44 protein-coding genes, 2 tRNA genes and 1 pseudogene are annotated in these 52,435 nt (G+C 65.9%); 13 read left to right on the plus strand and 34 right to left on the minus strand.

All coding sequences use genetic code 11. From position 1 onward, the window contains the following. The 18 genes from OC184_RS09445 to rlmB form a co-directional block, all read right to left on the minus strand. A partial coding sequence (locus tag OC184_RS09445; RefSeq protein ID WP_265505339.1) for a GTP-binding protein occupies window positions 1-187 on the minus strand: 187 nt, incomplete at its 3' end. Window positions 188-247: 60 nt separating this feature from the next. After that, window positions 248-2,371 carry an elongation factor G gene (gene fusA, locus OC184_RS09450; RefSeq protein ID WP_265506956.1) on the minus strand — a complete coding sequence of 708 codons (2,124 nt, stop codon included), beginning with the start codon at window positions 2,369-2,371 and terminating at the stop codon, window positions 248-250. Between the two features lie 18 nt (window positions 2,372-2,389). Then, window positions 2,390-2,860 (minus strand): 30S ribosomal protein S7, encoded by a 471-nt coding sequence (gene rpsG, locus OC184_RS09455; protein ID WP_265506957.1) that lies wholly within the window; start codon window positions 2,858-2,860, stop codon window positions 2,390-2,392. A gap of 12 nt (window positions 2,861-2,872) precedes the next feature. Beyond that, the gene (gene rpsL / locus OC184_RS09460; RefSeq protein WP_022705687.1) at window positions 2,873-3,244 is read right to left on the minus strand and encodes a 30S ribosomal protein S12; all 372 of its coding nucleotides are present in this window, start codon (window positions 3,242-3,244) and stop codon (window positions 2,873-2,875) included. Window positions 3,245-3,474: 230 nt separating this feature from the next. Then, the gene (locus OC184_RS09465) at window positions 3,475-4,314 is read right to left on the minus strand and encodes a glycosyltransferase (protein WP_265506958.1); all 840 of its coding nucleotides are present in this window, start codon (window positions 4,312-4,314) and stop codon (window positions 3,475-3,477) included. Then, entirely contained in the window at window positions 4,314-5,252 is a 939-nt protein-coding gene (locus tag OC184_RS09470) for a DMT family transporter (RefSeq protein ID WP_265506959.1), read from the minus strand. Before OC184_RS09470 ends, OC184_RS09465 begins: the two co-directional genes overlap by 1 nt. Before the next feature lie 588 nt (window positions 5,253-5,840). Next, complete coding sequence (gene rpoC / locus OC184_RS09475; protein WP_265506960.1) at window positions 5,841-10,097, minus strand: DNA-directed RNA polymerase subunit beta'; 4,257 nt, start codon at window positions 10,095-10,097, stop codon at window positions 5,841-5,843. Between the two features lie 49 nt (window positions 10,098-10,146). Next, window positions 10,147-14,292 (minus strand): DNA-directed RNA polymerase subunit beta, encoded by a 4,146-nt coding sequence (rpoB, locus tag OC184_RS09480; RefSeq protein ID WP_265506961.1) that lies wholly within the window; start codon window positions 14,290-14,292, stop codon window positions 10,147-10,149. A 227-nt stretch (window positions 14,293-14,519) separates the two neighbouring features. Further along, window positions 14,520-14,894 carry a 50S ribosomal protein L7/L12 gene (rplL, locus tag OC184_RS09485; protein WP_265506962.1) on the minus strand — a complete coding sequence of 125 codons (375 nt, stop codon included), beginning with the start codon at window positions 14,892-14,894 and terminating at the stop codon, window positions 14,520-14,522. Between the two features lie 65 nt (window positions 14,895-14,959). After that, entirely contained in the window at window positions 14,960-15,475 is a 516-nt protein-coding gene (rplJ, locus tag OC184_RS09490) for a 50S ribosomal protein L10 (RefSeq protein ID WP_265499403.1), read from the minus strand. A gap of 225 nt (window positions 15,476-15,700) precedes the next feature. After that, entirely contained in the window at window positions 15,701-16,399 is a 699-nt protein-coding gene (gene rplA, locus OC184_RS09495; protein ID WP_265506963.1) for a 50S ribosomal protein L1, read from the minus strand. Between the two features lie 3 nt (window positions 16,400-16,402). After that, a complete protein-coding gene (rplK, locus tag OC184_RS09500) occupies window positions 16,403-16,855 on the minus strand; it encodes a 50S ribosomal protein L11 (RefSeq protein WP_265506964.1) in 453 nt (150 codons plus the stop codon). 89 nt (window positions 16,856-16,944) lie between these two features. Then, window positions 16,945-17,481 (minus strand): transcription termination/antitermination protein NusG, encoded by a 537-nt coding sequence (nusG, locus tag OC184_RS09505; RefSeq protein ID WP_265506965.1) that lies wholly within the window; start codon window positions 17,479-17,481, stop codon window positions 16,945-16,947. A gap of 173 nt (window positions 17,482-17,654) precedes the next feature. Then, window positions 17,655-17,849 (minus strand): preprotein translocase subunit SecE, encoded by a 195-nt coding sequence (gene secE / locus OC184_RS09510; RefSeq protein ID WP_265506966.1) that lies wholly within the window; start codon window positions 17,847-17,849, stop codon window positions 17,655-17,657. An 88-nt stretch (window positions 17,850-17,937) separates the two neighbouring features. Continuing rightward, a tRNA-Trp gene (locus OC184_RS09515) sits at window positions 17,938-18,013 on the minus strand. Between the two features lie 61 nt (window positions 18,014-18,074). Next, window positions 18,075-18,506: a CoA-binding protein gene (locus tag OC184_RS09520; RefSeq protein ID WP_265506967.1), complete on the minus strand. Its 432-nt coding sequence runs from the start codon at window positions 18,504-18,506 to the stop codon at window positions 18,075-18,077. Window positions 18,507-18,699: 193 nt separating this feature from the next. Next, the gene (locus OC184_RS09525; protein WP_265506968.1) at window positions 18,700-19,110 is read right to left on the minus strand and encodes a YHS domain-containing (seleno)protein; all 411 of its coding nucleotides are present in this window, start codon (window positions 19,108-19,110) and stop codon (window positions 18,700-18,702) included. Between the two features lie 88 nt (window positions 19,111-19,198). Then, a complete protein-coding gene (gene rlmB / locus OC184_RS09530) occupies window positions 19,199-20,002 on the minus strand; it encodes a 23S rRNA (guanosine(2251)-2'-O)-methyltransferase RlmB (RefSeq protein ID WP_265506969.1) in 804 nt (267 codons plus the stop codon). Window positions 20,003-20,125: 123 nt separating this feature from the next. On the opposite strand from rlmB, the gene OC184_RS09535 reads away from it, so the two are divergent. After that, a tRNA-Tyr gene (locus OC184_RS09535) sits at window positions 20,126-20,209 on the plus strand. 129 nt (window positions 20,210-20,338) lie between these two features. Next, window positions 20,339-21,340 (plus strand): hypothetical protein, encoded by a 1,002-nt coding sequence (locus tag OC184_RS09540; RefSeq protein ID WP_265506970.1) that lies wholly within the window; start codon window positions 20,339-20,341, stop codon window positions 21,338-21,340. A 1-nt stretch (window position 21,341) separates the two neighbouring features. On the opposite strand, the gene OC184_RS09545 is transcribed toward OC184_RS09540, so the two are convergent. Beyond that, on the minus strand, window positions 21,342-21,578 hold the full coding sequence (locus OC184_RS09545; RefSeq protein ID WP_265506971.1) for a DUF3253 domain-containing protein: 237 nt from the start codon (window positions 21,576-21,578) through the stop codon (window positions 21,342-21,344). After that, a complete protein-coding gene (gene ileS / locus OC184_RS09550) occupies window positions 21,575-24,529 on the minus strand; it encodes an isoleucine--tRNA ligase (RefSeq protein WP_265506972.1) in 2,955 nt (984 codons plus the stop codon). The genes OC184_RS09545 and ileS overlap by 4 nt, the downstream gene beginning before the upstream one ends. A 199-nt stretch (window positions 24,530-24,728) precedes the next feature. On the opposite strand from ileS, the gene OC184_RS09555 reads away from it, so the two are divergent. Further along, window positions 24,729-25,547 (plus strand): DUF6635 family protein, encoded by an 819-nt coding sequence (locus tag OC184_RS09555; RefSeq protein WP_265506973.1) that lies wholly within the window; start codon window positions 24,729-24,731, stop codon window positions 25,545-25,547. Here the strand turns inward: OC184_RS09555 and queF are convergent. After that, window positions 25,544-26,005 carry a preQ(1) synthase gene (gene queF, locus OC184_RS09560; RefSeq protein WP_378926925.1) on the minus strand — a complete coding sequence of 154 codons (462 nt, stop codon included), beginning with the start codon at window positions 26,003-26,005 and terminating at the stop codon, window positions 25,544-25,546. The two genes, OC184_RS09555 and queF, sit on opposite strands and share 4 nt — an antisense overlap. Before the next feature lie 102 nt (window positions 26,006-26,107). Between queF and OC184_RS09565 the strand changes: the two genes are divergently transcribed. Then, a complete protein-coding gene (locus OC184_RS09565; RefSeq protein ID WP_265506975.1) occupies window positions 26,108-26,515 on the plus strand; it encodes a group III truncated hemoglobin in 408 nt (135 codons plus the stop codon). Here the strand turns inward: OC184_RS09565 and OC184_RS09570 are convergent. From OC184_RS09570 to OC184_RS09590, 5 genes are read right to left on the minus strand one after another with little or no spacing between them, the layout of a single operon-like run. Beyond that, the gene (locus OC184_RS09570) at window positions 26,512-27,147 is read right to left on the minus strand and encodes a trimeric intracellular cation channel family protein (RefSeq protein WP_265506976.1); all 636 of its coding nucleotides are present in this window, start codon (window positions 27,145-27,147) and stop codon (window positions 26,512-26,514) included. The genes OC184_RS09565 and OC184_RS09570 overlap by 4 nt on opposite strands. Continuing rightward, window positions 27,144-27,593 (minus strand): ribonuclease HI, encoded by a 450-nt coding sequence (rnhA, locus tag OC184_RS09575; RefSeq protein ID WP_265506977.1) that lies wholly within the window; start codon window positions 27,591-27,593, stop codon window positions 27,144-27,146. The genes OC184_RS09570 and rnhA overlap by 4 nt, the downstream gene beginning before the upstream one ends. Then, window positions 27,586-28,188, minus strand: coding sequence for a glutathione S-transferase family protein (locus OC184_RS09580; protein ID WP_265506978.1), 603 nt, complete (start codon window positions 28,186-28,188; stop codon window positions 27,586-27,588). The genes rnhA and OC184_RS09580 overlap by 8 nt, the downstream gene beginning before the upstream one ends. 60 nt (window positions 28,189-28,248) lie before the next feature. After that, on the minus strand, window positions 28,249-29,205 hold the full coding sequence (gene ispH, locus OC184_RS09585; protein WP_265506979.1) for a 4-hydroxy-3-methylbut-2-enyl diphosphate reductase: 957 nt from the start codon (window positions 29,203-29,205) through the stop codon (window positions 28,249-28,251). A 57-nt stretch (window positions 29,206-29,262) separates the two neighbouring features. After that, entirely contained in the window at window positions 29,263-30,693 is a 1,431-nt protein-coding gene (locus OC184_RS09590) for a cobyric acid synthase (protein WP_265506980.1), read from the minus strand. Between the two features lie 72 nt (window positions 30,694-30,765). Between OC184_RS09590 and secG the strand changes: the two genes are divergently transcribed. Continuing rightward, window positions 30,766-31,248: a preprotein translocase subunit SecG gene (secG, locus tag OC184_RS09595; protein ID WP_265506981.1), complete on the plus strand. Its 483-nt coding sequence runs from the start codon at window positions 30,766-30,768 to the stop codon at window positions 31,246-31,248. A gap of 154 nt (window positions 31,249-31,402) precedes the next feature. After that, window positions 31,403-33,046: a CTP synthase gene (locus OC184_RS09600; protein ID WP_265506982.1), complete on the plus strand. Its 1,644-nt coding sequence runs from the start codon at window positions 31,403-31,405 to the stop codon at window positions 33,044-33,046. A gap of 413 nt (window positions 33,047-33,459) precedes the next feature. On the opposite strand, the gene trhA is transcribed toward OC184_RS09600, so the two are convergent. Continuing rightward, window positions 33,460-34,206: a PAQR family membrane homeostasis protein TrhA gene (trhA, locus tag OC184_RS09605; protein WP_265506983.1), complete on the minus strand. Its 747-nt coding sequence runs from the start codon at window positions 34,204-34,206 to the stop codon at window positions 33,460-33,462. A gap of 103 nt (window positions 34,207-34,309) precedes the next feature. Here trhA and OC184_RS09610 point away from each other — a divergent pair, with 103 nt between their 5' ends. Both OC184_RS09610 and OC184_RS09615 read left to right on the plus strand, forming a co-directional pair. Further along, window positions 34,310-35,170: an MFS transporter gene (locus tag OC184_RS09610; protein ID WP_265506984.1), complete on the plus strand. Its 861-nt coding sequence runs from the start codon at window positions 34,310-34,312 to the stop codon at window positions 35,168-35,170. Window positions 35,171-35,198: 28 nt separating this feature from the next. Next, window positions 35,199-35,843: a formate/nitrite transporter family protein gene (locus OC184_RS09615; protein ID WP_265506985.1), complete on the plus strand. Its 645-nt coding sequence runs from the start codon at window positions 35,199-35,201 to the stop codon at window positions 35,841-35,843. Window positions 35,844-36,416: 573 nt separating this feature from the next. On the opposite strand, the gene OC184_RS09620 is transcribed toward OC184_RS09615, so the two are convergent. Further along, the gene (locus OC184_RS09620; protein ID WP_265506986.1) at window positions 36,417-36,935 is read right to left on the minus strand and encodes a L,D-transpeptidase family protein; all 519 of its coding nucleotides are present in this window, start codon (window positions 36,933-36,935) and stop codon (window positions 36,417-36,419) included. 1,137 nt (window positions 36,936-38,072) lie between these two features. Then, a complete protein-coding gene (locus OC184_RS09625) occupies window positions 38,073-38,819 on the minus strand; it encodes an SDR family oxidoreductase (RefSeq protein WP_265506987.1) in 747 nt (248 codons plus the stop codon). Between the two features lie 169 nt (window positions 38,820-38,988). Between OC184_RS09625 and OC184_RS09630 the strand changes: the two genes are divergently transcribed. Then, complete coding sequence (locus OC184_RS09630; RefSeq protein ID WP_265506988.1) at window positions 38,989-39,804, plus strand: cyclase family protein; 816 nt, start codon at window positions 38,989-38,991, stop codon at window positions 39,802-39,804. A 145-nt stretch (window positions 39,805-39,949) separates the two neighbouring features. On the opposite strand, the gene OC184_RS09635 is transcribed toward OC184_RS09630, so the two are convergent. Both OC184_RS09635 and OC184_RS09640 read right to left on the minus strand, forming a co-directional pair. Continuing rightward, window positions 39,950-41,500 (minus strand): PQQ-dependent sugar dehydrogenase, encoded by a 1,551-nt coding sequence (locus OC184_RS09635; RefSeq protein WP_265506989.1) that lies wholly within the window; start codon window positions 41,498-41,500, stop codon window positions 39,950-39,952. A 16-nt stretch (window positions 41,501-41,516) separates the two neighbouring features. Then, window positions 41,517-41,954 carry a DUF2231 domain-containing protein gene (locus OC184_RS09640; protein ID WP_265506990.1) on the minus strand — a complete coding sequence of 146 codons (438 nt, stop codon included), beginning with the start codon at window positions 41,952-41,954 and terminating at the stop codon, window positions 41,517-41,519. Window positions 41,955-42,148: 194 nt separating this feature from the next. Here OC184_RS09640 and gfa point away from each other — a divergent pair. Beyond that, window positions 42,149-42,715 (plus strand): annotated as a pseudogene (gfa, locus tag OC184_RS09645) (S-(hydroxymethyl)glutathione synthase); the annotation flags it as partial. Between the two features lie 382 nt (window positions 42,716-43,097). On the opposite strand, the gene OC184_RS09650 reads toward gfa, so the two are convergent. Further along, window positions 43,098-45,056 (minus strand): protein meaA, encoded by a 1,959-nt coding sequence (locus OC184_RS09650; protein WP_265506991.1) that lies wholly within the window; start codon window positions 45,054-45,056, stop codon window positions 43,098-43,100. Between the two features lie 320 nt (window positions 45,057-45,376). Here OC184_RS09650 and OC184_RS09655 point away from each other — a divergent pair, with 320 nt between their 5' ends. Continuing rightward, on the plus strand, window positions 45,377-46,843 hold the full coding sequence (locus OC184_RS09655; RefSeq protein ID WP_265506996.1) for a UxaA family hydrolase: 1,467 nt from the start codon (window positions 45,377-45,379) through the stop codon (window positions 46,841-46,843). 103 nt (window positions 46,844-46,946) lie between these two features. On the opposite strand, the gene OC184_RS09660 is transcribed toward OC184_RS09655, so the two are convergent. Beyond that, on the minus strand, window positions 46,947-47,615 hold the full coding sequence (locus OC184_RS09660) for a DUF1236 domain-containing protein (protein WP_265506992.1): 669 nt from the start codon (window positions 47,613-47,615) through the stop codon (window positions 46,947-46,949). A 244-nt stretch (window positions 47,616-47,859) separates the two neighbouring features. Between OC184_RS09660 and OC184_RS09665 the strand changes: the two genes are divergently transcribed. Together OC184_RS09665 and OC184_RS09670 are read left to right on the plus strand one after the other, a co-directional pair. After that, window positions 47,860-48,129, plus strand: coding sequence for a hypothetical protein (locus OC184_RS09665; RefSeq protein ID WP_265506993.1), 270 nt, complete (start codon window positions 47,860-47,862; stop codon window positions 48,127-48,129). A 103-nt stretch (window positions 48,130-48,232) separates the two neighbouring features. Then, window positions 48,233-49,114, plus strand: coding sequence for a LysR family transcriptional regulator (locus OC184_RS09670; RefSeq protein WP_265506994.1), 882 nt, complete (start codon window positions 48,233-48,235; stop codon window positions 49,112-49,114). Window positions 49,115-49,168: 54 nt separating this feature from the next. Here the strand turns inward: OC184_RS09670 and OC184_RS09675 are convergent, their stop codons facing one another. Next, window positions 49,169-51,868 carry a Hint domain-containing protein gene (locus OC184_RS09675; protein WP_265506995.1) on the minus strand — a complete coding sequence of 900 codons (2,700 nt, stop codon included), beginning with the start codon at window positions 51,866-51,868 and terminating at the stop codon, window positions 49,169-49,171. Window positions 51,869-52,435 lie beyond the last annotated feature (567 nt).

The following is a 52,435-nucleotide window of genomic DNA, read 5'->3' on the forward strand; positions in this document are numbered from 1 at the left end:
CGTGCGCGGTCGAGATCGTGATCCCGCGGGCCTTCTCCTCGGGCGCGCCGTCGATCTGGTCATAGGCGCGGAAGTCGCCGAAGTACTTCGTGATCGCAGCCGTCAGCGTCGTCTTGCCGTGGTCAACGTGACCGATGGTCCCGATGTTCACGTGCGGTTTCGTCCGTTCGAACTTTGCCTTTGCCATGGAATGGCTCCTTGTTCGTCAATACAGGTGAAGTGGCGGGGCCAATGCCCCGCCGCAAGATCAGGCGTATTTTTTCTGGATCTCGTCTGAGATGTTCTGCGGCACGGCTTCGTAGTGGTCGAACTGCATCGAGAACACGGCCCGGCCCGAAGACATCGAACGCAGGTTGTTGATGTAGCCGAACATGTTGGCAAGCGGCACGAAGGCGTCGATGACGTTTGCATTGCCGCGGCTGTCCTGGCCACGCACCATGCCACGACGGCTGGTCAGGTCACCGATGATCGAACCAGTATATTCCTCCGGCGTCACCACCTCGACCTTCATGATCGGCTCCAGCAGCTTGGCGCCGGCCTTGCGCAGGCCTTCACGCATTGCAGCGCGCGAGGCGATTTCGAAAGCCAGGACCGAGGAGTCGACGTCGTGGAACGCACCGTCCGTCAGCGCGACCTTGAAGTCGATCACCGGGAAGCCCGCCAGCGGACCGGAGTCCATGACCGACTTGATGCCCTTCTCGACGCCGGGGATGTATTCCTTCGGCACCGCGCCGCCCACGATCTTGCTTTCGAACGAATAGCCTTCGCCCGGCTCGGTCGGGGTGATCGTCAGCTTCACGCGCGCGAACTGGCCGGTACCACCGGTCTGTTTCTTGTGCGTGTAGTCGATGTCGGCTTCCTGGCTGATCGTCTCGCGGTAGGCCACCTGTGGCGCACCGATGTTCGCCTCGACCTTGAACTCGCGCTTCATGCGGTCGACCAGGATGTCGAGGTGAAGTTCGCCCATGCCCTTCATGATCGTCTGGCCCGACTCGATGTCGGTTTCGACGCGGAAGGACGGGTCCTCGGCGGCCAGGCGCTGAAGGGCCAGGCCCATCTTCTCCTGGTCGGCCTTCGACTTCGGCTCGACGGCGATCTCGATGACCGGCTCGGGGAAGGTCATCGTTTCCAGAACGACCGGGTTCGCCGGATCGCACAGGGTGTCGCCGGTGGTCGTTTCCTTTAGACCGGCCAGCGCGATGATGTCGCCCGCAAAGGCTTCTTCGATTTCCTCGCGGTTGATCGAGTGCATCATCATCATGCGGCCGACGCGCTCGCGCTTGCCCTTGGTGGCGTTCAGCATCTGATCGCCCTTCTTCATCACGCCCGAATAGATGCGCGTGAAGGTCAGCGAACCGACGAACGGGTCGTTCATGATCTTGAACGCCAGGCCCGAGAAGGGCTGCGCGTCATCGGCGCGACGCTCGATGTTGCGGGTCTCGGATTCGTCGCCCGGCAGGAAGCCCATGTAGGGGGGCACGTCCAGCGGGTTCGGCAGGAAGTCGATGACCGAGTTCAACAGCGGCTGAACGCCCTTGTTCTTGAACGCGGAACCGGCGGTAACCGGGAAGAACGACAGCGACAGCGTGCCCTTGCGGATCAGCTGGCGCAGGGTGGCCTCGTCGGGCTCGTTGCCTTCCAGATAGGCTTCCATCGCGGCATCGTCCTGCTCGACGGCCAGCTCGATCATGTTCGAGCGCCACTCGTCGGCGAGGTCCTTCAGCTCGTCACGGATCGGCTGACGTGTCCAGGACGCGCCCAGATCCTCGCCGCGCCAAGTCCACTCTTCCATCTTGATCAGGTCGATGATGCCTTCCAGCTGGTCCTCGGCGCCGATCGGCAGGGCGATCGGACAGGGGGTGCCGCCGGTGCGGTCCTTGATCATCTTCACGCAGTTGAAGAAGTCGGCGCCGATCTTGTCCATCTTGTTGACGAACACGATCCGCGGGACCTTGTAGCGGTCGGCCTGGCGCCACACCGTCTCGGTCTGCGGCTCGACGCCGGCGTTGGCGTCCAGAAGGCAGATCGCGCCGTCCAGAACGGCCAGCGAACGCTCGACCTCGATGGTGAAGTCGACGTGGCCCGGGGTGTCGATGATGTTGAAACGGTACTTCGTGTCCGAAGTCCCTTCCGAGGTCGGGTCTTCCTGGCGCTGCCAGAACGTGGTGGTCGCGGCAGACGTGATCGTGATGCCGCGCTCCTGCTCTTGCTCCATCCAGTCCATGGTCGCGGCGCCGTCATGGACTTCGCCGATCTTGTGCGACTTGCCGGTGTAGAAGAGGATACGCTCGGTCGTCGTCGTCTTGCCGGCATCGATGTGGGCCATGATGCCGAAGTTACGGTAACGCTGCAGCGGATAATCGCGTGCCATGGTCTGGATCCTTTCGCCTTACCAGCGGTAGTGGCTGAACGCCTTGTTGGCGTCGGCCATCTTGTGCGTGTCTTCGCGCTTCTTGACGGCGGTGCCGCGGCCGTTGACGGCATCGGACAGCTCGCCCGCCAGGCGCTCTTCCATCGTGTTCTCGTTACGCTTGGCCGCGGCGGTGATCAGCCAGCGGATCGCCAGCGCCTCGCGGCGGATCGGCCGCACCTCGACGGGGACCTGATAGGTCGCACCGCCGACGCGGCGCGAGCGCACTTCGACGGACGGCTTCACGTTGTCGAGCGCCTCGTGGAAGACCTCGATCGGCTCGCGCTTGAGGCGGGCCTGGACGCGGTCGAGCGCATTGTAGACGATCCGCTCGGCGGTCGATTTCTTGCCGTCAACCATCAGGTTGTTCATGAATTTGGTCAGCACGCGATCGCCAAACTTGGCGTCGGGCAGGACTTCGCGCTTTTCAGCTGCGTGACGACGGGACATTGATGCCTCTCCTTACTTCGGACGCTTGGCGCCGTATTTCGAACGACGCTGGCGACGATCCTTGACGCCTTGGGTATCCAGCACACCGCGCAGGATGTGGTAACGGACACCCGGAAGGTCTTTCACGCGGCCGCCGCGGATCAGCACGACGCTGTGTTCCTGCAGGTTGTGCTTTTCGCCCGGAATGTAGGAGATGACCTCGAAGCCATTCGTCAGGCGGACCTTGGCCACCTTACGCATAGCGGAGTTCGGTTTCTTCGGCGTCGTGGTGTAGACGCGCGTGCAGACGCCGCGCTTCTGCGGGCAGCCCTGAAGGTGCTGCGACTTCGAGCGCTGCACTTTCGGCTGCCGCGGCTTGCGGATCAGCTGTTGGATCGTCGGCATTCGGTTCCCCGTCTTGCTCTGTCAATACTCGCAACCACCCGGTTGCGCCGCTTCTCGACGGCATCTTGCGCGAATCGCAAAATGCCAAGCCCGTCCGGCCCATATCGGGCTGACGGGCGTAATTCCAGAGGATCGGGGCAAATTCGGCCCGGATCGTGACCTCACAGGTTCTGGCACCCGATGCGGTTTCCCGCCGGGTAGCGGGGCTATAGGGTGAATCCGGGATACTGTCAACAAGCCCCCCCTGCCCCGCCCGCCTCCAGCCGCCGCGCCAGATCGGCTAGATCGCCGCGGCGCAGGCCGAAGCGCTGCCGCAGGATGAGGTTCAGGGTTCCGTCCTCGGGCTGCCAGGGCAGGCCCGGCCCCATGTCGCCCGAGTCGCTGTCGGCATGGATCGACCGCAGGAACATCGGCTGCCGGTTCACCTGAACGCCCGGCATCCACTGCGCCAGCTTCGTATGGTTGAAGTGCAGCGCCGTCTCCTCGGCGTCGGGGCGCAGGAAGATAGTCAGCGCGACACCCATGTTGTGGCAGATGCGCGGGGTGATCTTCAGCTGGCCGTCCCGCGCCTCGACCATGAAGCCGCGTCCATAGTCCAGCGACAGCCTGCCCTCGGCCTGCCAAAGGGCACTGACCCGCGCGAAATCCGCCCGCGCCTCGGCCACGTAATCCAGCGCGACGGCGTCGTCGTCGTCATGGCGGAAATGGCCGATCACGTCGGCTGCCGGATCGACATGGGGGGCCACCGCGGCACGGCAGGCCTGCAGGTGGTACTCCATCGGCGGGACCAGCGACAGGCGCATCTGCGGGACGCGCTCGCAAAGACCCTGCAGGTGGTCCAGGCAGGGCTGCGGCAGGTCGGGTCCGGTCATCACCACCAGCGTGAAGTCCGGGTCGGTCTGCGCCAGCCAGCCCGGCAATGCCACCGTCGTGAACCATTGCCACCGCCGCTCCATTCGCGCGGATTCATAGAGATAGGCCCGCCGCGCCGCGATGCTGTCATGCTCGACCTGGTAGCCGCGCATCCCCAGATAGGAAAACCGGCAGAGGCCCAGCATCTGCACCCGCATCAGCGCCGCCGCCCCAGCTGCGCCTCGCGCCAGATGGTATAGATCCCGGCCCCCACCACCAGCACCGCACCGGTCCAGGTCCAGAGATCGGGCCAGTCGCCGAAGACCAGCAGGCCCAGGACGATCGCCACCAGAAGCGAAGTATAGCGGAAGGGCGCCACGACCGAGATCTCGCCGATGCGCATCGCGGCCACCGCTGACAGATAGGCGATGGTCAGGAACGACCCCGACAGGACCAGCAGAAGCCCCTGCCGAAGGTCCGGCGCCACCCAACCCTGCCCAAAGCTGAGAAGCAGGCCAACCACCGTCACGGCCACCGCCGTATAGAAGGCGATGGTCGAGGACTTGACGTCACTGGTGAAGCGCCGCGTCGACAGATCACGCAGCGCGACCAGAAGCATCGCCCCCAACGCGACCAGCGACCAGATGCCGAATGTGCCGCTGCCGGGCCTCAGGATGATCAGCACGCCCAGCATGCCGACGCCGACGGCCAGCATCCGGCGCCAGCCCAGGGTCTCGCCGAAGAACAACGCGGCGCCCAGCATGACGACCAGCGGCAGGGACTGCATCACCGCATTCAGGTCGGCGATCTCCATCCGGGTCAGAGCGTTCAGGAACAGCAGGGTCGAACCGACCTCGCCGATCACTCGCAGCGTCATGGGCACCCGCATCGGCCGCGCGATCCGCAGGCGCAGACCGCCGCCCCGCTGCGCCAGCAGGGTCAGCGCGACGATCACGACAAGGCCGCGCATCGCGATCGCCTGATAGAGCGGGACATCGGCCGTGACATACTTGATGATGGCGTCGTTGCAGCCGAAGCCTATCATCGACAGCGTCATCAGGCCCGCACCGCGCATGTTGTCGCCGGGCTTCAGCGGCGCCGGGCGAACCGAGGCTGGGCGGGTCCGCCGCAGGGGCGAGATGATCGAGGCTGGCATGGGGTCGCTCCGTCGCGTGGGCAGGTCGAGGTCGCAGGCTCAGGCGACCCCCGGCCCCTGCCACGGGCGCAGCACCCATGCCGGCCACGGCTGCTCCGATGCGCCCGGCCGGCCCTGACAAGGCAGAGGCAGGCGCGGCGGACAGGGGGCAGGACGGCGCATCGTCGATCCTTGGAAAGTCCGGGCCAGTATCTTCAGCGGCGGACACAACGCAACCCAAAAGAGAGCGCGCCGATGATGCTGCCGGGCCCTGCCGCCGTCGCGGCGCAAAGGTTGCATCAGGCGGTCCGGGGACAGTTCTGTGCAGCGGATGCTGTCGGTCTTGCCTGTCGGACCTGATGGCCGAAAGCGAAAGGAGCTTTTTGAGCGGGCAGGCTGATCAGGGCAGGTCGTCAGGCTTCTGTCTTGGCGACGCGGTCTAGCCCGCCGGGGGAAGGGGAAGATTGCGCATCGGGTGCCAGACTGCCTTTGCCCCTGATCCCTGCCAGAGCGGTTGGCGAGGCCCAGGCGAGATCACGCAAGTTGTATCGTTTAAAAGCAAAGGGCCCGGCGCTATGCCGGGCCCTTAGACGTTCTTTTGCGAGACGATCACTCGTCGCCGTTGTCCTCACGCCGCTCGAACAACGCATCTGCGCTGGTGGTGGTCGTCATCGAACCTTCGAGGTTCGGCTCGGGCGCCGCAAGGGCGGCCGCGGCCTCGGCCTCGGCGCGACGCGCCTCGATCACCTCGGCGTCGCGTTCGGTCGCGATGCGACGGACCCGAGAGGTCGCGCCACCGGTACCCGCCGGGATCAGGCGGCCGACGATGACGTTCTCCTTCAGGCCCACGAGCTTGTCGCGCTTGCCCTGGACGGCAGCCTCGGTCAGCACGCGCGTCGTCTCCTGGAAGGACGCCGCCGAGATGAAGCTGCGGGTCTGCAGCGACGCCTTGGTGATGCCCAGAAGGACCGGCTCGCCCGTGGCGGGACGTCCGCCGCGCGCCTCGACCTTGGCGTTCTCTTCCTCGAACTCGTCGCGCTCGACATGTTCGCCCTTCAGCAGCGTGGTCTCGCCGCTGTCGAGGATCTCGATCTTCTGCAGCATCTGGCGGACGATCACCTCGATGTGCTTGTCGTTGATCTTCACGCCCTGCAGTCGATAGACGTCCTGCACCTCGTCGATGAGATAGTCGGCCAAGGCCTCGATCCCCATGATGCGCAGGATGTCGTGCGGCGCCGGGTTGCCGTCCATGATGTAGTCACCCTTCTGCACGAAGTCGCCTTCCTGCACCGGGATGTGCTTGCCTTTCGGCACCATGTATTCGACGGGCGAATGACCCTCCTCGGACGGCTCGATGGTGATGCGGCGCTTGTTCTTGTAGTCCTTGCCGAACCGCACATAGCCGTCGATTTCCGCGATGATCGCGTGATCCTTGGGACGACGGGCCTCGAACAGTTCCGCCACGCGGGGAAGACCCCCGGTGATGTCCTTGGTCCGGGCACCTTCGCGCGGGATCCGCGCCACCACGTCGCCGGGACGGATGTCCTGGCCATCCTCGACCGAGAGGATCGCGTCCACCGACATCGGATAGCTGACCGGGTTGCCCTGGTCGTTGCGCACCGGTTCGCCGTTCGCGTCCATGATGATGATCTCGGGCTTGAGGTCGTTGCCCTTGGGCGCCGACCGCCAGTCCGTGACGATCTTCTGGGTCATGCCGGTGGCTTCGTCCGTCTCGTCGCGGACCGACAGGCCCGACAGCAGGTCGACGAATTTGGCCACGCCACCCTTCTCGGCGATGATCGGCAGGGTGTAGGGGTCCCACTCGAACAGCTTGGCGCCACGGGTGACGCTTTCGCCGTCCTTCACGAACAGCTTCGAGCCGTAGAACAGCTTGTGGGTCGCACGCTCCTGCCCCTGCTCGTCGATGACGACCAGTTGCATATTGCGCGACATCACGATCTGCTCGCCATTGGCGTTGGTCAGGATGCTCTCGTTGCGGAACTCGACCTTACCCTCGTGAGAGGCGGCCTGGAACGACTGCTGGCCGCCCTGCGCAATGCCGCCGATGTGGAAGGTCCGCATCGTCAGCTGAGTGCCCGGTTCACCGATCGACTGCGCGGCAATGATGCCGACAGCCTCGCCGATGTTGACCAGCGTGCCGCGGGCCAGGTCGCGGCCATAGCAAAGCGCGCAGATCCCGTCCTCGGATTCGCAGGTCAGGGCCGAACGGATGCGCACAGACTGCACACCAGCCGCCTCGATGGCGTCTGCCTTGCGTTCGTCGATCACCTCGTTCGCACGGACGATGATCTCGTCACCGCCAGGCACCAGCACGTCCTCGGCCGCGGTGCGGCCCAGCACGCGTTCGGACAGCGGGCTGATGACCTCACCGTCGTTGACCGCGGCGGAAGCCGTGATTGCGCGTTCGGTGCCGCAGTCGTGTTCGCGGATGATGCAGTCCTGCGCCACGTCCACCAGACGACGGGTCAGGTAACCCGAGTTCGCCGTCTTCAACGCGGTGTCCGACAGACCCTTCCGGGCGCCGTGGGTCGAGTTGAAGTATTCAAGAACGGTCAGACCTTCCTTGAAGTTCGAGATGATCGGCGTCTCGATGATCTCGCCCGAGGGCTTGGCCATCAGGCCGCGCATCCCGCCCAGCTGCTTCATCTGGTTGACCGAACCCCGCGCACCGGAATGCGCCATCATGTAGACCGAGTTCGGCTCCATCTCGGCGCCGTTGTCGTCGCGCTTGTTGGCCGAGATGGTGGACATCATGGCCTCGGTCACGCGGTCGTTACACTTCGACCAGGCGTCCACGACCTTGTTGTACTTCTCGCCCTGGGTGATCAGGCCGTCCAGATACTGCTGTTCGAACTCCTTCACCTGCTCCTGGACTTCCTCGACGATCGACCACTTGTTGTCGGGTACGACCATGTCGTCCTTGCCGAAGCTGATGCCGGCACGGAACGCCTCCTTGAAGCCCAGACCCATGATCTGGTCGCAGAAGATCACCGATTCCTTCTGCCCGCAGTAGCGGTAGACGGTGTCGATGACGTGCTGGACGTCCTTCTTGCGCAGAAGCCGGTTGACCAGCTCGAACGGCGCCTTGGCGTTCATCGGCAGAAGCGCACCCAGCCGCATCCGGCCCGGCGTGGTTTCATACCGCTTGACGACCTCGATGCCGTTCTCGTCCACCTGCCGGATGCGCGAGGTGATCTTGGCGTGCAGGTGCACCTCTCCTGCGGCCAGGGCGTGCTCGACCTCCTCGATGTTCGAGAAGGTCATGCCCTCGCCCTTCATCCCGTCGCGCTGCATCGAGACGTAGTAGAGGCCAAGGATCATGTCCTGCGACGGAACGATGATCGGCGCGCCGTTGGCAGGCGACAGCACGTTGTTCGTCGACATCATCAGGACGCGCGCTTCCAGTTGCGCTTCCAGCGACAGGGGCACGTGCACGGCCATCTGGTCGCCGTCGAAGTCCGCGTTGAAAGCCGAGCAGACCAGCGGGTGCAGCTGGATCGCCTTGCCTTCGATCAGGATCGGCTCGAACGCCTGGATGCCAAGACGGTGCAGCGTGGGCGCGCGGTTCAGCAGGACCGGGTGCTCGCGGATGACCTCGTCCAGGATGTCCCAGACCTCGGGACGCTCCTTCTCAACCAGCTTCTTCGCCTGCTTGACGGTGCTCGACAGGCCCTTGGCTTCAAGCCGCGAATAGATGAACGGCTTGAACAGCTCGAGCGCCATCTTCTTCGGCAGACCGCACTGATGCAGCTTCAGCTCGGGACCGGTCACGATAACCGAGCGGCCCGAAAAGTCGACGCGCTTGCCCAGCAGGTTCTGGCGGAAGCGGCCCTGCTTGCCCTTCAGCATGTCGGACAGCGACTTCAGCGGGCGACGGTTGTTCCCGGTGATAACGCGGCCGCGACGGCCGTTGTCGAACAGCGCATCGACCGATTCCTGCAGCATCCGCTTTTCGTTGCGGACGATGATGTCGGGCGCGCGCAGCTCGATCAGCCGCTTCAGACGGTTGTTCCGGTTGATGACCCGGCGATAGAGATCGTTGAGGTCCGAGGTCGCGAAGCGGCCGCCGTCCAGCGGGACCAGCGGGCGCAGCTCCGGCGGGATGACCGGGATGACGGTCAGGACCATCCATTCCGGACGGTTGCCGGATTCCAGGAACGACTCGACGATCTTCAGTCGCTTGATGATCTTCTTGGGCTTCAGCTCGCCCGTGGCGACCTTCAGATCCTCGCGCAGCTGGTCGGCCGTGGCCGCCAGGTCGATGTTGGCCAGCATGGCCCGGATCGCTTCAGCGCCGATATCGGCCTGGAAAGCGTCGGCGCCATAGTTGTCCTGCGCGTCGAGGAACTCCTCTTCGCTCAGCAGCTGGCCATAGGTCAGGTCGGTCAGGCCTGGCTCGATGACGACGTAGTTCTCGAAATAGAGGATCCGCTCCAGATCGCGCAGCGTCATGTCCAGCATCAGGCCGATGCGCGACGGCAGCGATTTCAGGAACCAGATGTGCGCCACGGGCGCGGCGAGCTCGATATGGCCCATCCGCTCGCGGCGGACCTTCTGCAGGGTCACTTCCACGCCGCATTTCTCGCAGACGAGGCCGCGATACTTCATGCGCTTGTACTTGCCGCAGAGGCACTCATAGTCCTTGATCGGACCGAAGATGCGCGCGCAGAACAGGCCGTCACGTTCCGGCTTGAACGTGCGGTAGTTGATGGTCTCCGGCTTCTTCACCTCGCCGAAGGACCAGGCGAGGATTTCTTCCGGGCTGGCCAGCGAGATCTTGATTTCGTCGAACTGCCGCGGCGGAGCCAGCGGGTTCAGGAGGTTGGTGGCGAGTTCCTGGTTCATTTTTCAATCCTTGAAAGGGCGCGTTGGGGGTGGAGGAGGGCCAAAGCCCTCACTCCTCTTCCTCCGCATCCAGGAGTTCCATGTTGAGGCCCAGACCCCGGACCTCCTTGACCAGCACGTTGAACGATTCCGGCACGCCGGCCTCGAAGTTGTCCTCGCCCTTGACGATGGACTCGTAGACCTTGGTGCGGCCGGCGACGTCATCCGACTTGACGGTCAGCATTTCCTGCAGGGTGTAGGCGGCGCCATAGGCTTCCAGCGCCCAGACCTCCATCTCACCCAGACGCTGGCCACCGAACTGAGCCTTACCGCCCAGAGGCTGCTGCGTGACAAGGCTGTACGGACCCGTGGACCGGGCGTGCATCTTGTCGTCGACCAGGTGGTGCAGCTTCAGGACATACTTCATCCCGACGGTGACCTTGCGCGCGAACTGTTCGCCCGTGCGGCCATCGAACACCACCGACTGCCCCGAGCTGTCGAACCCGGCGCGCGTCAGCGCGTCGTTCACGTCAGCTTCCTTGGCGCCGTCGAAGACAGGCGTGGCGATCGGCACACCCGTGCGCACCGTTCCGGCGTGCTCGCGCAGCGTCTCGTCGTCCATGCCCTCGAACGTCTCGGCATACAGCTCGTCGCCATAGCCGATGCGCATCGCCTCGCGGACCGGAGTCATGTCGCCGTTGCGGCGATACTCTTCCAGCGCCTCGTCGATCTTCAGGCCCAGGCCGCGCGACGCCCAACCCATGTGGGTTTCCAAGATCTGCCCCACGTTCATGCGCGACGGCACGCCAAGCGGGTTCAGAACCAGGTCGACAGGGGTGCCGTCCGCCAGGAACGGCATGTCCTCCATCGGGACCACCTTGGACACAACGCCCTTGTTGCCGTGACGACCGGCCATCTTGTCGCCCGCCTGCAGCTTGCGCTTCACGGCGACGAAGACCTTGACCATCTTCATTACGCCCGGCGGCAGGTCGTCGCCCTGACGGACCTTCTCGACCTTGTCCTCGAAGCGCGCTTCCAGCAGCTTCTTCTGGGTGTCGTACTGGCCGTTTAGCGCCTCGACTTCCTTGGCGGTCTCCTCCTCGGACACGGCAAGCTGCCACCACTGGCCGCGCGACAGCGTGCCCAGCAGGTCCTCGGTGATCTCGGTGTTGGCCTTGATGCCCTTCGGGCCCTTCAGCGCCACCTTGCCCAGGATCAGCGACTTCAGACGCGCATAGATGTTGCGGTCCAGGATCGCCTGTTCGTCGTCACGGTCGCGGGCCAGACGTTCGACTTCCTCGCGCTCGATCTGCAGCGCGCGTTCGTCCTTGTCGACGCCGTGGCGGTTGAAGACCCGCACCTCGACGATCGTGCCGTAGGCCCCCGGCGGCAGACGCAGGGACGTGTCGCGCACGTCGCTGGCCTTCTCACCGAAGATCGCGCGCAGCAGCTTTTCTTCCGGCGTCATCGGGCTTTCGCCCTTGGGGGTGATCTTGCCCACCAGGATATCGCCAGGCCCGACCTCGGCGCCGATATAGACGATGCCGGCCTCGTCGAGGTTGCGTAGCGCCTCCTCGCCAACATTCGGAATGTCGCGCGTGATTTCCTCGGGCCCAAGCTTGGTGTCGCGGGCCGCCACTTCGTATTCGTCGATATGGATCGAGGTGAACACGTCGTCGCGGTGGATCCGCTCACTGATCAGGATCGAGTCCTCGTAGTTGTAGCCGTTCCAAGGCATGAACGCGACGACCACGTTCCGGCCGATCGCCAGTTCGCCCTGATCGGTCGAGGGACCGTCTGCGATGACCTGGTTGGCCACGACCTTCTCGCCCACCTTGACCAGCGGGCGCTGGTTGATGGTCGAGGACTGGTTCGAACGCTTGAACTTGCGCAGACGATAGATGTCCACGCCCGCATCGCCCGCACCCATGTTCTCGGTCGCGCGAACGACGATCCGCTGCGCATCGACCTGGTCGATGATGCCGCCGCGGCGCGCCATGATCGCGGCACCAGAATCGCGGGCCACGGTCGCTTCCATGCCGGTACCGACGAACGGCGCCTCGGCCCGCAGAAGCGGGACCGCCTGACGTTGCATGTTCGAGCCCATCAGGGCGCGGTTGGCGTCGTCGTTTTCCAGGAACGGAATCAGCGCCGCGGCGACCGACACCAGCTGCTTGGGCGACACGTCGATCAGATCGACGGCATCGACCGGGTTCAGCATGAAATCACCCGACTGGCGGGTGCTGATTAGCTCGTCGACGAAGTTGCCGTCGGCATCCAGCGTCGCGTTGGCCTGCGCTACGGTGTGGCGCATTTCCTCGGTCGCGGACATGTAGACCACATCGTCGGTGACCTTGCCCTCAACCACCTTGCGGTAGGGGGTCTCGATGAAGCCGTACTTGTTGACCCGGGCAAATGTCGCGAGGCTGTTGATCAGGCCGATGTTCTGACCTTCCGGCGTCTCGATCGGGCACATCCGGCCATAGTGGGTCGGATGGACGTCGCGAACCTCGAAGCCCGCACGCTCACGCGTCAGACCGCCCGGCCCGAGCGCCGACAGGCGGCGCTTGTGCGTCACCTCGGACAGCGGGTTCGTCTGGTCCATGAACTGCGACAGCTGGCTGGAGCCGAAGAATTCACGCACCGCTGCCGCAGCCGGCTTGGCGTTGATCAGGTCCTGCGGCATGACGGTATCGATCTCGACGCCCGACATGCGCTCGCGGATGGCGCGCTCCATGCGCAGCAGGCCGACGCGGTACTGATTCTCCATCAGCTCGCCGACCGAACGCACCCGGCGGTTGCCCAGGTGGTCGATGTCGTCGATCTCGCCCTTGCCGTCACGCAGTTCCACAAGGCCGCGGATACAGGCCACGATGTCCTCGTGGCGCAGCGTGCGCTGCGTGTCGGGAGCATCCAGGTTCAGGCGCATGTTCATCTTGACCCGGCCCACGGCGGACAGGTCGTAACGCTCGCTGTCGAAGAACAGCGAGTTGAACAGGGTCTGCGCAGCCTCGACGGTGGGCGGCTCGCCCGGACGCATGACGCGGTAGATGTCCATCAGGGCACCTTCGCGGTTCATGTTCTTGTCGGCCGCCATCGTGTTGCGGATGTAGGGACCCACGTTGACGTGGTCGATATCCAGCACCGGGACGTCGTTGATGCCGTTGTCCAGCAGGACCTTCAGAAGACCGCCCGCCAGGTCGCCCTCCTTGTTGTATTCGGCCGTGATCTCGTCGCCGGCTTCGGCATAGATGAAGCCGGTTTCGTCGTTGACGATGTCCTTGGCGACGAAGCGGCCGACGATCCGCTCGAACGGCACGAACAGGTTCAGCTGATCGCCCGACTCCAGCAGCTTCTTGACGAGGCGCGGCGTGACCTTCTCGCCGGCCTTGGTGATGACCTCGCCGGTATCGGCATTGACCAGGTCATAGGACGGACGGGTGCCGCGGACGCGCTCGGGGAAGAAGCGCGTGACCCAGCCCTGCTCGCGCCCCTCGCGGCGCAGGGTATAGTTCACGGTCTCGTAGAAGGCATCCATGATGCCCTCCTGGTCCATGCCAAGCGCATAGAGCAGCGTCGTCACCGGCAGCTTGCGGCGGCGGTCGATGCGCGCGAAGACCAGGTCCTTGGCGTCGAACTCGAAGTCCAGCCACGACCCGCGATAGGGGATGATGCGGCAGGCGAACAGCAGCTTGCCCGAGGAATGGGTCTTGCCGCGGTCGTGGTCGAAGAACACGCCGGGGCTGCGGTGCATCTGGCTGACCACCACGCGCTCGGTCCCGTTCACGATGAACGTGCCGTTCTGCGTCATCAGGGGCATGTCGCCCATGAAGACGTCCTGTTCCTTGATGTCCTTGACGGATTTGGCCCCGGTGTTCTCGTCGACATCGAACACGATCAGGCGCAGGGTGACCTTCAGCGGCGCGGCATAGGTCATGTCGCGCTGCTGGCACTCGTCCACGTCGTATTTCGGGCGCTCGAGCTCGTATTTAACGAACTCCAGCGTCGCGGTCTCGTTGAAGTCCTTGATCGGGAAGACCGACTGGAAGACGCCCTGGATGCCCTCGCCATCGGTATGCGCCGTTCCTTCGCCCGAGTTCAGGAACAGGTCATAGGACGACTTCTGAACCTCGATGAGGTTCGGCATCTGCAGGACTTCACGGATGTTGCCATAGTAGCGCCGGATACGCTTCTGGCCGACATAAGCTTGCGCCATGGGGTCTTGTCACCTTTCGTCTTCGCGCGGGTCCGGGTCGGGGCCCCCGGAACACGCCTACGAAATCAGGGGTGAGGTTCCATTCGTGCCACGCGTCCCACCGCGCCGCTCCCGAACCTCGAACATGCCCTGAAGGAATGTCTGATCCCAGACCGCCCTTCAAGACAGGTTCGGCAGGGACCGGGAAACCCCGGACCCTGCCCTGTTCAGATCGATCCGGGGACCGATTACTTCAGCTCGACCTTGGCGCCAGCCGCTTCGAGCTTCTTCTTGATCTCTTCGGCATCGGCCTTGGCCGCGCCTTCCTTGACCTTGCCGCCGGCTTCAACCAGGTCCTTGGCTTCTTTCAGGCCAAGACCGGTGATGCCGCGCACTTCCTTGATCACGTTGATCTTGTTGGCGCCGGCGTCGGTCAGGACGACGTCGAATTCGGTCTTCTCTTCTTCGGCTTCGGCAGCGCCGGCAGCCGGACCAGCCATCATGACGGCGCCACCGGCAGCCGGCTCGATGCCGTATTCGTCCTTCAGGATGGTCTTCAGTTCCTGGGCTTCCAGCAGGGTCAGGCCCACGATTTGTTCGGCGAGTTGTTTCAGGTCAGCCATTTTTCCGTTCTTTCCAGTTAATGTTCCAACGTCGTGCGTTCAACCACGCGACGGGATGGGGTTGCTTACGCAGCCTCACGTTCCTCGAGGGTCGTGAGGATGCTCGCGATGTTCGAAGCAGGCGCGCCGATGGCACCGGCAATGTTCGAGGCGGGCGCGCCGAGGCACGACACGATCTGAGCGATCAGCTCTTCACGCGACGGCATCGAGGCGACGGCTTTCACACCGGCCGGATCCAGCGCCGAGTCACCCATGGCACCGCCCAGAATCACGAAACGTTCGTTGTCCTTGGCGTACTTGTCGGCGATCCGCGCAGCAGCGGTCGGATCTTCCGAATAGGTGAGCACGGTCATGCCCGTCAGGTAATCGGCGATGCTTGCGCAAGGCTTACCTTCCAGGGCGATCTTGGCGAGCTTGTTCTTGGCAACGCGAACGGAACCGCCGGCTTCGCGCATGCGCGCCCGCAGGTCCTGCATATGTGCAACCGTCATCCCCTCGTAGTGGGCAACCACCACGACGCCAGAGCTTTCAAAGATCTGGCCGAGTTCGTCGACCACCTGTTCTTTTTGTGCTCTATCCACGGTTTCACTCCAAGTTGGGGGTTTCCCCCCGCTCTCACTTTTCCCGGTCACCAACGGGACCGGGTCGGGTCCGCTAGGGCAAGATCACCCGAAGGATGAACCTTCGGAAAAATGCTTCCCCATCTCAGGAAGGACATTAAGCGGGTTTCCCCGCACCCTCCGTCTCGGACAGGACGGGGCCAGTGGCCCCGCCATCCCCGGATCGCTCCGGGAAATTCACTGGTCTCAGGCCTGAGCGGCCGAGACCACGTCGACCGACACGCCCGGCCCCATGGTCGAGCTGATCGAGACCTTCTTCATGTAGGTCCCCTTCGCACCGGTCGGCTTGGCCCTGGTCACCGCCTCGACGAAGGCGCGCAGGTTCTGAGCCAGCTTGTCCTCGTCGAACGACACCTTGCCGATGCCTGCATGGACGACGCCTGCCTTCTCGGCCTTGAACTGGACCTCACCGCCCTTGGCGGCCTCGACGGCCGATTTGACATCCATCGTCACCGTGCCGACCTTGGGGTTCGGCATCAGGTTGCGCGGGCCCAGGATCTTGCCCAGGCGACCGACCAGCGGCATCATGTCCGGCGTCGCGATGCAACGGTCGAACTCGATCTTGCCGGACTGGATGGTCTCCATCAGGTCCTCGGCGCCGACGATGTCCGCACCGGCGGCCTTGGCTTCGTCAGCCTTGGGACCGCGGGCGAAGACGGCGACGCGGACATCCTTGCCGGTGCCGGCAGGCAGCGTCACGACGCCCCGGACCATCTGGTCGGCGTGGCGCGGATCGACGCCCAGGTTCAGCGCGATCTCGACGGTCTCGTCGAACTTTGCGGAAGCGGCCGACTTGACCAGCTTGACCGCATCCTCGACCGACAGGTTGGCCTTGCCGTCGAAGGCGGCGCGGGCGGCGGCTTTCTTCTTGGAAATCTTTGCCATGACTTAGCCCTTCACCTCGATGCCGATCGAACGGGCCGAGCCGACGATGATCTTCATCGCGGCGTCGATATCGGTCGCGGACAGATCCTTCATCTTGGTCTCGGCAATCTCGCGGACCTGCTTGACGGTCACGGAACCGGCGCTGGCGCGACCCGGCTTTTCCGAACCCTTGGCGCGGTTGCGCTTGCCGACCGGCTTCAGGCCGGCGGCCTTCTTCAGCAGGAAGGACGCCGGGGGCGTCTTCGTCTCGAAGCTGAACGACTTGTCGGCGTAATAGGTGATGACGACGGGCACGGGCGCGCCCTGCTCCATCTCCTGCGTCTTGGCGTTGAACTCTTTGCAGAACGCCATGATGTTGATGCCCCGCTGACCCAGGGCCGGGCCGACGGGGGGCGACGGGTTTGCCTGCCCCGCCTTGATCTGCAGCTTGAGGCTGCCAACTACCTTCTTGGCCATCTGGCCTTCTCCTTCATCATCAAGCCCGGATGGGCCGATTTAGCGGTGCGGCCCGCGCCCCGACAGGGACCGGAACCTCCCGCAGCCAATCACGCGGTCTTCGAGACCTGCGTGAATTCCAGTTCGACCGGCGTGGGCCGACCGAAGATCGACACCGTGACCTTGATCCGCGACGAGATCTCGTCGACCTCCTCGACCATCCCCGAGAAGCCTTCGAACGGACCGTCGGTCACATTCACCTTCTCGCCCACGTCGAAGCGGATCAGGTTACGCGGCGCGGCGGGTTCGCCGTCGCCCGAACGGTTCAGCATCGCGTTCACCTCGTCGTCGCGCATCGGCATCGGCTTGCCCTGCGCGCCCAGGAACCCGGTGACGCGGTTGATCGAGTTGACCAGGTGGTAGGTCCGGTCCGACATGTCCATGTGGACCAGCACGTATCCCGGCATGAAGCGGCGTTCCGACGTGACCTTCTTGCCGCGGCGGATCTCGATCACTTCCTCGGTCGGGACCAGAACCTCGTCGATCTGCTCCTCGAGGCCCTTCTCGGCGACGGCCTGGCGAATCGCCTCGGCGACCTTCTTTTCGAAGTTCGACAGGACACTGACCGAATACCAACGCTTTGCCATGTCTCGATCGACCCCTGCTCATCTTTGAGGAATCACACCTGGTCGGCGTCAAACCCCTGAATTTCTGTGCTTCCGAAAACTGACATCGGCGCGCATGCGGGTTTCCGATGCACGCCGTCTTGCCGGACAGTCGGGGGCAATTAACGCCCCTGCCCGGTAAATGCAAGCCCCGATCAGCCGCTGATCAGCCGCAGACCCTGCGTCAGGCCGGTGCGGATCGCCAGGTCCACCAGGAAGAAGAACAGGCTGGTGATCGAGGCGAAGACCAGGACCATGATCGTGGTCGTGACGACCTCTCGCCGGGTCGGCCACGTGATCTTCGCCGCCTCGGCGCGGACCTGGTTGATGAACTGGACGGGATTGGCCAAGGCAGGCTCCTTCGCAAGTGCAGGCGCTGATCTATCGAACGCCGCCCGCCATTTCAAGCCGATTGGCATGGGACCTGGCGGAAGGACCTGGCAGGGGCAGGGGGACTCGAACCCACGACCCTCGGTTTTGGAGACCGATGCTCTACCAACTGAGCTATACCCCTGAGGTCCGGCCTCACTTAGAAGCTGCCCGGCCGGTCGTCAAGCGGATAACCCCGCGGCCCCTCACCGATGGCGCGGAAATTCGATCTTGGGGCAGCGGTCCTGGATCACCGTCACGCCGGCCTTGCGGGCGCGGGTCGCGGCCTGATCGCCGCGAATGCCCAATTGCGTCCAGATCACCTTCAGGTCGGGAAGATGCGCCAGCGCCTCGTCGACCACCTCCGACACAGCCTCCGAGCGGTGGAAGATGTCCACCATCTCGACGCCGCGATCGGCAGGAATGTCGGACAAGGTAGCATAGACTTCCTCGCCCAGGATCTGGTGTCCGGCATGTCCGGGGTTCACCGGGATCACCTTCATGCCGATCGCCTGCAGATAGCGGGCCACGCCCCAGCTGGCGCGGGCCTCGTTCGGCGACAGGCCGACCACCGCCACGACACGCGTGGTCCGGGCGATCCGAGCGATATCGTCGTCTTCCGTCGTGTCAATGTCCATGAAACCTCCCTGATCCCTGGTGACGAACGTCGCATATAAAAGGCGCCCGGTCCACATGATGGCCGGGCGCAAGTCACGGAACGAGGGACAGTGATCCGAACATGACCGTTCCGGGGTCATGTTCAGTGATGTAAATGGGCATCAAGTCGGAAAGTTCCACACCGCTCGCGAATTCGTGACTGGCAGACATTTGTCATTGCATTTGCGCCCAAGCCGCCCGCGCACGTCCCAGCACCTCATCGGGGTTGCTGCGGACCTTCCGTCCGGCCTCGGCCGACCGGAACAGGTAGAGGCCGTCCTGCCGCACCAGGAAGTGGCGCGGATCGCCGGGTTGGGGATCGCCCTCGATGATCGACAACGGGCACATCCCCCCCAGCCGGGGCGCATAGGCGCGCGGATCAGCCTCAAACCGGGCGCGATTTTCCTCGGATGCGAAGTGCCAGATCATGCCGCGCCACATCGTGGCGATGTCGCTGCGGCCGGGCACGGGGCGACCGGCGCTGACATAGCCCACGGGATCGAACCCGCCAAGCGCCCAGTCCTGCGCCGCCGCAGGCAGTGCGGCCAGGATCGACATCAGCAGGGCAAGGGCGAAACGGCGCATGGCGACTCGAGGTTGGGACCAAGCGTCTTTGGCACCCGGCGTCCGTGATATCAACGCGCGCGGCAGGAACGTCGCAAGCATGTGATCTTCAGGCACGCCCTGCCGCATAAAGCGCCACCGCCGCCGCATTCGAGACGTTGAGCGAGCCGAAATCGGCGGCGAAGGGAATCCGCGCGACATGATCGCAGGTTTTCAGCGTCAGTTCCCGCATGCCAGGCCCCTCGGCGCCGAGGACAAGGCAGATGGCGCGCCCTGACAGCGTCCCCAGCAGGTCTGGCAGCGATTCTTCGCCCGTGCCGTCCAAGGCCACAAGGATGAAGCCCATGTTCTTCAGCTGTGTCAGCGCCTCGGCCAGGTTCGGGACGCGCAGATAGGGCTGCCGCTCCAGCGCGCCAGAGGCGGTCTTGGCCAGCGCCCCGGTCTCGGGTGCGGAATGGCGGTGCGGCGCGATGACGGCGCGGGCGCCGAACACCTCGGCCGAACGCAGGATCGCGCCGATGTTGTGCGGGTCCGTCACCCGGTCCAGCGCCACCAGCAACGGGCGCGTCTCACCCGGCGCCTCGCGCAGCGCCACCTCGCTGAGGCTGCCCCATTTCAGCGGCTTCACCTCGAGCGCTGCGCCCTGGTGAACGCTTTCGCCGGCCAGCGGCACCGTCTTGTCAAAGACTCGCGGATCGGTGATCTCGGGCGTCATACCGTGCAGATCGCCCAGCCTCGCCACCGCGTTCTGGGTGACGACCAGTCGCAGCTTCTCTCGGGACGGGTTGGCCAAGGCGTCGCGCACCGCATGCAGGCCGAACAGCCAGACCGTCTCGGCCGCGGCGGCGCGACGGGCGCGTTCCTTGTCGATGACCCAGGTGGGCTTCTTGGCTTTTCCGGTGCGCTCGGCCATCGCGGGCTCCTTTGTTCCGGTCCCTTCTCTGCGCGTCGCGGCGTCGTCGCGCAAGCCCCGGAAATCTGCTTGACGCCCCCCGGCGGGGCCGTTAATCACCGCCGCACGCCGAAAGCGATCGGCGGGCGACGTGCTGCAAGGTGCGGCAGCGGACTGTAACTCCGCCGGGGAGACCCATGCCTGGTTCGATTCCAGGGTCGCCCACCACTTCCCTTCGATAGTATGGTGATGTGGGTACAGCCCCAAGGTTGCATGCGCGGCCCGCATGTCGATCGTGGGTTTTGCTGCCCACGCAAGGCGCCTATCATCCGCCAGATTGAAACCAGCGGAGGTCAGGTGTCACAGCGCAGCAACCCGCAGCCGAACCTTCTGATCGTGGCGCAGGCGGGGCGCCTGCAATTCGAGGCGGTAATCTTCCTGGCCAGCCTCCGCGCTGCGGCGCCTGACTGGACGGCCCCGGTCATCATCGCAGAGCCCCTGCCCGAGGGGGCGTGGTCCGGCCACGAAACCCGGATCAGCGCCCCCTGCCGCGATCTGCTGACCGGCCTCGGGGGCCAGATCACGCCGTTCGTTGCCCGGCATTTCGGCGCCGCCTATCCGCAAGGCAACAAGATCGAGGCGCTGTCGCTGCTGCCCCCCGGCCAGCCGTTCCTGTTCTTCGACACCGACACGCTGGTGACCGGCCCCCTGGACCGCGTGCCGTTCGACTTCGCCCGCCCCTCGGCCTCAATGCGCCGCGAGGGGACATGGCCCAAGCCGCCGCTCTATGGTCCGGGCTTTGGCGGGATCTGGAAGTCGATCTATGACCGCTTCGGGCTGGACTTCACCCCGACCCTCGATCTCTCGCAGCCGGACGAGCACTGGGAGCGGTACCTATACTTCAACGCGGGCTGGTTCTTCGGCGCCGATCCCGCGGAATTTGGCCACCGATTCCTGGAATGGGCGCTGGCGATTCGCGACGATCCGCATGATGAGTTGGCTTGCCAGGTCTTCGACCCCTGGCTGGACCAGATCGTACTGCCGCCCCTGATCCACAGCTTCGGCGGCGGCCGGCCCGGCCCCGAGCTGGACGGCCTGGACGGCAATGTCACCTGCCACTATCGCAAGCTGCCTTTGCTCTATGCGCGACAGGACGACGCCGTTATCCAGCGGCTGGAAGCCGCCGTCGCCGACAAGCCGATCAAGCGCGTGCTGCGCGAGTGGGAACCGGCCAGAAAGCTGGTCTATCAGGAAAAGGGGCGCCAGAAGGTGCGGCCGATCTTCGCCGGCCGACCATCGCCGGCCACGGAAAAGCAGATCCGCAACCAGTTAAAGGCCCGCGGCTGGTGGCTGGTCTGATCTAGGACCGCGCCAGACGCACAGGCCCGCGCGGGGCCGGTCCAGCGTCCCTTCCACCCTGCAGAACGCGAATGCGCCCCTCGGCCGCCAATAAAAGCGCCTCGGCCCGCAGGGGCGCCATCAGCGGCCGCCAATCCGGGGCGAGGTTCCGCGCGATCTGGCTGGGGCAGCAGGTGGTATCCGGCCGCAGGGCATCGACCTGCGCAAGGATCGCCCTGCGCAGGTCGGGCTCTATCATTCCAGCACGTCGTCGCAGCGCGCGCAGACACCCGGATGGGGGTGCGTGCCGACGTCCGGCAGGATCTTCCAGCAGCGCTGGCACTTCTGCCCGTCAGCAGTCTCGAAGACGACGCCGATTCCCGGCGCCTCGGCCATGCGGAATGCCTCTTGCGGGGCGGGGTCGCGGGTCAGCGACAGGTCCGAGGTGATGCAGACATCCGCGAAGGCGACCGACTTCAGCGCATCAAGCATGCCGGCATCCTCGACATGGACGACCGGAGCAGCCTCGAGGCTGGCGCCGATGGTCTTGTCGGTGCGCTTCAGCTCCAGCGCCGCGGTGACGACCCGGCGGGCGCGGCGGACCTGGTCCCACTTCGCCGCCAGAGGCTCGTTCAGCCAGTCCGCGGGTGTCGTCGGGAAGTCGTGCAGGTGCACGCTGTCCTCTTCCGACGGGAAGCGCGACAGCCACACGTCCTCGGTCGTGAACGGCAGGATCGGCGCCAGCCAGGTGACCAGTCGGTGATACAGGATGTCCAGCACCGTCCGCGCCGCACGCCGGCGCGGGCTGTCCGCCGCATCGCAGTAAAGCGCGTCCTTGCGGATGTCGAAATAGAAGGCCGACAGCTCGACGGTGCAGAACTGGAACAGCATCTGGAACACGCCCTGGAAGTCGAACTGGGCATAGCCCTTGCGGACCTGGTGATCCAGCTGCGCCAGGCGGTGCAGCACCCACTGCTCCAGCTCGGGCATCTGGGCATGGTCCAGGCGTTCGCTTTCGTCGAAGCCGCTGAGCGCGCCCAGCAGGAAGCGCAGCGTGTTGCGTAGGCGGCGATAGCTGTCGGCGGTACCCTTCAGGATCTCGGGGCCGATGCGCTGGTCGGCGGTATAGTCCGCCTGCGCCACCCACAGCCGCAGGATGTCGGCGCCGTACTGCTTGATGACCTCGGCCGGCACGATCGTGTTGCCAAGCGACTTGGACATCTTCATGCCCTTCTCGTCCAGCGTGAAGCCGTGCGTGACCACATTGCGGTAGGGCGCGCGGCCCTTCGTCGCGCTGGCCTGCAGCAGCGAGGACTGGAACCAGCCGCGATGCTGGTCGGTGCCTTCCATATAGACATCGGCGATGCCATCTGCGGCCCCGTCCTCGCGGTCGCGCAGAACGAAGCTGTGGGTCGAGCCGCTGTCGAACCACACGTCCAGCACGTCCATGACCTGGTCATAGGCGGCAGGGTCGGCGATGCCGTCCAGCATCCTCTCCTTGAAGCCGGCAGAGTACCAGACATCGGCGCCGTCGGTCTCGAAGGCCGCGACGATGCGGTTGTTCACGGCTTCGTCGCGCAACAGGAAGTCCGGGTCGGTGGGCCTGGCCCCCTTCTTCACGAAGCAGGTCAGGGGCACGCCCCAGGCCCGCTGGCGCGACAGCACCCAGTCAGGGCGGTTCTCCACCATCGAATGGATGCGGTTGCGCCCGCTCTGCGGCCACCATTTGACCAGCTTGTCGATCGAAGTCAGCGCCCGCATGCGGATCGTGTCGCCATAGGTGCCCATTCCGTCGTCCAGCGGCTTGTCGATGGCCGCGAACCACTGGGGCGTGTTGCGATAGATCAGCGGGGCCTTGGACCGCCAGCTGTGCGGGTAGCTGTGCTTGATCTTGCCCTTGGCCAGAAGGGCGCCCGCCCAGGCCAGCTGCTTGATCACGCTGACATTGGCCGGCCCGTCCTTGCCGTCGGGGGCCACGATGGCCTCTCCGCCGAACAGCGGCAGGTCCTTGCGATAGCTGCCGTCGGGCTCGACGTTGTAGGTCATCGGCAGCTTGAAGCGCAGGCCCAGCTGATAGTCGTCGTCGCCGTGGCTGGGCGCGGTGTGGACAAAGCCCGTGCCCGCATCGTCGGTGACGTGATCGCCGGGCAGCATCGGCACGTCATAGTCCCACTCGCCCGCGCCCCCCTCGACGCCACGCAGCGGGTGGGCCAGCACCAGCGCCGCCAGCTCATCGGCACCCACCGTCCGCAGGCGCCTGTGGCCCGTGACCTTCGCCGAACCCATGACGGCTTCCGCCAGCGCGTCGGCCAGCACGATCTTCTCTCCGGCCTTGGCGGTAGTGTTTTCCGCGGCCTCGGTGACCTCATAAAGGCCATAGGCAATGGCCGGGTTGAAGGCGACGGCCCTGTTCTGCGGGATCGTCCATGGCGTTGTGGTCCAGATCACCACCGATGCCTCCAGCAGGTCGGTGCGCAGGCAGCCGTCCAGCGGCGCGAAGTCCGACTGCGACGCCACCGGAAAACGCACCCAGATCGTGTGGCTGGTGTGGTCGTGGTATTCGACCTCTGCCTCGGCCAGCGCCGTCTTCTCGACCGGCGACCACATCACGGGCTTCGAGCCCTGATAAAGCGAGCCGTTCATCAGCAGCTTCATGAACTCGGCCGCGATGACCGCCTCGGCGTGAAAGTCCATCGTCAGATAGGGCCGGTCCCAGGCCCCGGTGATCCCCAGCCGCTGGAATTCGTCGCGCTGGATGGCCACCCATTCCTCGGCGAAGCGGCGGCATTCCTGGCGGAACTCCACCACGTCGACCGCGTCCTTGTCGCGGCCTTCCTTGCGGTACTTCTCCTCGATCTTCCATTCTATCGGCAGGCCGTGGCAGTCCCAGCCGGGCACATAGCGCGCATCGCGGCCCATCATCTGATGGCTGCGCACGATGATGTCCTTGATGGTCTTGTTCAGAGCGTGGCCGATATGCAGGTGCCCGTTCGCATAGGGCGGACCGTCATGCAGCACGAACGGCACCCGTCCGCCCGCCTTGTCCCGCAGCCGGTCATAAATGCCGATGCGCGCCCACCGCTCCAGCCACTCGGGCTCGCGCTGCGGCAGACCCGCGCGCATGGGGAAGTCGGTCTGCGGCAGGAAGACCGTGTCACGGTAGTCGGGGGTATCGGTCTTCGTGCTGTCGGGCGTCGTCGTGTCGGCCATCGGGGGCGTTCCTTCGAGAGATGTTCGGACAAGGCTGACCCGGCGGCGTGAGACCTCACGCCGCCGGGCTGCTAATTCGGGATCCGAACGCCGGGAATTTCATGCGCCTTCTATAGAAAGCGCGGACATTGCCTGCAAGCGCCGAACCTAGCGCCGCCGCGGCGCCCAGGGTAGGCTGCCACAAGCCACGGGGACCTTGATGCAGCCTGCCACGCTTCGCACGACATGGACGCGCAGGGACGCGGCCCTGCGCCGCTTTGCCGCGCGCCGCTATGGGCTGCGCGGCACGCTGGACCTGCACCGTCATGCGATCGGCCTGGACCTGCTGCGCGCGCCGCTGAACGTGATGCTGGCGCCCGTGGCCCTGCTGATGCAACTGTCGGGCTGGCTGCTGTCGCGGCTTGGCGTCGGGCGGGCGGGCGCCTGGCTGCGCACGCGGCGGGTGTTCCTCAGGTCAGACGTCTCGACACGGATCGAGGCCGACCTTCACGCGCTGGTCGCCGAACTGCAGGCGCAGGGCCTTGGCCCCGATGCCCCGCCCGACCGTATCGCCGATGCCATCCGCCGCCACGCGGAGACCCGCAATGCCGTGGCCGAGATCACGACATCGGTGATCGTTCTGGGCTTGGGCATCATGCTGTTCCACCGGCCCACGCCGGGCGTGATCTCGCTCGCCGGGCCGATGGCACAGATGCGGGCGCATGGTGCGGCGGTGCGGGACTTTGCTTTGGGCGACACGCTTGGCCGGGCGTGGTACTGGGCCTTCCCGGTCGAGCTTTCGCCCCTGACCGTCGTGGCCACCGGCGTGGCCCTGGCTGTCGCGGGATCACTTGTCACCACCTTCGCGGGGCTGATCGCGGACCCGGTGCAGCTGTGGACTGGCATCCACCGACGCCGCCTGTCGCGTATGCTGGCGCAGCTGGAGGCGGGCGCCGATACCGTCGCGCCAGAGCATCTTCTGGCGCGGGCGGGCGATCTGGTCGACACGCTGTCGGTCCTGTGGCGGTCGCTGCGCTAGCCGCGCCCGCGATAGGTCGGCACGCCCTGATCCGGCAGCCACAGCCCCTGCGGCACAGGGCCCGTCTGCCAGAAGACGTCGATCGGCATGCCGCCGCGCGGGTACCAGTAACCGCCGATCCGCAGCCACTGGGGCGACAGCAGGTCGGCGATGCGGCGGCCGATGCCGACGGTGCAGTCCTCGTGGAAGGCACCGTGGTTGCGGAAGCTGCCCAGAAACAGCTTCAGCGACTTCGATTCGACCAGCCAGTCGCCGGGCACATAGTCGATCACCAGATGCGCGAAATCGGGCTGTCCCGTCAGCGGGCACAGGCTGGTGAACTCGGGCTGGGTAAAGCGCACGGCATAGGTCTGGCCGGGCTGCGGGTTCGGCACGCGCTCCAGCACGGCCTTGTCGGGGTGCTGCGGCAGCGGCGTGTTGGCGCCAAGCTGGGTCAGCGCGTCGGTATAGTGGCTCAACTGAGGCTCCTGTTTTGACCGGGTGGGCTGCGACCGGAGGCCTGCCATAGCATCCCCCGAAAGCCCCTTGCAACCGCGCCCGCCCTGCCCCAGATGCGGCACATGGAGAGCCTGCCCCCCCGCTTCGACATCACCGAGGCCGAGATCGCCCGCGTCGTCGCCACCTTCTATGCCGCCGTGCGCCGGCACGAGGTCCTGGCGCCGATCTTCGCCGAGCATATCGGCGACTGGTCAGCGCACGAGGATCGGATCGCCGCCTTCTGGAAAGGCGCGATCATGCACAAGGCGGGCTACAACGGCAGCCCGATGCGCGCGCATCTGCAGGCTGGCAATGTCCGCCCCGAACATTTCGAGATCTGGCTGGCGCTGTTCGACGAATCGCTCCGCCGCACCCTGCCGCCGTGGAGCGCGCGCGCCTGGTCGCAGCTGGCGCACCGCATCGGCCAAGGGCTTCGGGCCGGGGTGCAGAACATCGACGCGGGGCGCAGCGGCCCGCCGGTGCTGCGTTAGCGGTTGCGCGGCGGTCGCGGCCGATAGACCGGCAGACGCCAGCCGCGCGCCAGCCCGCCTGCCCTCAGGATGAACGTCACCAGACCGCAGGCCATCAGCGCCCAGGCCTGCCCGACCTCCAGCCCCGCCAGCGTCACGGCGGTCAACGCCCCGCCGAAGGCGGCGGTCAGATAGATCTCGCCCTGCTTGAGGACCAGCGGCACCTCGTTGCCGACGACGTCGCGCATCAGCCCGCCGAAGGTGCCGGTGACGACGCCCATGATGACCACGATGATCGGGCTGAAGCCACCCTCCAGCGCCACGCCGACTCCGGCGGGCACGGCCACCGACAGGGCGAAGACGTCCAGCCACAGAAGCAGGCGGTAGCGGCTTTCGAACAGGTGCGCCGTCCAGAAGACCACCATCGCCGCCCCCGCCGCGACGACGACCAGCGACGGGCGCGCCACCCAGAAGACCTGCGGCTGTCCCAGGATCAGGTCGCGCAGCGTCCCCCCGCCCACGGCCGTCATCGCCGCCATGAAGATGAAGCCCACCGGGTCCAGCTGCGCCCGGCTGGCGACCAGCGCCCCGGTCAGCGCGAAGATCAGGACCGAGCCGTAATCCAGCGCGGCGACCAGCGGGTCGAGCGTCATTTGAAGGGCGCCATGCCTTCGCGGGCCAACTCGTCCGCGCGCTCGTTCTCGGCGTGGCCGGCATGTCCCTTGATCCAGCGCCACTCGACCTTGTGCGTGGCCTGCGCGGTGTCCAGCCGCTGCCACAGCTCGACGTTCTTCACGGGTTTCCTGTCGGCGGTCTTCCAGCCGTTGCGCTTCCAGCCGTGGATCCACTGCGTGACGCCGTTCTTCACATAGGCGCTGTCGGTGACGATCACGATCCGGCTGGGCCGCGTCAGCGCCTCCAGCGCGCTGATCGCGGCCATCAACTCCATCCGGTTGTTGGTGGTCGCGGCCTCGCCGCCGGCCATCTCGCGTTCCTTGAGGACGGTCTCGCCCTCCAGCGCGCGCATCAGGACGCCCCAGCCGCCGGGGCCGGGATTGCCGCTGCATGCGCCGTCGGTCCAGGCGAATAGCTCAGCCATCGATCGCCACATGCCCCGGCAGTGCCGCCACGCGATCCAGCCAGGCGCGCAGCGCCGGCATCCCCGAAAGATCGAACCCGCCTCGCACCTCGGCGGTGTGGGTATAGGCATAGAGGCAAACATCGGCCAGACTCGGCTGCCCCACCAACCACTCCCGCCCTTCCAACGCGCGATCCATCACCCCCAGCAGCGCCTGCCCGCGCGCCAGCAGATCGGCCATCCGCTCCGGCGTGGCATCGGCGGCCCGGTCGGGATAGGACAGCAGCGACTGGCGCACAGCAATTACCGGTTCGTGATTGTACTGCTCCCAGAACATCCAGCCTAGCATCTGCGCCCGCTGAACCGGGTCCACCGGCCAGAAACGCGATCCCTCACCCAGAAAGCACAAGATTGCATTCGATTCGCCCAGCACGGCGCCGCTCTCCAGCGCCAGCGCCGGCAGCTTGCCAAACGGCAGCACACCCGCTGCTTTCGCCTTGGCCAATGCCACCGACCCGGCCTCGCAATCCACGCGCTCCAGCGCCCGGCCGGTCAGCGCCGCCAGCAATCGCACCTTATAGCTGTTGCCCGACGAGGGCATCGAATAAAGCCGCACGCCCGCTCCTTCTTCTTTGCTGGAAATACCCCGGGGGGTCCGGGGGCCGGCCCCCGGCGCTCAGGCGGTCTCGCGCAGGACCCGCGGCACCTTGAATTCGACCCGCTCGATCGCCGTCTCGACAACCTCGACGGTGACGTCGAACCGGTCACGGAACGCGTCCACCACCTCGTTCACCAGCACCTCGGGCGCACTGGCGCCTGCGGTGACACCAACCGAACGCACACCCTCCATCGCTCGCCAGTCGATCTGATCGGCCCGCATCACCAGCTGCGAATAGGCGCAGCCCGCGGCACGCCCCACCTCGACCAGCCGCTTGGAGTTGCTGGAATTCGGCGCCCCGATCACCAGAAGCGCGTCGATCTTGGGCGCCACTTCCTTGACCGCCGTCTGACGGTTGGTGGTGGCATAGCAGATATCTTCCTTGGCCGGGCCGACGATGGCCGGGAACCGCGCCTTCAGCGCCTCGACGATGCCCGCCGTGTCGTCCACCGACAGCGTCGTCTGGGTGATGAAGGCCAGCGCCAGCGGATCGCGGGGCGAGATCTTTGCCACGTCCTCGGCCGTCTCGACCAGGATCACCTCGCCCTCGGGCAGCTGGCCCATGGTTCCCAGGACCTCTGGGTGGCCCTCATGCCCAATCATCACCATCTGCAGGCCGTTCGCGTGATGACGCTCGGCCTCGATATGGACCTTGCTGACCAGCGGACATGTGGCGTCGACATAGACCATCTGGCGCCGCTGCGCCTCGGCGGGCACCGCTTTGGGAACGCCATGCGCCGAAAAGATCACCGGACGGTCGTCGGGACAGTCGTCCAGTTCCTCCACGAAGACGGCGCCCTTGTCGCGCAGGCTGTCCACCACGAACTTGTTGTGCACGATCTCGTGGCGGACATAGACAGGGGCGCCCCATTTCTGCAGCGCCATCTCGACGATCTTGATCGCGCGGTCCACGCCGGCGCAGAAACCGCGCGGGGCGGCCAGGTACAGGGTCAGGGGCGGCTTTGCATGTTCCATGTCCCCGAGGTAGCGCGAAGCCCTGCCCTCGTCCAGCGCCAGCAGGTCACATCCGCCTCAGCGACCGACCGACAGCAGGCCCGCCACATCCAGATGCGCCTCCAGGTGATCGGCCAAATCGTCCAGCGCGGCATCCACTCCCGCCTCGAACCCAGGTTGCGACCTGACGCCAAGCCGCGCCAGATAGGCGGCCCGGAACCCGTCGTCGGAAAACAGCCCGTGAAGATAGCTGCCCATGACCCGCCCGTCGGTGCTGACGGCCCCGTCCGCCTCAGGTACGTGGGCGAAGGGCCGCGCGCAGTCAGGGCCAGAGGTTCGGCCCATGTGGATTTCGTATCCGGTCACCGGCTGGCCCAAGGCGGTGCCCGCCACGCGAACCACCCGCTTGTCCGGCGACATGACGGTGGCGACGTCCAGAAGCCCCAGCCCCGGCACCTGCCCCGCCACGCCGTCCGAGCCCGATGGGTCGATGATCTGCTGACCCAGCATCTGGTAGCCACCGCAGATGCCAAGCACATAGCCACCACGCCGCCGATGCGCGGCCAGATCCACGTCCCAGCCCTGCGCGCGCAGGAAGGCCAGATCGCCCATCGTGGACTTGGTCCCCGGCAGGATCACCAGATCCGCATCGCCGGGAATCACCTGCCCGGCCCTCAGCATCGTCAGACGCACGCCGGGTTCGACCGCCAGCGGGTCGAGATCGTCGAAATTGGCGATCCGCGACAGGGTCAGGCAGACAACGTGCAGCCCTTCGCCCCCGCCGCTGCGCAGATCGACCGCATCCTCGGCCGGCAGGCGGTGGGCGCCCGCGAACCACGGAAGGACGCCAAAGCCGTGCCAGCCGGTGCGCTCCTCGATCAGACGATAGCCGTCGTCGAACAAGCGCGGGTCACCGCGGAACTTGTTGATCAGGAACCCCCGGACCATCGCCGCGTCGTCCGAATCGATCACCGCCTGCGTGCCCACGATCTGCGCAATCACCCCGCCCCGATCAATGTCGCCCGCCAGCACCACCGGCACGCCCGCGGCCCGTGCAAAGCCCATGTTGGCGATGTCGCGGGGACGCAGGTTCACCTCGGCCGGGCTGCCGGCGCCTTCGACGATGACCAGGTCATGCGCGGCACGCAGCCGCGCGAAGCTGTCCAAGACGCCCTCCAGCAGGCGTGGCTTCAGCGCGGCATAGTCCCGCGCCTGCGCCCGCCCAATGGCGCGCCCCTGCAGGATCACCTGCGATCCAGTGTCGGTCTCGGGCTTCAGCAGGACCGGGTTCATGTCGGTATGCGGATCAAGACCGCAGGCCCGCGCCTGCAGCGCCTGCGCGCGGCCGATCTCTCCTCCGTCACCCGTCACCGCAGCGTTGTTCGACATGTTCTGCGGCTTGAAGGGCGCGACCGACAGCCCCCGGCGGCGTGCGGCCCGGCACAGCCCCGCGACCAGCAGCGACTTTCCGACATTCGAGCCGGTGCCCTGGATCATCACCGCCGTCATGGGACACTCTTGCTTGCCATCACCTGTCGGGGTGACTAGATAGGCGCGTCCGCAAATGAAAGGCCGAAAGCCGTGGAAAACGTCATTCTGACCGTCCATCTGATCCTGGCAGTGCTGCTGACCGGGGTCGTGCTGCTGCAACGCTCCGAAGGGGGCGGGCTGGGCATGGGCGGCGGTGGTGGCGCAGGCGGCGTCATGTCCGGCCGTCAGGCGGCGAATGCCATGACGCGGCTGACCTGGATCTTCGGCATCGCGATCTTCTGCACCTCGCTGGGGCTGACGGTTCTGGCGGCGCGGCAGGCGACGACGGGATCGGTCCTGGACCAGTTGGGCGTGCCCGAAAGCAGCCAGCCCGATGCACCCGCGCTGCCCGGTCTTCCGGCTTATACCCCGCCGCCCGCGACCGGCGGCAACCCGCTGACCCCGCCGGCGCCCGAGCCCGCACCCGCCGCTGACGCGCCCGAAGCCGCGACACCGGCAACCGAAGCCCCGGCACCGGCGGCCGAAGCGGTCACGCCCCCCGCGGCCGAGCCGCAGGTTCCGCCCGCCAACTAATCAGCACACCACCGACCGGGGCGGCGTCCTGCCGCCCCCACCGAACTTGCGGTCCGTTGCGGCCACGGGGCTATTGGGTTATTGTCCGACTCCCGTGATGCTGGTCGTCCAGGCGGCCCGCAGACTGACAGAACTTGCACATCACGGGGGCCTCATGGCGCGTTACATCTTCATCACCGGCGGCGTCGTCTCGTCCCTTGGCAAGGGTCTGGCCTCGGCGGCGCTGGGGGCGCTGCTGCAGGCTCGCGGCTTTACCGTCAGGCTGCGCAAGCTGGACCCCTACCTGAACGTCGATCCCGGCACGATGAGCCCGTTCGAGCATGGCGAGGTCTTCGTGACCGACGATGGCGCGGAAACCGATCTGGACCTGGGCCATTATGAACGCTTCACTGGCGTCAGCGCACGGCGCACCGACAGCGTATCGTCGGGCCGGATCTATTCGAACGTGCTGGAGAAGGAGCGCCGGGGTGAATACCTGGGCAAGACCATCCAGGTGATCCCCCACGTCACGAACGAGATCAAGGACTTCCTGGCGATCGGCGCGGACGAGGTCGATTTCATGCTGTGCGAGATCGGCGGCACCGTCGGTGACATCGAGGGCCTGCCCTTCTTCGAGGCGATCCGCCAGTTCATCCACGAGCGTCCGCGCGGCGAATGCATCCTCATGCACCTGACGCTGCTGCCCTATCTGGCCGCGAGTGGCGAGCTGAAGACCAAGCCCACCCAGCACAGCGTGAAGGAGCTTCAGTCGATCGGCCTTGCGCCCGACGTGCTGGTCTGCCGGTCCGAGCACCCGATCCCGGAGAAGGAACGCGCCAAGATTGCGCTCTTTTGCAACGTGCGCCCGGATGCCGTTATTCCGGCCTATGACCTCAAGACAATCTACGAGGCACCGCTGGCCTATCACCGTGCCGGCCTCGACCGCGCCGTCCTCGACGCCTTCCAGATCAGTCCGGCTCCGCGCCCAGACCTGTCGAAGTGGGAAGACGTCATGGACCGCCTGGAACATGCCGAGGGCCAGGTGAACATCGCCGTCGTGGGCAAGTACACGCAGTTGGAAGACGCGTACAAATCCATCGCCGAGGCACTGACCCATGGCGGCATGGCGAACCGGGTCCGCGTCAAGGCCGACTGGGTCGACAGCGAAAAGCTGGAGGGCGAAGGCGCGCATCTTCTGGACGGCTATCACGGCATCATCGTTCCCGGCGGCTTCGGAGAGCGTGGGACCGAAGGCATGGTGACCGCGGCCCGCTATGCGCGCGAGAAGAAGGTGCCTTATCTGGGCATCTGCCTGGGCATGCAGATGGCCGTGATCGAGGCCGCGCGCAATCTGGCCGACATGCCCGATGCAGGCTCCGAAGAGTTTGACCACGAGGCGGGGCAGACGCGCTTCACCCCGGTCGTCTATCACCTCAAGGAATGGGTACAGGGCAATTATATGGTCCAGCGCAAGGTCGGCGACGACAAGGGCGGCACGATGCGGCTTGGCGCCTATACGGCGGTGCTGACCGAAGGCTCCCGCATCTCCGAGATCTATGGCGGCGTGACAGAGATCGAGGATCGCCACCGCCACCGGTACGAGGTCGACGCCACCTATCGCGCCCGCCTGGAGGATGCAGGCCTGTGCTTCTCGGGCATGTCGCCAGACGGCAAGCTGCCCGAGGTGATCGAATATGCCGACCACCCCTGGTTCATCGGCGTCCAGTCCCATCCTGAGCTGAAATCGAAGCCCTTCGAGCCCGCGCCGCTGTTCGCAGGCTTCGTCCGCGCCGCGATGCAGGAAGGTCGCCTCGTCTAGAGGCAACCCAAGGCCACAGCGGTGGCCCCGCCTGGGTCGCCGCGGTCTGCGGACGAGATACGGCCTAGGGGCGGCGTGCGGTTCCTGTATGCCTCCGCGGCAGCGGCAGGAACCTTCTGCCGACACTTAAGGCCGTGACTGTGGCATCTGCTGCGTGGGGACGTACTGCGCACGATGCCCCTTGGGAAGCGGGCTCACACAGCACTTCGACCCGGCCGCCCCCCCTGCACAAGGCTGGTCAGTGCCGTGCCACTGGCATGGCACGACCTTGACGCCATGCAGTTTGCAGCCTCTGTCCCGTAATATGGGATGCGGACTCCAACCGCAGATCCTTGCGCAGGCGTCGAGCGTCAGGCGATATCACGTCCGGTGATAGGCAGCCGCCAACCCGTCGCCCTGTCACCTGCCAAACCTCAACCCGGCCGCACCGCATCCTGCCGCCGGGGCTGCAAGCCATTGGCGGGCGAGCCCGCCGCATGGGTTTCCGCCTCGACGGTCACCTGCAGCGCGCCGGGGCCGGGCCGGCCAAGCGCGTGGGCTGCGACGGCCGCGAAAAGGACCGCGCTCGCCCCGATGACGAAGACGTGCCAGATCGTCCGATGGAACGGCATACGCGGCGACAGGTGGAAGACGAAGCCGATGGTGTAGAGGATCCCTCCGCCCAGGATGAGCGCGAAGACCGTGGGCGACATGCCCTCGAACAGCGCGCCGCCGGCGACCGCCCCTGACCAGCCCATGACGAGATAGAGACCGATCGCCGGTCCGCGCCAGAAGTCACCCGCGAAGCTGCGCAGCGCGGCGCCCAGACCTGCGCAGCCCCAGATCCACAAGAGGAACCAGCCAGCAGGCTCGGGCGAGATCAGGGCGAAGGGCGTGTAGGTCGCGGCGATCTTGACATAGATGGCCGAGTGATCGAGCCGGCGCAGAACCTCGCTCCACCTCGCGGGATGGGTCATATTGTAGAGCGTCGAGCAGAGGATCATCGCGATCAGCGCGACCCCATAGATCGCCAGCGCCGCGATGCCGGGCAGCTCCACACCCTGCGACCACGATCGCAAGATCAGGATCGGCACGGCCAGCAGCGCTGCCGCCAGGCCGACACCGTGCACGATGGCATCGGACAGCGCCTCGCTGCGGCTATAGCCCGTGCGGCTTGGCAAAAAGAAACCTGTCACACCCGTACCACTATTTGAAACCGCTGCCGCCATCATGCCACGTGCGACGGGCGGCACATAGCGTCCTTTCAGACTGTGACGCCTCGTCTTGCAGGAACGTGAACAGACGCGAAGGCTGTGCCGTCTGGGCGGTCGGTTTGCCTACACCCTGACCATGCTGACCGCGGCCGTGGCGACCTTTGCGCTTGGCTGGGCCAGCACCTATCTGCAAGTGCTGATCGCCGCTCTTGGCGTGGGCGTCGCCGGCGGTTCGTTCGCCGTCGGCGTCGCGTATGTCTCGCGCTTCTACGATGACGGGCGGCAGGGCACGGCGCTTGGCATCTTCGGGGTCGGCAATGTCGGCGCCGCCGTCACCAAGTTCGTCGCCCCCTTTGTCATGGTCGCGGTCGGCTGGCAGGCGACGGCGCAGATCTGGGCGGTCGCCCTGGCCGTCACGGCAATCCTGTTCTGGCTGCTCGGCAAGGACGACCCGGTGACCGCCGCCCGCCGAGAGGGTGCCGCACCGCGCCGCGGCCTGAAGGCCGACCTCGCACCGCTGAAGAACCTGCAGGTCTGGCGCTTCTCGGCCTATTACTTCTTCAGCTTCGGCGCCTTTGTGGCCTTGGCGCTGTGGCTGCCGCACTACCTGATCGGCGCCTATGGCCTTGACGTGAAGACCGCCGGAATGGTCGGCGCGGGCTATTCGATCCCCGCCTCGATCTTCCGCACCTATGGCGGCGCTGCTGAAGATCTGGGACCACGCGGTGCCGACCGGCCCTGCATCTATCGCCTCTACGAGATCGTCGGCGCCTACGGCCTGACGGTGACGTCGCTCATCAACGAGGAATTCGGCAACGGGATCATGTCGGCCATCGACTTCTCGATGCACCTGGACCGCAAACCACACCCCAAGAGCGACCGCGTCCGCATAACCATGTCGGGCAAGTACCTGTCCAACGCCAACTGGTAAGCGAACCAACGAAGGAAAGACGACCCCGATGTCATACGTCAACCCGACCGACTTCGCCAAGAAGATGATCGACTCCGGAGTTACCAAGGTCTCCATGTCGACCAAGGAAACGCTGATCCGCGCCTATATGGCCGGGGCAATCCTGACGCTGGCGGCAGCCTTTGCCGTGACCGTGACGGTTAACACCCGCAACCCGCTGATCGGCACGCTGCTGTTCCCGGCGGGCTTCAGCATGCTTTACCTGCTGGGTTTCGACCTTCTGACCGGCGTCTTCACGCTGGTGCCGCTGGCGCTGATCGACAGGCGGCGGGGCGTGACGCCCAAGGGCATGCTGCGGAACTGGCGCCTGGTCTTCTGCGGCAACTTTGCCGGCGCCTTCACGGTCGCGATCTTTATGGCGATCATCGTCACCTTCGGCTGGTCCGAAGCCCCGAACGCGGTGGGCGAGAAGATCGGTCATATCGGAGAGGGCCGGACAGTCGGCTGTGCGGCGCATGGCGCGGCGGGGATGCTGACGCTGTTCGTGCGTGCGGGCATGTGCAACTGGATGGGGTCCACCAGCGTCGTCGCGGTGATGATGTCGACCAGCGTGTCGGTCGGAAATTATATCGTGAACATGTTCCTGTTCCCGGCGGGCCTGCTTCTGGGCGGCAACTTCACCATCGGCGACTAACTCATCTGGAACGAGATCCCGACCGTCGTCGGCAATCTGGTTGGCGGCCTGACCTTCGTGGGCGCGATGATCTATGCCACCCACCACCGCACCTCTCCGGGACTGGATCGCAACGCCCCGTCCGCAAAGACGGCCGCCGTGCCCGCAGAGTAAGGCGCCCACCATAAGCTGGCACACCGCACCACCTGCGCCGGCGTGCCGGCCACTGCGAGACCGGGCGGCTGGCTGACAATCAATCCGCCGACCTCGGCGGGCTCTGTATCAGGTGCCTGTCGGTTGCCGAAACGGCAGGTCTCGGCTCCCGCTTCCGGCTCCGGACCGACTGCCGCGCGGTGGGGCAAGACATCCAACGCTTCCGCCATCACCCGTCACGGCCAGATCCGGTCGCCTTCGACGTCTCAGGACAACCTCTGGCCCAGGATCGGCAACCCGAACCGGCCTTTGTCCGAGGCGACCAGTTGCACGCGGCGCTGTTCGTCTCGTGCGGCCTTATCGCCTGCTCCGCATCCTGCGGCCTCAGATCAGCGGCTTGGTGAGGGCGCCTACGCCCGGCGTTGCAGCGACCAGCGTGCTTCAGGGATAGATCATCACCGGCGTGTTCAGCCGCAGCATCGAGTAGACGTCCTCGATCTCGTCATCGGTCAGCGCGATGCAACCGGCGGTCCAGTCGCGGTTCTTGGGGGCCAGCGCGCGCCCCTCGGGTCCGCGGCCGTGGAACATGATGTCGCCACCGGCATCGCGGCCGAACTGCGCGGCAAAGGCCCGGTCCCTGTCGTTCGGATAAGAGATCCCGACCGACAGGTGATAGCGGCTGCGCGGATTGAAGCGGTCGATGAAGTACAGACCCTCAGGCGTCCGGCCGTCGCCTTCGAACTGCTTGTGGCCGACAGGCTGATTCCCCAGCCCGAAGTCGAAGGACCGCAGTACCGTCTGCCCGCTGAGCAGATGCATCCGGCGCTGCCCCTTCTGGACCACCACCTGCGTGACCGGCGGCCCGTTATACGTCTTGAACTCGGGCCCCCTCGCGCTGCCGCAGGCCGCAAGGGCGGTAAGCAGTCCCATCGACATGTGGCGGCGGTTCAGACGTGGCATGTTCGGCCTTTCGACAGGAGGTATTGCCATTTCAGCTAACATGGCTTGCCAGCCGATGCACGGGCCGTGCAGGCTGCCCGGCGTGAAACGGCACAAAGCCCACCGCGTCCGACGTTCCCTCGTCTGCCGCCATCATCGGACAGCGCAGTATTTAACAGTTTTCAAAACCTGATGTGCGGCGATCCTGTCCCACCACCGGCGCTGCGGCGTCGCCGTGACGTGAAAGGCGCAGACGTCCGATGAGGGTGCCACCCCAACCACCCACGTTGCCTCCGAAAAGGTCGAAGCGCTGAATCAGGGCCCTTGAGAGTGAAGAACATCGCTCCGGGTGTAGGGGCGATGTGATCAAGGCGGCCCGCCGCCGAGGCTGTCCTGTCAAAGCCAACTGCCTCGCTGCCGCAGACGCTTCTTCGCCATGCAGCGGAACCTGTCGATCCCGGCGGCGGCACGGGCGCTGCCAGGGCGCGGGGCGAAGCGATGTCGGGAGGGATGACAACCCATATTGTCTTGCCTGACCATGCTGCCTCGCTTGAAGGGTCTGGCAACAAGGGTGCTTTCGCAGCGGCCGCATCAAAGGATCAGAACAAGGTGGCCGTCGCGGTCCTTCAGGTTGGCGGGCCGATCAAGCTCGACACGCTGCATCGGCTAGGCGCCACGGGCATCGGCTTGTCAGGCTGATCTGCGATAATGCCCGTGCCGCTGCCGCTTGCGGGCGGGGCGGGCATCAAATTCGGCTCCATGATGCTGCCCGAGGACAACTTGATCGCCGTCCGCGAGTTGAGCAGGCAAGGGAACAGATTTACTAATGACGGCGTCTGATGCCCGTGCCCTTGCAAAATCGGCAGACATTGCGATGCGTCGGGCCAAGACGTCGCGGCGAATCTGCACACCACGACCGGCCACACCGCTGTCCAGATCCCGCTAGCCGCCCGCGCCGATAACCGACATCAGGCAGGACGCGGCCATCGCGCTGCGGCGAAACACCATGCTGCTGATGAACTTGGCCTTGGGCGTCCGGAACCGTTAACCAGGACCATACCAGCGCCACGCTGCTGCGCTCCGCCGACCGCCGGACAGCATGCCCCCGGCATCGCGGCGCAGTCGCCAAGGGCGAAAGAGGCCTGCAAGAAGCGCGGTCTAGATCAGGCCGATCTGGCGGCGGATCCCGTGGTCGCGGAGCGAAACCTCCTCTCCCAGGAAGCCGTCGCCGGCGGGACCGGCCAGCCAGGCCAGCGCGCGCGCGGGCCATTCAGGGGGAATGTGCACCGACCAGTCGAGTTGGCTGACCGGGTTGATCCCGCTGGTCCGGATCGCCGCCTGCATGTCGGTCGCGACCGTGCCGGGCGACAGGCTGATGGCGCGGATGCCGTCGGACCGCGCCTCGTGGTCCAGCGACCGGGTCAGCATCAGGGCACCGGCCTTGCTGGCGCAATAGGCGCTCCAACCTTCCTGCGGCGCATGGGCCGCCCCCGAGCCGACCGTCAGCACGGTACCGCCGCCCTGCGCCCTCATCACCGGAAGTGCCGCCCGCATGCCGTGGAAGACGCCCTTCAGGTTCACGTCGATCGCCTGACCCCAATCCTCGGGATCGGCGGCCGCCATGTCCGAGATCGGGCCGATCAGGCCAGCGTTGTTGACCAGGATGTCCAGGCGGCCGAACCGCTCGACCAGCGCCGCGACGGCCTGCTCGACCTCGGCTGCGCTGGCGACGTCGCCGGGCAGCGCCAAGCCTCCGATCTCGTCCGCCAGATCCTGCACCGCGGCGCGGTCGCGGGCCATGACGCCCACCTGCGCACCCGCCTCGGCGAAGGTACGGGCCGCGGCCGCGCCGATGCCGCGGCTTGCTCCAGTGATCAGAACCGTTCGTCCGGTCAGGTCGACCATGTCTCTCCTCCTGCATGTCCTGGACCGCCAGGTCCCGTGCCTGTCGGGTCTCGCCTGCGGCAGGTTGCGCCCGAAAAAGCCGCAGATGCAACCCGGCCCGTGGCAGGATGCTTGACAGGCCCGTCTTCGCAGGCGTTCGATGAGGCATGCCCACGACCCGGAGTTGCCGATGTGCACTGCATGCCTGATCGAAGACGTGAAGCGTCACATGCTGTCGCGCCGTCGCCTGTTCACCGGGGCCGCGGCGACGGCGGCGATGGGGGTCGCGGCGGGTGCGCTGTCGGCCCGGCCGGCCCTGGCGCAGTCCGGCGGACGCGTGACGGACCTGACCCACACCTATGACAGCGATTTCCCGACCTTCGACGGCAAGCCCGGCATCCTCTACGAGGTCGACAAGAATTTCGACCCCGACGGCTATCACCTCTACAAGCTGACGATCTTCGAGCATACGGGCACCCACATCGACGCGCCGCTGCATTTCGCCGAAGGCGCCGCATCGGTGGACGCGCTGCCGGTCGAGAACCTGATCGCCCCCCTCTGCATCGTCGACATCTCGGCCAAGGCGGCCGAAGATCCCAATGCGATGGTCGAGCCTGCGGATATCGAGGCCTGGATCTCGGCCAATGGTGCCATTCCGGCGGGTGCCTGCGTCGCCATGAACTCGGGCTGGACAGCTCGGATCGGCGACCCGTCCTGGAGGAACGGCCCCGACGGCAAGCTGGCGTTTCCGGGCTTCTCGAAAGCCGCGACCGATCTTCTGGCAGAGGCCGGGGCCGCGTCCATCGGCGTCGACACCATGTCGCTGGACCCTGGCAATTCAGCCGACTTCGCGGTGCACTATTCGTGGCTTCCGTCGGGCCGCTTCGGGATCGAGGGGCTGGCCAACCTTGATCAGCTTCCGCCCGCTGGCGCGACCATCTTCATCGGCGCACCGAAGCACCGGGGCGGAACAGGCGGCCCGGCGCGCATCCTGGCGATGCACTGACGAGCCTGGGGCAGCCGGACGATCGATGCCGCCCGCTGCACAAGAGAGGGCTTCGGTGCCATCGCCCCGGCTGAACGCTGCCGCAGATGACGCTGCTGCGCGACCTGCGGCATGAGGAACCGAGGCAGGGTGATCGCCCCGCCCGTCATTCTGCAGGCGGAAGCGGATCCACGGACGGGGCGGACTCGACCTGCGGTTCCGGCTGCGTCGCCGGGATCTCGGTCTGGGGGGCCAGCGGTGCGGGCAGGGCTTCGGCCGTGTCTGCCGGCGCAGCGCCTTCCGTGCTTGCCTGGACGCGGTCGCTGCCGATGGGTGCGTCGGTGACCTGCCCGTCAGCGGCGGCGACCCGCCAAACCGTGTTCCCGGCATCGTCAGCGACCAGCAGGGCGCCCGTGCCGTCGATGCCCACGCCGACTGGCCTGCCATGCGCCTCGTCGCCGTCGATGAAGCCGGTCACGACGTCCTGCGCCATGCCGGACGGCCGCCCGTCGCTGAACGGCACGAACGAGACCTTGTAGCCGTTGAACGCGTCACGGTTCCAGCTGCCGTGCTGACCCACGAAGGCGCCATCGGCATAGGGTTCCGGCATTGCCGAGCCGTTCGTGAAGGTCAGCCCCAAGGCCGCGACGTGGCTGGACAGGGCATAGTCGGGCGCAATGGCAGCCGCCACGAGATCGGGGCGCGCTGGCCGCACGCGCTCGTCGACATGATCGCCGTAATAGCTGTAGGGCCAGCCATAGAACGCCCCCTCCTGCACCGATGTCATGTAGTCGGGCACAAGGTTCGGCCCCAGCTCGTCACGTTCGTTGATGACCGCCCACAGCTCTCCGGTCGCGGGATGGAAGGTCAGGCCGTTCGGATTGCGCAGACCCGAGGCATAGATCCTGGACGCACCGGTGGCGCGGTCGATCTGCCAGATCGCCGCCCGGCCCTTTTCGGCTTCCATGCCGTTCTCGGCCGCGTTCGAGTTCGAGCCGACCGAGGCATAGAGCATCGTCCCGTCGGGGCTGAGCGCCAGGTCCTTCGTCCAGTGGTGGTTCAGCGGCCCGCCAGGCAGCGGCGTCAGGACCTCTGGCTCGGCCGTGATGGCGGTGTCGCCCAGGGCATAGGGATAGGTCACGACCGCGTCCGCCTCGGCGACATAGAGCGTGTCGTCGATCCAGGCGACGCCGAACGGCGAATGCAGATCCGTCAGCAGGTCATGGCGTTCGTCAACGACCCCGTCGCGGTCGGTGTCGCGCAGCAGGGTGATCAGGTTGCTATCCCGCTGGGGGCCACCGCCGCCACCTGCTGCCAACGACATGATCCAGCCGCGGATATAGTCCTTGGGGCGGTATTTCGGCTTCCCCTCGGGGCCGCGGGACTGCACGACCAGCACGTCACCGTTCGGAAGCGTATGGACGGTGCGCGGATGGGCAAGATCCGTGGCATAGGGCGTGACCACCAGGCCTTCGGGAACGATCGGGGTCTGTCCTTCAGCCCAGCCCGTGACTTCGGCCACCTTCACGCTGGGAAGCAGGTTGACGAAATTCGGCTCTGGCAGGACGGGATCGGGGCCGATCTGGCTGCTGATGTCGAAGTCATCGGGCTGCGCCTCTTGTGCTAGGACCGGGCCGGTGCCGCCAATAAACAGAGCCATTGCGGCCCCTCCGCCCAGAAGCATCGTGCGCGCCGTGGAATGTGCCAAGGTCTTCATCGTGGGATCGTCCTTCTCAAGCGCGTTGCAGGGGGCGGTGGGCAGCCCGGCGGTTCAGCAGGGCGGCCACCAGCATCAGCAGGCATGTCAGCGCTGACATCGCGATCCCCCAGGGGACCACCGCCATCCAGCCGTCGCCTGCGTGGATCAGGCTGTTGATCAACGCACAGACCAGTACCACGGCCTGCAGGACCACCGCGCCCCATACCGGTCGCAGGCGGCCAGTGGCGAACCCCACCAGCCACAGCACCGCCGCGATACCGCCCACAATCAGGCCGAAGAACAGCAGCCACGAGGCAAAGTCCTGCCACATCAGCAGGACGGTCTGGCTGTAGAAGATGTCGCAGAAGAGCGTCAGCGTGAAAAAGCCGGCCGCAAAGTGCGTCAGCGTCGCAAGTCCCGGCATCGCGCCATATGCGGGATGCATGGCGTCATGCGGGTGAATGGCAGCCATGGCGATACTCCTCGGGGTTGTTGCTGATCGGCCAACGATCCCCGGGGGCGGATTGTTCCGGATCTGGCCGCGGTGCTTCACGGGCCAAGGCCGCCGAACCCGCCGCAACCCCAACGATCTACCACCTTCTGCCAGCTTGACGACCGCTCTTGCAGAGAACAGGCTGGGCCATCTGGTCATCGGAGGAGAGGGCCATGGCAACAGCCCAGAACGTGCTTATCCACCCTGCCGTCGACAATGGCGTCAGGCAAGGCCAGCCGGGTTTTTCCGGCGGCGTACTGACATGTCATTGCACCGACAGACCCGTGAAGGTCCGTGTCGACGCGCAGACAGCGCACAACCATGTCTGCGGCTGCACCAAGTGCTGGAAGCCCGACGGTGCGGTCTTCAGCCAGATCGCCGTCGTTTCGCGCGATGCGGTCGAGGTGATCGAGAACGGCGACAAGCTTCAGGTGGTCAATGCCGCCGCACCGATCCAGCGCCATGCCTGCCGCGTCTGCGGCGTCCATATGTACGGCCGGATCGAAAACAAGGACCACCCGTTCTACGGCCTCGACTTCGTCCATACCGAACTGTCGCCCGAGGACGGCTGGTCGCCGCCAGAATTTGCCGCCTTCGTCAGCTCGGTCATCGAATCCGGCGTCGATCCGTCACGTATGGATGGTATCCGCGCGCGCCTGAGGGAACTGGGGCTGACGCCTTACGATACCCTGTCGCCGCCGCTGATGGACGCGATCGCGACCCATGCGGCAAATCGGCAGGCCAAGCCGTCGCCCGCCCCGTCGAAACCCTCGGCATCGCCGGCCCCTGCCGAAGCCCGGGCCAGCACGCCACCGCCTCGACCGAAGCCCACCCCTACCTCTCAGCCAGCCGCGGCGGGCGGTTCGGGGCTGTCGAGGTTGCTGAGCAGGCTCTTCGGCGGACGGCGATAGACCCGCGTCACCGATCCGGCGGAGCATGCGCCGGATCGGTGAGATGACCTGATCATCGGCCCCGCCGTCGATTCGCAGGCGGGCCACTCCAATGAACATCATGCGGCTGTGCGATCCGGCAGCCCGGACGCCAACGCCATCTTGCGGCTGTGCCAGACTTGCCTCGGACAAGGCGCCCCTGACGATCAAGCACCTGAGCGGCAGCCTGCGGTCAGGCTGCAGCCGCCCCCGGTTCCACCAGCCCGACGATGTCCTTCATGATCGTGTTCAGCTGAAAATCCTTCGGCGTATAGACCCGCGCCACGCCCATCGCCGACAGGCGCCGGGCGTCTTCGTCGGGAATGATCCCGCCCACGATCACCGGGACGTGGTCCAACCCCGCCTCGCGCATTCGCGCCATCAGGTCGGCGATCAGCGGCAGGTGGCTGCCCGACAGGATCGAGAGGCCGACGACATGGGCCTCCTCCTCCTGCGCGCGCCGCACGATCTCCTCGGGGGTCAGGCGGATGCCCTCGTAGGTGATGTCCATGCCGCAATCGCGGGCGCGGCAGGCGATCTGCTCGGCGCCGTTCGAATGTCCGTCCAGCCCAGGCTTGCCGACCAGGAATTTCAACCTTCGGCCAAGTCGGCTGCTGACAGCGTCCACCGCCTCACGGATGTCGTCCAGCCCCTCGGTGCGGTTGGACGGGCTGGCCGACACGCCGGTCGGGCCGCGGTACTCGCCATGCACAGCCCGCATCACGCCCGCCCATTCGCCGGTCGTAACGCCCGCCTTCGCCGCCGCGATCGAGGGCGCCATCACGTTGTCGCCCCTCTGCGCCGCCAGGCGCAGCGCGACGAGGGCGGCCTCGACGGCCCCCTCGTCGCGGGCTTCGCGCCAAGCCTGCAGCCGGGCGATCTGGTCCGCCTCGACCTCGGGATCGACGACCATGATCGCGCCCTCGCCCGAGGTCAGCGGCGACGGCTCGCCTTGCTGCCAGCGGTTCACACCGACGACCACGGTTTCGTTCGCCTCGATCCGGCCGAGGCGCGCGGCATTCGATTCGACCAGCCGCGCCTTCATGTGATCGATGGCCGCGATGGCCCCGCCCATCTGGTCCAGAAGCGCCAGCTCCTCCCGCGCGCCCTGCTTCAGATCCTCGACCTTGGCAGCCACCGCCGGATTGCCATCGAAGAGGTCGCCGAACTCCAGCAGGTCGGTCTCATAGGCCAGGATCTGCTGCATCCGCAGCGACCATTGCTGATCCCAGGGCCGCGGCAGGCCCAGTGCCTCGTTCCAGGCGGGCAGCTGCACCGCCCGCGCCCGCGCGTTCTTCGACAGCGTCACCGCCAGCATCTCCAGCAGGATGCGATAGACATTGTTCTCGGGCTGCTGCTCGGTCAGTCCAAGGCTGTTGACCTGAACGCCATAGCGGAAACGGCGATATCTCTCCTCCTCAATCCCGTAGCGGTCGCGGCAGATCTCGTCCCAAAGCTCGGTGAAGGCGCGCATCTTGCACATCTCCGTCACGAAGCGGATGCCGGCATTCACGAAGAAGCTGATCCGCCCGACCATCGCGGGGAATTCGGCGTCCGGCACCTTGCCTTTCAGGTCGTCCAGCACCGCGATGGCCGTGGCCAGCGCATAGGCCAGCTCCTGCTGCGGCGTCGCGCCAGCCTCTTGCAGGTGATAGGAACAGACGTTCATCGGGTTCCACTTGGGCAGGTGTTCGCGGGTATAGGCCGCGACGTCGGTGATCATCGCCAGGCTGGGCTTGGGCGGGCAGATATAGGTCCCCCGCGACAGGTATTCCTTGATCAGGTCGTTCTGCACCGTCCCCTGCAGCTTCGAGATGTCGGCCCCCTGCTCCTCGGCCACAGCGATGTACAGCGACAGAAGCCAGGGCGCCGTCGCATTGATCGTCATCGAGGTGTTCATCTGCTCCAGCGGGATCTGGTCGAACAGCGTGCGCATGTCGCCTAGGTGGCAGACCGGGACGCCGACCTTGCCGACCTCGCCCCGCGCCAGAACATGGTCGCTGTCATAGCCGGCTTGGGTCGGCAGATCGAACGCCACCGACAGCCCGGTCTGTCCCCGCGACAGGTTGCTGCGATAGAGCGCGTTCGACTTCGCGGCGGTGGAATGCCCCGCATAGGTGCGGAACAGCCAGGGCTTGTCCTTCTCGGGCATGGCGACACCTCGATGGTTGCGCAATTTTATGTCGTCATGGAATTGCTATGGCAAAGAATAGAACCCGTCAATGCCGCATTGCAGAAAATCGGCTGTGGCAGGCGGTCGGACCTTCCGGGAGACGTTGACTCGTGCAGACTTGCTGAACATCCTCTGCACAATGTCAGGGCGCCAATCCCCGAAGACGCCGCCAGACTTGGCGATCCGGCCTTCACGGCGCATCGACCGCAACAAGACCGTCAGGACCCTGTGACCCCGTGACCGAACTGCCTGCCTCTCTGGCCCCGCTTGCGCTTCGGCTGCACGACCGCGACAACATCATGGTGGCCCTGAAGCCTCTGGCACCCGGCATGGCGCTGACCGGCGACGTGACGGCAGCCGAGGCCATTCCGGCGGGCCACAAGGTCGCCATCCGCGCCATCGCCGCAGGCGAGCCTGTGCTGAAATACGGCCAGATCATCGGCACCGCGACCCGGGCCATCGCGCCGGGCGCACATGTGCATATCCAGAACCTGGGCATGGGCGCGCATCGGCAGGATCATGGCTTTGGCACCGCCGCCGAGCCCCTGCCCCACGCGGCGACCGAGGCGACGTTCGACGGCTTCCACCGCCCGTCGGGTCGGGTCGGGACTCGGAACTACCTTGGCATCCTGACATCGGTGAACTGCGCCGGTTCCGTCGCCCGGTTCATCGCCGAAGAGGCCGAGCGGCAGGGCTGGCTGCGTGATTTCCCGAACGTCGACGGCATCGTGCCGATCGTCCACGGCACCGGCTGCGGCATGTCCGCCAAGGGCGAGGGCTATGAGACCCTGTTCCGCACCATCGCGGGCTATGGCCAGAACCCGAACTTCGGGGCGATCCTGATGGTCGGTCTGGGCTGCGAGGTCATGCAGATCCCCGACCTGATCGACCGCAAGGCGCTGAAGGACAGTGCGCGGTTCCGGTACATGACAATCCAGCAGACCGGCGGCACGCGGGCGACCGTGGACAAGGGCGTGGCGATCCTGCGCGACCTTGCGGCCGAGGCCAACCGCGCCAGCCGCGCCCCGGCCCCCGCGTCCAAACTGGTGATGGGCATGCAGTGCGGCGGATCTGACGGCTACTCCGGCATCACCGCCAACCCGGCACTTGGGGTGGCGTCAGACCTGCTGGTGGCGCAGGGCGGCATCTCGATCCTATCGGAAACGTCCGAAATATACGGCGCCGAACACCTGCTGACCCGCCGCGCTGACGAGGCGACCGGACGCAAGCTGATCGACCTGCTGGAATGGTGGGAGGATTACACCGCCCGCAACTTTGGAGAGATGGACAACAACCCGTCCCCCGGCAACAAGCGCGGCGGGCTGACCACGATTTTGGAGAAGAGCCTGGGCGCCGTGGCAAAGGGCGGGTCGGCGCCCCTGTCGGCCGTCTATCGCTATGGCGAACCGATCGACCAGCCGGGCTTCGTCTTCATGGACAGCCCCGGATACGACCCCTGTTCCGTCACGGGCCAGGTCGCGTCGGGGGCGAACCTGATCGCCTTCACCACCGGTCGGGGCAGCGTCTCGGGCTATCGCCCGGTGCCCTGCATCAAGATCGCCTCGAACCCGGACCTGTGGCAGCGGATGGAACCCGACATGGACGTCAACTGCGGCGACATCCTGTCCGGCGTCACGCTGGAGGAGAAGGGACACCAGATCTTCGACCTGATGCTGCGCGTGGCCTCTTGCGAGGAGACGAAAAGCGAGGCGCAGGGCTTCGGCGCTGTCGAATTCGTGCCCTGGCAGATCGGCGCGGTGATGTGACGACGGGGCCTGCGCTGGCCGCGTTCTCATCCTCTCACAGGGGCCGCCCCGCCTGCACACAGGCGGCGGCCGGGCGACGGGTCCGCCGCCCGGCTGCCATGATTCAGCGATAGATATAGACGATCTGCCGCTCGGCCGGGTCGACCAGGACGGTCTGACCGTTGATCTGGGCATAGCGGTAGTCGGGCTGCCCGGGGATCTCGTAGACGGTGACCGGCTCGGGGATGCCCGCGCCCAGGACGACCTCGCCCTCCAGATAAACCGGCTCGACTTGGTTCGTGGTGACATAGGTGGTCACCTCGGTCGAGGGCTCGACGCTGGCCGATGCCGCGGCCGTCCCGCCGATGGCTGCACCCGCAACAGCGCCGATTGGGCCACCGATCAGGGCGCCCATCGCGGCACCGCCCACGCCGCCCACTGCGGCGTCCTGGCCCGACGCATCATCGGATGCCGGAGCCTCGATGATGGTGACGCCCACCTCCTGCCGGTTCGGATAGAGCGATACGACCTCATCGCCCGCCGTCACCGTCAGATAGTCGCCATAGGACCAGCCCTCCAGCCCGTCGCCCGAGACCTGGCACCAGTTCGCGCTGTCGATGCAGCCGATGACATTGACCTCGTTTCCGGCCCCGATCGCACCGACCACCTCGTGCTGCACGCCCGGGCCCGAGCGGACGTTGAGATCGGTCGAGGCGGTCGCGGTCGTCTGCGCCATTGCGGCCCCTGCGAAGGCGAATGTCGTCGCAGCCGAAGCCATCAGGAATGCACGCATGTTCATCTCCTTGTGGATGCGCCCCACCCGCGGGGCGCCATGAGGCCATAACATCGGGCGGATGAAGCGGTTCCGCGTCGGACGTCACGTTCCCTTGCACCCGCCCCTGCGGGCTGCCAGCCGCACGATCGTTTCCTGGGATCGAACAAAGCGGGCGCAAATTTGCGTCTAATGGGCGCCGGGACCGAGGGCTATCTGTGCCTCATCGAAACGAACCGACGTTCCAACCAAAGGATATGCAACGATGAAAGCCATTACCCTCGCCCTCGGCGCCCTTGCCTTCGCCACCGCCGCCAATGCCGCCGGAATGTCGAGCCACGAACGCCCGCAGCCGGTTTCGTTCGACAGCACCGTCGCCGCGGCGCAGATGGTGGACGTGCCCGCAGGTTCGGTCCTGACCAGCAAGGAACTGCGCCGCGCAGGCCTCGGCGCCGACGACCTGGTTTCGGTGTCGCTGGTCGGGTCCGCACCGGTCGACCGCGGGGACCGTTTCTCGGCCAAGGGCGACAATTGATCTTTCCGATCATCGCCCTCGCGACTAGACCGTTGACCGCCGCGCCTTCCGGCGCTGGCGGTCATTCGCATCCGCAGGGTCGGTTTCGATGAAGGAACTCAACTTGGACATCAAGGCCCTGCGCGCCTTCGCCGCCGTCGTCGAGGAAGGCAGCTTCACGGCTGCCGCTCAGCGCATCGTGATGTCCAAGAGCATGTGCAGCAAGATCATTGCGGATCTTGAATCCTTTCTGGGCGCCCGGCTTCTGACGCGCACCACGCGGGCCGTCACCCCGACGGCCGCCGGCATGAGCTTCTATACCGAGGTCGGCGGAATCCTCGCGCGGCTGGACGCGGCGACCGAGGCCGTGCGCTCGACCACGCTCCACGCCTCGGGGCCGCTGAAGCTGGGCGCGCCGGTCCAGTACATGCTCAACGTCTTCGAGCCGCACCTGCTGCGCTTCATGACCGAATATCCCGACGTCCAATTGGACGTGGTGCTGGAGGACGCGCGCACCGACCTGACCCGCGACGGATACGACGCCGTCCTGCGGATCGGGCTTCTGGAAGACAGCAACCTGCACGCGCGCCACCTGCACGACACGCCGATCCTGCTGGTGGCCTCGCCCAACTATATCCAAGCGCGCGGCAATCCGGAGCATCCGTCGGATCTGCGACATCACCTCTGCCTGCATTACACGAACCTTCGCGGTGCGGGCACTTGGCCGCTGCGGCAGGGGAGCGAGGTGATCTATCAGAAGATCACCCCCGCCTTTTCAAGCAACAACAACGAATTGCTGCGCCGGCTGGCAGTCGCCGGCAAGGGTATCGCGCTGACGCCCCGCTTCCAGGTCACCGACGATCTGGAGGCGGGGCGCCTGGTGGCGGTGATGCCGGACTATGGCCTGCCGGGGGCGCCGGTCCATGTCCTCTATTCCAGCCGCAAGAATGTCAGCGCCGCGCTGTCGGCATTTCTGGACTTCGTGGCGACGCTGCGCTTCGAGTAACCGCGACGCCTGCGCAGGCTTGTCGGCCTGGGACGGCGCCGCGTTTCTCTCTGGTCAGGCGACCAGCTTCTTGCCGTTCTGCGCGTGGCGATGGGCCAGCTTGCGGCCCATTCGCCCCGAAAGAAGCTCTCGGACGGCCGGGTGGGACGCGCCCTCCGCCAGTTCCGGGAACAGGGCGAAAATCTCGTCCCGCGCCTCGGCCGGAACGGTCTTTAGCGCCTCGGCCCCGGTATAGAGCGATTCGGTTTCGGCGCCGTTGGCCAGGACGATCTGGTGCGCGTCGAACAGGAAGTGGACATAGGTCACCTCGTCCAGGTCCGTCGCCAGATCGATGCCGTCGGTGACCATCAGCTGCTTCGCTGCGACAAGCACCTCGGGCGTGCCGAACATGCGCTCGGCGATCTTCGAGCGCACGAGCATGCGGTGCTGCTGCGACACGATCAGATCATGCTTGGGCAGGCCCTGCCCCAGCGCACCGGCGCGGATGCGCACCGGCCGTAACGCAGGATCAGCCTCCAGCATCCCGGCCCCAAGCGGACGCTGCGCGATCCAGCGGATGGGCTGGAAGCCGGCATCACGCGTCAGGACAAGATCGCCGACCTTCAGCTGGCCCGCCGCGACGGCGCCGTCCGCGGTCTCGATCATGGCGTCCGAGCCAAAGCAGACCACGCCGACAGTCTCGGTCGTCAGCTCCGCGGCGGCGACCGCGGTTCCGCCGTTCTGGATCGTCAGCGTGAAGTCCTGGCCGAAGCCCGCCGCGGTTGTGATGCTGTTCAGCACGCCATCGTCGGCCTGATCGGCCTTCAGCCAGCTGAGGGTCGAGCGATAGGGCGTCAGCCCCAAGCCCGCACGCTGCGCGTTGATGATCGCAAGGTTGCTGTCATTATAGAAGGCGGACAGGTCGATCCGGTCGTTGTTCGTGGCATCGCCATCGGCCGCCCCGCCGCTGTTGCCTGTGCTGAAATCCGTGATGACGTCGCCAGAGGTCACCACGAAGACGTCGTCACCCGCGCCGCCGGTCAGCGTGTCGCTGCCTTCGCCGCCATTCAGGGTGTCGTTCCCGTCACCGCCCAGAAGGACGTCCGCACCGGCCCCGCCCAGCAGGCTGTCGTTTCCGGCGCCGCCGCTCAACTGGTCGTTGCCGATCCCACCCAGGATGGTGTCGTTGCCGATGCCTCCGTCGACGGTGTCAGCGCCGTCACCGGCGTCGACGAAGTCGTCGCCGTCGCCCGCCTCAACAAGGTCGTTGCCGTCACCGGCCAGGACGCTGTCATTGCCGCCGCCCGAGCGGATGGTGTCATCGCCCGACCCGCCGTTCACGGTCTCTGCGCCGGCGCCGCCCGTGAAGCTGTCGTTGCCGGCGCCGGTGACGAAGCTTGCCGAGGTCGCGTTCGTGGACGCATCGATCGTGTCGTTGCCGGCGCCCGTGGCGATGCCCTCGACGGTGTTGAAGCTGGCGGTGCTGCCACCACTTGCAAAGCTGCCCGATCCGCCGCTGTAGGTGACCGTGCTGGCCCCCGTCAGCCCCGCGCCCGAAATCGTGTCGCTGCCCGCGCCGCCCGTGATCGTGTCGGCTCCGAAGGCGCCGGACAGGTTGATCAGGTCGTCGCCACCCCCGGCGTTGATGACATCGGCGCCGCTGCCGCCCGCGTTGATGGTGTCGGCACCCTCGCCGGTCAAGAAGCTGCCTGCCTGCGCGCCGCTGATGTTGACGGTGTCATTGCCGGCGCCGGTGGTGATGCTCTCGATCGTGTTGAAGTTCGCGGTGTTTCCGCCGTTCACGAAGCTGCCCGAGCCATCGCTGAAGTTGACCGTGCTGGCCCCGCCCAGCCCGCTGCCCGAGATCGTGTCGCTGCCGGCCCCGCCGGTGATCGTGTCGGTCCCGAAGGCGCCGGTCAGATTGATCAGGTCGTTGTCATCACCGCCGTCGATGCTGTCGTTGCCCGCGCCGCCGTCGAGGACATCGTTGCCCGTCCCGCCGATCAGGGTGTCGTTGCCGGCCTCGCCCTCAAGACTGTCGGCACCCGCCCCCCCGTTCACGCTGTCATTGCCCAAGCCCGACCGCACCGTGTCATTGCCCGCGCCGGCAAGGATGACATCGTCGTTGTATCCAGTCGCGGGGCCCGTCAACCCGTCGCCGTTGTCGATCTGGTCCGAGCCGCTGAGCCCAGGTTCGACATAGCCGCTGACGATCGAGTCGTTGCCGCTTGTGCCGTCGATCACGCCGTTGTCAAAAACGCCAGTTTGGCGGTCCAGCGCGAAGACCGTGTTGTTTGTATTGCTGGTCGCCACCGGGCTGATCAACTGGATCGAGGTGATCGGCTTTGACGTCAGCGCGGCGTTGACACCGGAGGTCGAAGGAGGTGGAGCAAGGAACAGTTCACCGGTTTGCGCCTGGACGATGACCAGGTTGACCGGCGTCGCGGAGGTCGTTCCGTCGGCATAGGTGATGTTTGCGGAATAGACGCCGACTGCATCATGCTGCAGCGTCTGGGGCGTGCCCCCGACCGTGGTGGGCGTCGAATAGGTTTGGCCGGCAACGTCCGTATTCTGATAGCTCGTAGCCGTGCCGCTTGGAGTCATCGTGGCCGTGACAGCGCGGGAGTAAAGCGGACTTCCCGCCGATCCATAACTTGTGCCGGTCAGCACCGCGACGTTGTCAGCGAGGCCCGATCCACCTTCTAGTCCACCTTCGACCGCGTCGATGCGGCTGGTGGTGGTTCCAAGGTAGATCCAGTTGAAGGTCGTCGGCATGCTGTGTCCTCTGTCTTGCAAAGGGTAGAAATGTCGGCGCGGTGCCTGTCGGTCGGGACACCGGCAGCGGAACGTCTAGTCGTTGGCGCGTTGTCGGCCGCAGGTGCGGCAGACCTGCGGCGGCAGGCTGAAAATCGTGGGAAACGACTGTTCGGACGGAGCGCACATGCTGACAACCTGTTCAGATGACTTGAGGTCAATCGAGGTCCGGCCAGTTGAGACCAGTCATGACAACAACTAAAAGTTAACCTATCAAGGATCAATACAATCTTAGGTATATTTTGCGTAACGGCGCAATTTTGCGCGCCCTGCACGGGCTGTGCGCAGTTCTGCCATATGATGCGCATACTTTGGTCGGATGACATCCGACCTGAACACGTGATCAACGGCCTGCCATCAGCTGGATCTCACAAGCGGCTTCAAGCCCTCGCCAAGACATCCGGTCTTAGGGTCCATCCCTATAAATTTCTATTGAATGGCAGCGTGTTGAGTGATTCACGCTGGTCATGAGCAAAAGAGACAAGAGATATTTCTGGCTAAGCGCGCAACAGATGCGTCGGATGCAGC

The organism is Paracoccus rhizosphaerae (genome assembly GCF_026162645.1).
GTDB classification, from domain to species: domain Bacteria; phylum Pseudomonadota; class Alphaproteobacteria; order Rhodobacterales; family Rhodobacteraceae; genus Paracoccus; species Paracoccus rhizosphaerae.

Excerpts from the sequence above, each read along its gene's own strand:
- OC184_RS09525 (WP_265506968.1), bottom strand. The coding sequence starts at position 19,110 with ATGCGCCGTTTCGCCCTTGCCCTGCTGATGTCGATCCTGGCCGCACTG.
- ileS (WP_265506972.1), bottom strand. The coding sequence starts at position 24,529 with ATGGCCGACACGACGACGCCCGACAGCACGAAGACCGATACCCCCGAC.
- rpsL (WP_022705687.1), bottom strand. The coding sequence starts at position 3,244 with ATGCCGACGATCCAACAGCTGATCCGCAAGCCGCGGCAGCCGAAAGTG.
- OC184_RS09650 (WP_265506991.1), bottom strand. The coding sequence starts at position 45,056 with ATGCCCGAGAAGGACAAGCCCTGGCTGTTCCGCACCTATGCGGGGCAT.
- OC184_RS09600 (WP_265506982.1), top strand. The coding sequence starts at position 31,403 with ATGGCGCGTTACATCTTCATCACCGGCGGCGTCGTCTCGTCCCTTGGC.
- rnhA (WP_265506977.1), bottom strand. The coding sequence starts at position 27,593 with ATGGCTGAGCTATTCGCCTGGACCGACGGCGCATGCAGCGGCAATCCC.
- OC184_RS09465 (WP_265506958.1), bottom strand. The coding sequence starts at position 4,314 with ATGCGGGTGCAGATGCTGGGCCTCTGCCGGTTTTCCTATCTGGGGATG.
- OC184_RS09665 (WP_265506993.1), top strand. The coding sequence starts at position 47,860 with ATGAAAGCCATTACCCTCGCCCTCGGCGCCCTTGCCTTCGCCACCGCC.
- rlmB (WP_265506969.1), bottom strand. The coding sequence starts at position 20,002 with ATGGCCGAGCGCACCGGAAAAGCCAAGAAGCCCACCTGGGTCATCGAC.
- OC184_RS09625 (WP_265506987.1), bottom strand. The coding sequence starts at position 38,819 with ATGGTCGACCTGACCGGACGAACGGTTCTGATCACTGGAGCAAGCCGC.
- ispH (WP_265506979.1), bottom strand. The coding sequence starts at position 29,205 with ATGGAACATGCAAAGCCGCCCCTGACCCTGTACCTGGCCGCCCCGCGC.
- OC184_RS09615 (WP_265506985.1), top strand. The coding sequence starts at position 35,199 with ATGTCATACGTCAACCCGACCGACTTCGCCAAGAAGATGATCGACTCC.
- rplA (WP_265506963.1), bottom strand. The coding sequence starts at position 16,399 with ATGGCAAAGATTTCCAAGAAGAAAGCCGCCGCCCGCGCCGCCTTCGAC.
- OC184_RS09570 (WP_265506976.1), bottom strand. The coding sequence starts at position 27,147 with ATGACGCTCGACCCGCTGGTCGCCGCGCTGGATTACGGCTCGGTCCTG.
- OC184_RS09635 (WP_265506989.1), bottom strand. The coding sequence starts at position 41,500 with ATGAAGACCTTGGCACATTCCACGGCGCGCACGATGCTTCTGGGCGGA.
- OC184_RS09565 (WP_265506975.1), top strand. The coding sequence starts at position 26,108 with ATGGAGAGCCTGCCCCCCCGCTTCGACATCACCGAGGCCGAGATCGCC.
- rpoC (WP_265506960.1), bottom strand. The coding sequence starts at position 10,097 with ATGAACCAGGAACTCGCCACCAACCTCCTGAACCCGCTGGCTCCGCCG.
- rplK (WP_265506964.1), bottom strand. The coding sequence starts at position 16,855 with ATGGCCAAGAAGGTAGTTGGCAGCCTCAAGCTGCAGATCAAGGCGGGG.
- OC184_RS09655 (WP_265506996.1), top strand. The coding sequence starts at position 45,377 with ATGGTGGCCCTGAAGCCTCTGGCACCCGGCATGGCGCTGACCGGCGAC.
- OC184_RS09660 (WP_265506992.1), bottom strand. The coding sequence starts at position 47,615 with ATGCGTGCATTCCTGATGGCTTCGGCTGCGACGACATTCGCCTTCGCA.
- OC184_RS09555 (WP_265506973.1), top strand. The coding sequence starts at position 24,729 with ATGCAGCCTGCCACGCTTCGCACGACATGGACGCGCAGGGACGCGGCC.
- rpsG (WP_265506957.1), bottom strand. The coding sequence starts at position 2,860 with ATGTCCCGTCGTCACGCAGCTGAAAAGCGCGAAGTCCTGCCCGACGCC.
- rpoB (WP_265506961.1), bottom strand. The coding sequence starts at position 14,292 with ATGGCGCAAGCTTATGTCGGCCAGAAGCGTATCCGGCGCTACTATGGC.
- OC184_RS09520 (WP_265506967.1), bottom strand. The coding sequence starts at position 18,506 with ATGGACATTGACACGACGGAAGACGACGATATCGCTCGGATCGCCCGG.
- OC184_RS09470 (WP_265506959.1), bottom strand. The coding sequence starts at position 5,252 with ATGCCAGCCTCGATCATCTCGCCCCTGCGGCGGACCCGCCCAGCCTCG.
- OC184_RS09675 (WP_265506995.1), bottom strand. The coding sequence starts at position 51,868 with ATGCCGACGACCTTCAACTGGATCTACCTTGGAACCACCACCAGCCGC.
- nusG (WP_265506965.1), bottom strand. The coding sequence starts at position 17,481 with ATGGCAAAGCGTTGGTATTCGGTCAGTGTCCTGTCGAACTTCGAAAAG.
- OC184_RS09545 (WP_265506971.1), bottom strand. The coding sequence starts at position 21,578 with ATGATAGAGCCCGACCTGCGCAGGGCGATCCTTGCGCAGGTCGATGCC.
- OC184_RS09630 (WP_265506988.1), top strand. The coding sequence starts at position 38,989 with ATGTGCACTGCATGCCTGATCGAAGACGTGAAGCGTCACATGCTGTCG.
- rplL (WP_265506962.1), bottom strand. The coding sequence starts at position 14,894 with ATGGCTGACCTGAAACAACTCGCCGAACAAATCGTGGGCCTGACCCTG.
- OC184_RS09590 (WP_265506980.1), bottom strand. The coding sequence starts at position 30,693 with ATGACGGCGGTGATGATCCAGGGCACCGGCTCGAATGTCGGAAAGTCG.
- fusA (WP_265506956.1), bottom strand. The coding sequence starts at position 2,371 with ATGGCACGCGATTATCCGCTGCAGCGTTACCGTAACTTCGGCATCATG.
- OC184_RS09640 (WP_265506990.1), bottom strand. The coding sequence starts at position 41,954 with ATGGCTGCCATTCACCCGCATGACGCCATGCATCCCGCATATGGCGCG.
- OC184_RS09620 (WP_265506986.1), bottom strand. The coding sequence starts at position 36,935 with ATGCCACGTCTGAACCGCCGCCACATGTCGATGGGACTGCTTACCGCC.